At 61.1% G+C, this 57,671-nt stretch carries 54 protein-coding genes (2 of these 54 cut by a window edge); 46 read left to right on the top strand and 8 right to left on the bottom strand.

Annotated features, from left to right (window positions below):
* The 5 genes from KOL99_RS10345 to KOL99_RS10365 all read left to right on the top strand — a co-directional run.
* Positions 1 to 17 carry the 3' end of a M24 family metallopeptidase gene (locus KOL99_RS10345; RefSeq protein WP_216510403.1) on the top strand. 1,051 nt of this gene lie to the left of the window's left edge, so the window shows 17 of its 1,068 coding nt (coding positions 1,052–1,068); the start codon falls outside the window, past its left edge; it ends in the stop codon at positions 15 to 17.
* A 76-nt stretch (positions 18 to 93) separates the two neighbouring features.
* Entirely contained in the window at positions 94 to 567 is a 474-nt protein-coding gene (gene accB / locus KOL99_RS10350; RefSeq protein WP_216510404.1) for an acetyl-CoA carboxylase biotin carboxyl carrier protein, read from the top strand.
* Between the two features lie 46 nt (positions 568 to 613).
* On the top strand, positions 614 to 1,954 hold the full coding sequence (gene accC / locus KOL99_RS10355; RefSeq protein ID WP_216510405.1) for an acetyl-CoA carboxylase biotin carboxylase subunit: 1,341 nt from the start codon (positions 614 to 616) through the stop codon (positions 1,952 to 1,954).
* Positions 1,955 to 1,957: 3 nt separating this feature from the next.
* Positions 1,958 to 2,347 (top strand): glycine cleavage system protein GcvH, encoded by a 390-nt coding sequence (gene gcvH, locus KOL99_RS10360; RefSeq protein ID WP_216510406.1) that lies wholly within the window; start codon positions 1,958 to 1,960, stop codon positions 2,345 to 2,347.
* Positions 2,348 to 2,431: 84 nt separating this feature from the next.
* Positions 2,432 to 3,253 carry a menaquinone biosynthetic enzyme MqnA/MqnD family protein gene (locus KOL99_RS10365; protein WP_216510407.1) on the top strand — a complete coding sequence of 274 codons (822 nt, stop codon included), beginning with the start codon at positions 2,432 to 2,434 and terminating at the stop codon, positions 3,251 to 3,253.
* Between the two features lie 666 nt (positions 3,254 to 3,919).
* On the opposite strand, the gene KOL99_RS10370 is transcribed toward KOL99_RS10365, so the two are convergent.
* The gene (locus KOL99_RS10370) at positions 3,920 to 4,378 is read right to left on the bottom strand and encodes an NUDIX domain-containing protein (RefSeq protein WP_216510408.1); all 459 of its coding nucleotides are present in this window, start codon (positions 4,376 to 4,378) and stop codon (positions 3,920 to 3,922) included.
* Between the two features lie 87 nt (positions 4,379 to 4,465).
* Positions 4,466 to 4,759: a PxxKW family cysteine-rich protein gene (locus KOL99_RS10375; protein ID WP_216497773.1), complete on the bottom strand. Its 294-nt coding sequence runs from the start codon at positions 4,757 to 4,759 to the stop codon at positions 4,466 to 4,468.
* 236 nt (positions 4,760 to 4,995) lie between these two features.
* Between KOL99_RS10375 and KOL99_RS10380 the strand changes: the two genes are divergently transcribed.
* From KOL99_RS10380 to nifS, 3 genes are all read left to right on the top strand, one after another.
* Positions 4,996 to 6,420 (top strand): phosphoglucomutase/phosphomannomutase family protein, encoded by a 1,425-nt coding sequence (locus KOL99_RS10380; protein ID WP_216510409.1) that lies wholly within the window; start codon positions 4,996 to 4,998, stop codon positions 6,418 to 6,420.
* Positions 6,421 to 6,890: 470 nt separating this feature from the next.
* Positions 6,891 to 7,751, top strand: a complete 861-nt coding sequence (gene nifU / locus KOL99_RS10385; RefSeq protein ID WP_216510410.1) for a Fe-S cluster assembly protein NifU — start codon at positions 6,891 to 6,893, stop codon at positions 7,749 to 7,751.
* Positions 7,748 to 8,917 carry a cysteine desulfurase NifS gene (gene nifS / locus KOL99_RS10390; protein ID WP_216510411.1) on the top strand — a complete coding sequence of 390 codons (1,170 nt, stop codon included), beginning with the start codon at positions 7,748 to 7,750 and terminating at the stop codon, positions 8,915 to 8,917. Before nifU ends, nifS begins: the two co-directional genes overlap by 4 nt.
* A gap of 84 nt (positions 8,918 to 9,001) precedes the next feature.
* On the opposite strand, the gene KOL99_RS10395 is transcribed toward nifS, so the two are convergent.
* Entirely contained in the window at positions 9,002 to 9,259 is a 258-nt protein-coding gene (locus tag KOL99_RS10395; RefSeq protein WP_216510412.1) for a type II toxin-antitoxin system RelE family toxin, read from the bottom strand.
* Positions 9,246 to 9,479, bottom strand: a complete 234-nt coding sequence (locus KOL99_RS10400; RefSeq protein WP_216510413.1) for a ribbon-helix-helix protein, CopG family — start codon at positions 9,477 to 9,479, stop codon at positions 9,246 to 9,248. Before KOL99_RS10400 ends, KOL99_RS10395 begins: the two co-directional genes overlap by 14 nt.
* A gap of 95 nt (positions 9,480 to 9,574) precedes the next feature.
* Between KOL99_RS10400 and modF the strand changes: the two genes are divergently transcribed.
* On the top strand, positions 9,575 to 11,035 hold the full coding sequence (gene modF / locus KOL99_RS10405) for a molybdate ABC transporter ATP-binding protein ModF (RefSeq protein ID WP_216510414.1): 1,461 nt from the start codon (positions 9,575 to 9,577) through the stop codon (positions 11,033 to 11,035).
* An 8-nt stretch (positions 11,036 to 11,043) separates the two neighbouring features.
* Here modF and KOL99_RS10410 read toward each other — a convergent pair whose 3' ends face one another.
* Positions 11,044 to 15,528, bottom strand: coding sequence for a DEAD/DEAH box helicase (locus KOL99_RS10410; RefSeq protein ID WP_216510415.1), 4,485 nt, complete (start codon positions 15,526 to 15,528; stop codon positions 11,044 to 11,046).
* A gap of 144 nt (positions 15,529 to 15,672) precedes the next feature.
* Entirely contained in the window at positions 15,673 to 16,626 is a 954-nt protein-coding gene (locus tag KOL99_RS10415) for a hypothetical protein (RefSeq protein WP_216510416.1), read from the bottom strand.
* Between the two features lie 341 nt (positions 16,627 to 16,967).
* On the opposite strand from KOL99_RS10415, the gene KOL99_RS10420 reads away from it, so the two are divergent.
* Entirely contained in the window at positions 16,968 to 17,183 is a 216-nt protein-coding gene (locus tag KOL99_RS10420; RefSeq protein ID WP_216510417.1) for an outer membrane protein assembly factor BamD, read from the top strand.
* Positions 17,184 to 17,193: 10 nt separating this feature from the next.
* Complete coding sequence (locus KOL99_RS10425; RefSeq protein WP_216510418.1) at positions 17,194 to 17,952, top strand: 3',5'-cyclic-nucleotide phosphodiesterase; 759 nt, start codon at positions 17,194 to 17,196, stop codon at positions 17,950 to 17,952.
* A 13-nt stretch (positions 17,953 to 17,965) separates the two neighbouring features.
* On the opposite strand, the gene KOL99_RS10430 is transcribed toward KOL99_RS10425, so the two are convergent.
* Entirely contained in the window at positions 17,966 to 19,141 is a 1,176-nt protein-coding gene (locus KOL99_RS10430; protein ID WP_216510419.1) for a hypothetical protein, read from the bottom strand.
* Positions 19,142 to 19,268: 127 nt separating this feature from the next.
* Positions 19,269 to 19,679 carry a c-type cytochrome gene (locus KOL99_RS10435; RefSeq protein ID WP_216510420.1) on the bottom strand — a complete coding sequence of 137 codons (411 nt, stop codon included), beginning with the start codon at positions 19,677 to 19,679 and terminating at the stop codon, positions 19,269 to 19,271.
* Between the two features lie 172 nt (positions 19,680 to 19,851).
* Here KOL99_RS10435 and KOL99_RS10440 point away from each other — a divergent pair, with 172 nt between their 5' ends.
* From KOL99_RS10440 to hisH, 35 genes are all read left to right on the top strand, one after another.
* A complete protein-coding gene (locus KOL99_RS10440; protein WP_216510421.1) occupies positions 19,852 to 20,175 on the top strand; it encodes a hypothetical protein in 324 nt (107 codons plus the stop codon).
* A 35-nt stretch (positions 20,176 to 20,210) separates the two neighbouring features.
* Positions 20,211 to 21,122: a DUF4123 domain-containing protein gene (locus KOL99_RS10445; protein ID WP_216510422.1), complete on the top strand. Its 912-nt coding sequence runs from the start codon at positions 20,211 to 20,213 to the stop codon at positions 21,120 to 21,122.
* 143 nt (positions 21,123 to 21,265) lie between these two features.
* Positions 21,266 to 22,387, top strand: a complete 1,122-nt coding sequence (locus tag KOL99_RS10450) for an alpha/beta hydrolase family protein (RefSeq protein ID WP_216510423.1) — start codon at positions 21,266 to 21,268, stop codon at positions 22,385 to 22,387.
* Between the two features lie 65 nt (positions 22,388 to 22,452).
* The gene (locus tag KOL99_RS10455; RefSeq protein ID WP_216510424.1) at positions 22,453 to 23,136 is read left to right on the top strand and encodes an ankyrin repeat domain-containing protein; all 684 of its coding nucleotides are present in this window, start codon (positions 22,453 to 22,455) and stop codon (positions 23,134 to 23,136) included.
* Between the two features lie 215 nt (positions 23,137 to 23,351).
* Positions 23,352 to 23,783 carry a Fur family transcriptional regulator gene (locus tag KOL99_RS10460; RefSeq protein WP_216510425.1) on the top strand — a complete coding sequence of 144 codons (432 nt, stop codon included), beginning with the start codon at positions 23,352 to 23,354 and terminating at the stop codon, positions 23,781 to 23,783.
* A gap of 149 nt (positions 23,784 to 23,932) precedes the next feature.
* Entirely contained in the window at positions 23,933 to 25,924 is a 1,992-nt protein-coding gene (gene feoB, locus KOL99_RS10465) for a ferrous iron transport protein B (protein WP_216510426.1), read from the top strand.
* 234 nt (positions 25,925 to 26,158) lie between these two features.
* Entirely contained in the window at positions 26,159 to 26,341 is a 183-nt protein-coding gene (locus tag KOL99_RS21625) for a hypothetical protein (protein ID WP_236026042.1), read from the top strand.
* Between the two features lie 50 nt (positions 26,342 to 26,391).
* Positions 26,392 to 27,036 carry a metal-dependent transcriptional regulator gene (locus KOL99_RS10470; protein ID WP_216510427.1) on the top strand — a complete coding sequence of 215 codons (645 nt, stop codon included), beginning with the start codon at positions 26,392 to 26,394 and terminating at the stop codon, positions 27,034 to 27,036.
* A gap of 545 nt (positions 27,037 to 27,581) precedes the next feature.
* Positions 27,582 to 29,378, top strand: a complete 1,797-nt coding sequence (locus KOL99_RS10475; RefSeq protein WP_216510428.1) for a methyl-accepting chemotaxis protein — start codon at positions 27,582 to 27,584, stop codon at positions 29,376 to 29,378.
* Between the two features lie 32 nt (positions 29,379 to 29,410).
* Positions 29,411 to 29,752: an STAS domain-containing protein gene (locus tag KOL99_RS10480; RefSeq protein ID WP_236026044.1), complete on the top strand. Its 342-nt coding sequence runs from the start codon at positions 29,411 to 29,413 to the stop codon at positions 29,750 to 29,752.
* Entirely contained in the window at positions 29,752 to 30,117 is a 366-nt protein-coding gene (locus KOL99_RS10485; protein ID WP_216510430.1) for a response regulator, read from the top strand. Before KOL99_RS10480 ends, KOL99_RS10485 begins: the two co-directional genes overlap by 1 nt.
* Positions 30,114 to 32,204, top strand: coding sequence for a chemotaxis protein CheA (locus KOL99_RS10490; RefSeq protein WP_216510431.1), 2,091 nt, complete (start codon positions 30,114 to 30,116; stop codon positions 32,202 to 32,204). The genes KOL99_RS10485 and KOL99_RS10490 overlap by 4 nt, the downstream gene beginning before the upstream one ends.
* A 49-nt stretch (positions 32,205 to 32,253) precedes the next feature.
* Positions 32,254 to 33,108, top strand: a complete 855-nt coding sequence (locus tag KOL99_RS10495; RefSeq protein ID WP_407931852.1) for a CheR family methyltransferase — start codon at positions 32,254 to 32,256, stop codon at positions 33,106 to 33,108.
* Positions 33,109 to 33,155: 47 nt separating this feature from the next.
* Positions 33,156 to 33,602 carry a chemotaxis protein CheD gene (locus tag KOL99_RS10500; protein ID WP_236026046.1) on the top strand — a complete coding sequence of 149 codons (447 nt, stop codon included), beginning with the start codon at positions 33,156 to 33,158 and terminating at the stop codon, positions 33,600 to 33,602.
* Positions 33,603 to 34,670, top strand: coding sequence for a protein-glutamate methylesterase/protein-glutamine glutaminase (locus tag KOL99_RS10505; RefSeq protein ID WP_216510434.1), 1,068 nt, complete (start codon positions 33,603 to 33,605; stop codon positions 34,668 to 34,670).
* Between the two features lie 206 nt (positions 34,671 to 34,876).
* Entirely contained in the window at positions 34,877 to 36,112 is a 1,236-nt protein-coding gene (locus KOL99_RS10510) for an EAL and HDOD domain-containing protein (RefSeq protein WP_216510435.1), read from the top strand.
* Between the two features lie 195 nt (positions 36,113 to 36,307).
* Positions 36,308 to 37,063, top strand: coding sequence for a 3-deoxy-manno-octulosonate cytidylyltransferase (gene kdsB / locus KOL99_RS10515; protein ID WP_216510436.1), 756 nt, complete (start codon positions 36,308 to 36,310; stop codon positions 37,061 to 37,063).
* Between the two features lie 176 nt (positions 37,064 to 37,239).
* Positions 37,240 to 38,841: a CTP synthase gene (locus tag KOL99_RS10520; protein ID WP_216510437.1), complete on the top strand. Its 1,602-nt coding sequence runs from the start codon at positions 37,240 to 37,242 to the stop codon at positions 38,839 to 38,841.
* 130 nt (positions 38,842 to 38,971) lie between these two features.
* Entirely contained in the window at positions 38,972 to 39,796 is an 825-nt protein-coding gene (kdsA, locus tag KOL99_RS10525; RefSeq protein WP_216510438.1) for a 3-deoxy-8-phosphooctulonate synthase, read from the top strand.
* Between the two features lie 186 nt (positions 39,797 to 39,982).
* Entirely contained in the window at positions 39,983 to 40,948 is a 966-nt protein-coding gene (locus tag KOL99_RS10530; RefSeq protein ID WP_216510439.1) for a KpsF/GutQ family sugar-phosphate isomerase, read from the top strand.
* Between the two features lie 284 nt (positions 40,949 to 41,232).
* Complete coding sequence (locus KOL99_RS10535) at positions 41,233 to 41,748, top strand: KdsC family phosphatase (RefSeq protein WP_216510440.1); 516 nt, start codon at positions 41,233 to 41,235, stop codon at positions 41,746 to 41,748.
* A gap of 294 nt (positions 41,749 to 42,042) precedes the next feature.
* On the top strand, positions 42,043 to 43,332 hold the full coding sequence (locus KOL99_RS10540) for a nucleotide sugar dehydrogenase (protein ID WP_216510441.1): 1,290 nt from the start codon (positions 42,043 to 42,045) through the stop codon (positions 43,330 to 43,332).
* A 764-nt stretch (positions 43,333 to 44,096) separates the two neighbouring features.
* The gene (locus KOL99_RS10545; RefSeq protein WP_216510442.1) at positions 44,097 to 46,820 is read left to right on the top strand and encodes an SLBB domain-containing protein; all 2,724 of its coding nucleotides are present in this window, start codon (positions 44,097 to 44,099) and stop codon (positions 46,818 to 46,820) included.
* Positions 46,821 to 46,859: 39 nt separating this feature from the next.
* Complete coding sequence (locus tag KOL99_RS10550; protein WP_216510443.1) at positions 46,860 to 48,041, top strand: GumC family protein; 1,182 nt, start codon at positions 46,860 to 46,862, stop codon at positions 48,039 to 48,041.
* Positions 48,042 to 48,132: 91 nt separating this feature from the next.
* On the top strand, positions 48,133 to 49,158 hold the full coding sequence (locus KOL99_RS10555; protein WP_216510444.1) for a Gfo/Idh/MocA family protein: 1,026 nt from the start codon (positions 48,133 to 48,135) through the stop codon (positions 49,156 to 49,158).
* 2 nt (positions 49,159 to 49,160) lie between these two features.
* Entirely contained in the window at positions 49,161 to 49,625 is a 465-nt protein-coding gene (locus KOL99_RS10560; RefSeq protein WP_216510445.1) for an acyltransferase, read from the top strand.
* A 3-nt stretch (positions 49,626 to 49,628) separates the two neighbouring features.
* A complete protein-coding gene (locus tag KOL99_RS10565) occupies positions 49,629 to 50,768 on the top strand; it encodes a DegT/DnrJ/EryC1/StrS family aminotransferase (RefSeq protein ID WP_216510446.1) in 1,140 nt (379 codons plus the stop codon).
* A 10-nt stretch (positions 50,769 to 50,778) separates the two neighbouring features.
* Positions 50,779 to 51,873, top strand: coding sequence for a DegT/DnrJ/EryC1/StrS family aminotransferase (locus KOL99_RS10570; RefSeq protein ID WP_328760120.1), 1,095 nt, complete (start codon positions 50,779 to 50,781; stop codon positions 51,871 to 51,873).
* Entirely contained in the window at positions 51,863 to 52,375 is a 513-nt protein-coding gene (locus tag KOL99_RS10575; protein ID WP_216510447.1) for an acyltransferase, read from the top strand. Before KOL99_RS10570 ends, KOL99_RS10575 begins: the two co-directional genes overlap by 11 nt.
* Positions 52,372 to 53,331, top strand: a complete 960-nt coding sequence (locus KOL99_RS10580; protein ID WP_216510448.1) for a Gfo/Idh/MocA family oxidoreductase — start codon at positions 52,372 to 52,374, stop codon at positions 53,329 to 53,331. The genes KOL99_RS10575 and KOL99_RS10580 overlap by 4 nt, the downstream gene beginning before the upstream one ends.
* Complete coding sequence (locus KOL99_RS10585) at positions 53,331 to 54,290, top strand: NAD-dependent epimerase/dehydratase family protein (RefSeq protein WP_216510449.1); 960 nt, start codon at positions 53,331 to 53,333, stop codon at positions 54,288 to 54,290. Before KOL99_RS10580 ends, KOL99_RS10585 begins: the two co-directional genes overlap by 1 nt.
* A 3-nt stretch (positions 54,291 to 54,293) precedes the next feature.
* On the top strand, positions 54,294 to 55,373 hold the full coding sequence (locus KOL99_RS10590; RefSeq protein WP_216510450.1) for a DegT/DnrJ/EryC1/StrS family aminotransferase: 1,080 nt from the start codon (positions 54,294 to 54,296) through the stop codon (positions 55,371 to 55,373).
* Positions 55,370 to 56,341: a methionyl-tRNA formyltransferase gene (locus KOL99_RS10595; protein WP_216510451.1), complete on the top strand. Its 972-nt coding sequence runs from the start codon at positions 55,370 to 55,372 to the stop codon at positions 56,339 to 56,341. The genes KOL99_RS10590 and KOL99_RS10595 overlap by 4 nt, the downstream gene beginning before the upstream one ends.
* A gap of 30 nt (positions 56,342 to 56,371) precedes the next feature.
* Entirely contained in the window at positions 56,372 to 57,505 is a 1,134-nt protein-coding gene (locus KOL99_RS10600; RefSeq protein ID WP_328760121.1) for an N-acetyl sugar amidotransferase, read from the top strand.
* A protein-coding gene (gene hisH, locus KOL99_RS10605; RefSeq protein ID WP_216510453.1) for an imidazole glycerol phosphate synthase subunit HisH crosses the window boundary here: on the top strand, positions 57,505 to 57,671 show its 5' portion. The gene runs 454 nt beyond the window's last position; the window shows 167 of its 621 coding nt (coding positions 1–167); its start codon is at positions 57,505 to 57,507; the stop codon falls past the right edge of the window. Before KOL99_RS10600 ends, hisH begins: the two co-directional genes overlap by 1 nt.

The following is a 57,671-nucleotide window of genomic DNA, read 5'->3' on the forward strand; positions in this document are numbered from 1 at the left end:
AATTGATGATCCTCTGAGAGTTTTAGGCGGGCCTGGCCGGCGTAGATCGGTGGGCCTTTAACCATGCAATAAAGTGAAGAAAAGGAGAATGATGTGGATATAAAAGACCTGAAGATGCTGATCAAGATGGTAACGGAGACCGACATCACCGAGTTCGAGCTGGAGAACGCTGATGACAAGGTAGTCATCAAGAGGGGCTGCAGCGCGCCCCAGTTCCAGATGCAGGCGCCCGTCGCCTACCAGTACGCTCCGGCCGCTCCCGCCGCTCCCGCAGCTCCGGCTGCCGCACCCGCCGCAGCCGCTCCGGCTGCTGCCGAGAAGGAGCAGGGCGACGTCATCACCTCCCCCATCGTCGGCACCTTCTACCGCGCTCCGGCTCCGGACGCCGCTCCCTTCGTGGAAGTAGGCCAGGTTGTCGAGAAAGGGCAGGTCCTCTGCATCGTCGAGGCGATGAAGCTCATGAACGAGATCGAGGCCGAGTTCAAGTGCAAGATCCTCAAGATCTGCAAGGAGAACGCGCAGCCGGTCGAGTACGGCGACACCCTGTTCGTGGTGGAGAAGCTTTAAGGCAGATTGAGATAACCTCAACCTCAACCTGTTTTTCGGAGACATCATGTTTCATAAAATTCTTATCGCCAACCGGGGGGAGATCGCCCTCCGGATCATCAGGACTTGCAAGGAAATGGGGATCAAGACGGTCGCCGTCTACTCCACCGCCGACGCCGAGTCGCTGCACGTGAAGCTCGCCGACGAGAGCGTCTGCATCGGTCCGGCCCCGAGCCTCTCCAGCTACCTGAACATCAACGCCATCATCTCCGCGGCCGAACTGACCGACGCGGAGGCGATCCACCCCGGCTACGGTTTCCTTTCGGAAAACCCGAGATTCGCCGAGATCTGCGAGAAGTGCGGCATCACCTTCATCGGCCCCACCGCCGAGAGCATGCGCATCATGGGCGACAAGATCTCCGCCCGCCAGGCGGTCATCAAGGTCGGCGTGCCCATCCTTCCGGGCACCAAGGAAGGGGTTCACGACGTCACCGAGGCGATCAAGGTCGCCAAGGAAATCGGCTTCCCGGTCATCATCAAGGCGACGGCAGGGGGCGGCGGGCGCGGCATGAAGATCGTGCACTCCCCGGCGGCCCTCCCCAACGCGTTCATGACCGCGAGAACCGAGGCGCAGAGCGGCTTCGGCAACCCGGAAGTCTACATCGAGCGTTACTGCGAGAATCCGCGCCACGTCGAGATCCAGGTCCTGGCCGACAAGCACGGCAACGTCATCCACCTGGGCGAGCGCGACTGCTCCATCCAGCGCCGTCACCAGAAGGTGATCGAGGAGGCTCCCTCCACCGTCTCCACCCCCGAGCTCAGGAAGGCGATGGGCGACGCCGCGGTTGCCGCGGCCAAGGCCGTCAACTACAACAGCGTGGGGACCATGGAGTTTCTGGTCGACAAGAACAACAACTTCTACTTCATGGAGATGAACACCCGCGTGCAGGTGGAGCACCCGGTGACCGAGATGATCACCGGCGTCGACATCGTCAAGGAGCAGATCCGCTCCGCCTACGGCGAGAAGCTCCGCTACACCCAGGACGACATCAAGATCAAGGGGCACGCCATCGAGTGCCGCATCAACGCCGAAGACTCGGTGAAGTTCACCCCGTGCCCCGGCAAGATCACCGATCACCACACCCCGGGAGGGCTCGGCGTCCGCGTCGACTCGTTCGTGTACACCAACTACACCGTCGTCCCGCACTATGATTCCCTGATCGCCAAGCTCATCGTGCACGCGGACACCAGGGAAGAGGCCATCAAGCGCATGGCACGCGCGCTTGACGAGTACATCGTTGACGGCATCAAGACCACCATCCCGTTCCACAAGCGGATCATGGCCAACAAGGACTTCATAGAAGGGAACATAGACACCGGCTTCATCGAAAGGCTGGTATTGGAGTAAGCTATGGACTTTCCAGAAGAGCTTAAGTACAGCAAAGAGCACCTGTGGGTCCGCGTCGAGGGCGATCGTGCCGTCATCGGCGTCACCGATTACGCGCAGGTCGAGTTGGGCAACGTAACCTCGGTCGAGCTTCCCGAGCCGGGAGACGAACTGGAGCAGGACGATTCCTTCGGCTCCATCGAGGCGAGAAAGACCGTGGCGGACCTCTACGCGCCGTTGTCCGGCACCGTGCTCGAGGTGAATTCGGAGCTTGGCACCGCACCCGAGTTCGTCAACGACGATCCCTACGACGCAGGCTGGCTGGTCGTCATCGAGATGGCCGACGCCGAGGAGCTGAACCTCCTCATGTCCGCGGAGCTGTACGAGGACACCGTTTCCGTTTCCGAAGAATAACAACTGGTTGTTCGAGATATACCTGAAAAGGCGAGAGTTCCTCTCGCCTTTTCCTTTTGCCTCAGTCTCATCCCGGAGTTTGCCGTGACCATCAACATAGGACACATCAAGTACGCTAACTGCACCCCCATCTTCACCGCTCTCGCTTCCCATTTCGACTGCACCGGCTACCGCTTCGTGGACGGTGTCCCGGCGCGCCTGAACGCCATGCTGCGCGCCGGCGAGATCGACCTTAGTCCTTCCTCCTCCATCGAGTACGCCATGGCGCACGAGCAGTATTGCCTGCTTCCGGAGCTCTCCATCAGCGCCATCGGTCCCGTTAAGAGCGTGTTCCTCTTCTCCCGGGTCCCGGTCGAGGATTTGGACGGCGCCTCCATCGGCCTCACCGCCGAGTCCGACACCTCGGTTAACCTCTTGAAGGTGCTGCTGGCCAGGAAATTCGGCTTCGCCAACAGCTTCGAGCGGACCACGCTGCCGCTCTCCGAGGCGCTGGAGCAGTACCCCGGCCTGCTGCTGATTGGCGATGCCGCCCTAAAGGGCGCCGCCTCCGGTTCCGGATACTTCTGTTACGACCTGGGGCAGCTCTGGCACGAGTTCACCGGACTCCCCTTCGTCTTCGCCCTCTGGATCGTGAGACGCGAGGCTGCGCTGGAAAAGCGCGCCGAACTGGCGGCGCTGGCCCATGACCTGGTGGCGGCGAAGAAACTCGCTTATGCAAGTTATGACCAAATCGCGGCACAGTGCGAGGAGCGCGCCTGGCTCAGCGAGGAGGCGCTGGTGGATTACTGGCAGACTATCTCGTACGAGTTGACCGAAGCGCATCTCGAAGGGGCGCGGCTGTTCTTCAGGTACGCCTTCGAAATGGGACTCATCCCGAGCTTGCCGAAACTGCGGTTTTTCGAATAGGAAGGGGGAATCGGACCGAGGGTGGGGCGCGCTATCGCTTTTTTTTTCGGGCGTGAACGTCTCTTTTCGGCGTTCGAAAAAACCTTTTTGAAATTCAAACTCCGGTCCGAGAAGTTCTCGCCAACTTTTTGGGCGAGAACTTTTCTTTCCGGCGTTTGAAAAAATCTTTTTGGAATTCAAACTCCGGTCCGTGAAGTTCTCGCCAACTTTTTGGGCGAGAACTTTTCTTTCCGACGTTTGAAAAAATCTTTTTGAAATTCAAACTCCGGTCCGTGAAGTTCTCGCCAACTTTTTGAGCGAGAACTTTTCTTTCCGGCGTTTGAAAAAATCTTTTTGGAATTCAAACTCCGGTCCGTGAAGTTCTCGCCAACTTTTTGGGCGAGAACTTTTCTTTCCGACGTTTGAAAAAATCTTTTTGGAATTCAAACTCCGGTCCGAGAAGTTCTCGCCAACTTTTTGGGCGAGAACTTTTCTTTCCGACGTTTGAAAAAATCTTTTTGAAATTCAAACTCCGGTCCGAGAAGTTCTCGCCAACTTTTTGGACGAGAACTTTTCTTTCCGACGTTTGAAAAAATCTTTTTGGAAGTTGAGCGCAACTTTCCGCGATTCAGATATCGCTTCTGGAAGTTGAAGGGCTTCTTCGTTGAATTCCGCCGTCGGCTGCTTTTAAATTGCTCCCGCTTCTTTTTTCCTGCGATAGTCGGACAGTATCCTGGCGTGGTCGAAGCAGAGCGGCTGGGGGAGGGCATCAATGGGGAAAATGGCGAACGCCGCCGCGTCGTCGCCCGCCTTGGGCGTGCCGGTAGCCTTGGCGACGTAGACGGTCGAGATGTTGTGGCTGCGCTTGTCGCGGGCGGGGTCGGAATAGCATCCCAACAGCCTTAAATCCTTCTCTGCCAACTCGACGGAGATCTCTTCCTGTATCTCCCGCACCGCCGCATGCTCCAGCGTTTCACCATAATCGACGAAGCCGCCGGGGATGGCCCAACCAAAGGGCTCGTTCTTGCGCTCGATGAGCACGATCCCGTCCGGGAGTTCGACGATCACGTCCACGGTCGGCAGAGGATTCTTGTACTGTTTCACCTTGGCCCCGCAGGCGGGGCAGGCCAGGAAGTCGAAAGGCATCGCGCACCTCCAGAACTGAAGTTGTGGGTAAAAAAAAGGGAGGACCTGAGTCCTCCCTTCTTAGGGTACAGCAAATTACTGTGGGTACTACTTCTTCTTCTTGGCGCCTGCGGCTTTCTTGGAAGCCTTGAGCGGGTTGATCTTGGCGTCGTCGGTCTTGATCTCGACCTTGACGTGGGAAGCGAAGTTGCAGATACCGCCGACCCACTTCTTCTCGGGAGCCGGGTATGCGCTGCAAACCTTCCCGATGGAGCCGTCTACGATCCTGTCACAACCCTCGCAGTTCTCCACGATCGGCTGGCAGGAACCTTCGGTGAATACACAACCCTGTTTACCCCAGAAAGTGCACTCTGCACCAGGAAGTACGGTTTGACATTGCATGTTTAAGCCTCCTCAATTGCTTCGTAATCGGTTGATAGAGAACACTCTACCAATTTCGAAAGAAAAATGTCAACCCACTTTTTTCGCGAAAACTTGACTCTACAGGATGTCTGGATTAATCTCTAGTAATTATTTTATCGGGCCGCCTGGTACTCCTGTTTTCGATAGGTTATCGATGTCAAGCGGGGGATCTGCCAGATTGAAGCGACCTTACTATCGATTATCCTGGAGGGTTTATGCAGCGGATCACTTTTGGCACTTCCGGCTGGCGCGGTATCTTGTGTGAAGATTTCATCTTTGAGAATGTCAAGGTCGTCACCCAGGCCATCGCCGACCACGTTAAGAGTAACGGTGAGGGGGGCAAGGGGATCATTGTCGGGTACGACTCCCGCTTCATGGGCGAGGCCTTTGCCCGGGAGGCAGCCCGCGTCCTTACCGGCTCAGGCATCACCACCTTCCTCTGTGTCCGCGATACCCCCACACCGGTCATCTCCTTCGAGATCCTCCGGCGCAAGACCGCCGGCGCCATCAATTTCACCGCCAGCCATAACCCTCCCGAGTACAACGGCATCAAGTTCTCTCCCTCCTGGGGGGGACCCGCCCTGCCGGAGACCACCAATGACATCGAACGCCGCGCCAACGAGATGCTGGGGGAAATCTGCTACAACGAGTGCTCCATTGACGAAGCCATGAAGAAGGGGCTCCTGGTGGAGATCGACCCGATGCAGGATTACCTGGACGACCTGGCCAAGAAGGTGGATTTCGCCGCCATAGCAAAGCTCGGCACTATCGCGGTCAACCCGCTCTACGGAACGGCGCGCGGGTACCTCGCTGAGCCGCTCAGGGCGCACGGGGTGAAGGTGGTGCAGATGAACGCCAACCGCGACCCGTATTTCGGCGGATTTCCGCCCGAGCCGAGCGAGAAGTACATCCAGGATTTCATCAAGCTGGTGCAGCAGGATCCCGAGATTGCCCTCGGCATCGCCACCGATGGCGACGCGGACCGCTTCGGCATCGTGGACGGCGACGGCACCTTCATCGAGCCCAATTACATCATCGCGCTGCTGCTCGATTACCTGGTCCGGGTCAAGGGGATGAAGGGGGGCGTCGGACGCTCGGTCGCCACCTCGCACCTGGTGGACGCGGTTGCCAAGATGCACGACATCAAGGTTTACGAGACGCCGGTCGGCTTCAAGTTCGTCGGTGAACTGATCGCCCAGGACAAGATCATCATCGGCGGCGAAGAGAGCGCCGGTCTCACCATCAAGGGGCACGTCCCGGAGAAGGACGGCATCCTCGCCTGCCTGCTGGTCGCCGAGATGGTGGCCCGCGAAGGTATGCCGGTCAAGGCGCTCTTGGAGCGTCTTTACAGCAAGGTCGGCCGCTACCTCACCAAGAGGGTCAACTTGACCCTTTCGCCGGAGCTGGAAGAGGTGTTCCCGGATCGGATCGCCGCGACCCCGGCGAGCTTCGCCGGAGAGCCGGTCAAGGAGAAGATCACCGTCGACGGCAACAAGTTCATCCTCGAGGACGGCAGTTGGCTGTTGTTCCGCAAGTCGGGGACCGAGCCGGTGGTGCGTCTGTACTGCGAGGCTTCCAGCGAGGAGCGCTTGCAGGCGCTGGTGGATGCCGGCCGGGAGTTTATTGTCGGCAAGGGGTAAAAAGGCAAATCCCCAGTCAATACACCCTTCGCAAAGAGGGGACTCTAGTTCACGGGCAACGCTATCGGGCGACGTTCTCCTTGTTTGCAGTAGTTGCTGAGGAACCTCTTCTCCACCGGGACGCAGTTCCGCGCAGGGCTCCACTGGCCTTGCGGTGACTGCGTCCCATTTTATTACAGATGCTCTTTTGTGTGGCACCCGGCGGTCGCACTGCCCGCACCGGGGAGAAGCTCCTGCAATAGCCGCTCATCGGCGTGTCAGAACTTTCGCCGCTAATTCCCGCAGTTATCGCTTCGTGATTGCCTGCTCGCCGAAGGGGCCGCAAGACGGAGCGAGAATTGCAATTACTGCCGGAAACGTTAGGTAAATCCCGGTACCCTACCGCGCCGCTGTGTATTGTGGTCGTTTAGGGGTTGTTCTTTGCGCTAGCTTTGCGCTATGATAACCGGACTAATTAGAAGGGAGGGTCTATGTGGGACTACACCGATAAAGTAAAAGAACATTTCCTCAACCCTAGGAACGTGGGCGAGATAACGGATGCTGATGCGGTCGGCGAGGTTGGCAGCCTTGCCTGCGGCGATGCCCTTAAGCTGTTTATAAAGCTGGACGAGAACAAAGAGCGCATCGTCGACGCCAAATTCCAGACCTTTGGCTGCGGCAGCGCCATCGCGTCGTCTTCGGCTTTGACCGAGATGGTGAAGGGCAAGACCCTGGACGAGGCGCTCGAAATCACCAACCAGCAGATCGCCGATTTCCTGGGCGGGCTTCCGGAAGAAAAGATGCACTGCTCGGTCATGGGGCAGGAGGCGCTGGAAGTCGCCATCGCCAAGTACCGCGGCGTCGACGCGCCGGCGCACGGCCACGGCCATGACCACGTCGAGACCGAGGGCGAACTGGTCTGCAAATGCTTCGGCCTGACCGACGTCTTCCTCAAGAAGGTGATCGCCTCCAACAAGCTGACCACCGCCGAGCAGGTCACCCACTTCACCAAGGCGGGCGGCGCCTGCGGCGGCTGCATCCCGAAGATCAAGGAGCTGATCGCCGAGGTGCTGGGCGAAGAGAAGAAGGTGGCTGCCGAGAAACCGGCGAAACTCACCAACCTCAGGAAGATGCAGTTGATCCAGGAGACCCTGGAGAACGAGGTCCGTCCGCAGCTGTGGGCTGACGGCGGCGACCTCGAACTGATCGACATCGACGGCTCCAACGTCCAGGTCGCCTTCAGGAAAGCATGCGCCGGTTGCGCCTCCTCCGGCTACACCGCCAAGTTCGTCGAGCAGAAGCTGCGCGAGCTGGTTTCCCCCGACATCACGGTACAGGAGGTTCAGGGATGAGAGAGATCTATCTTGACAACAACGCCACCACGAAGGTGGACGAGCGGGTTTTCGAGGAGATGCGTCCCTACTTCTGCGAGCTGTACGGCAACCCGAGTTCCATGCACTTCTTCGGCGGCCAGGTGCAAAAGAAGGTGGATGAGGCCCGTGCCCGGGTCGCCTCGCTTCTGGGCGCGCTGCCGGACGAAATCGTCTTCACCGCCTGCGGCACCGAGAGCGACAACGCCGCTATTCGTTCCGCGCTCGAGGTATTCCCGGAGAAGCGTCACATCATCACCAGCCGCGTCGAGCACCCGGCGGTCTTGACCCAGTGCCGCAACCTCTCCAAGCGCGGCTACCGCATCACCGAGTTGAACGTGGACGGTAACGGTCAACTCGACCTGAGCGAACTGGAGAGGATGGTCGACGAAGATACCGCTATCGTCTCGCTCATGTACGCCAACAACGAAACCGGCGTCATCTTCCCGATCGAGGAAGCGGCCAAGATCGTCAAGAAGAAGGGCGCCCTGTTCCACACCGATGCGGTGCAGGCGGTAGGGAAGATCCCGCTGAACATGGCGGAGTCCGCCATCGACATGCTCTCCCTGTCCGGGCACAAGCTGCATGCCCCCAAAGGGGTCGGCGTCCTTTTTGTGCGCCGGGGCACCCCGTTCCGCCCTATGCTGGTCGGCGGGCACCAGGAGCGCGGCCGCAGGGCGGGTACCGAGAACACCGCTTCCATCATCGCCATGGGCAAGGCCTGTCAGTTGGCTGAGCAGTACATGGCGGAGGAGGCCGGGCGCGTGCGCGAGATGCGCGACCGCCTGGAGCGTGAACTGACCGCGCTGATCCCGAACACCAGGATCAACGGCGGCGGCACTGAGCGCCTTCCCAACACCCTCTCCATCGCCATGGAGTTCGTGGAAGGGGAGGGGATCCTGCTGCTCCTCTCCGAGAAGGGGATCTGCGCCTCTTCCGGGAGCGCCTGCACCTCCGGGTCGCTGGAGCCGTCGCACGTGCTGCGCGCCATGGGCGTCCCGTTCACCTGCGCCCACGGTTCCATCCGCTTCTCGCTGTCCAGGTTCACCACCGATGACGACATCGATGCCGTGATCAGGGAACTGCCGCCCATCATCTCCCGTCTGCGCGCGATGTCGCCGTTCGGGCGCGAGTTCCTGAACAAGTAATAACGTCTGCCGCTGTAAGGCAGAGTGAGCAAAAGAAAAGGGGTGAGCATGTTCTGCTCACCCCTTGTTTTGTTGATTTCTGAGCTAACGGTACACGTCCCGTCGGTGCGCGACCTTGACAACCCACACTGTTAGCTCCAGATCGTGAATGGAGTAGAGGATCCTGTATTTCCCTTGGCGGATCCGATACCGATCCTGCCCCGTCAGTTTTTCGCTGCCTACAGGTCGGGGATTGGTGGCAAGGGAGCCGATGCGGTTCATGATCCTTTGCAAGTCGCCTTTGGGGACCGACTCCAGATCCTTTCGCACCGAATCCTTTACCAGGATGCTATAGACGGCCATCTGCCTTCAGCTCTTTTAAGAGGCTTTCGTAGGTGACCAGCGGCTCGTTAACTCGTTCATCAAACGCAGCCAAGTCTTCGGCATCCTCGGCAAGAGTGTTGCGAACAGCATCGTTGACGAGGTCGGATAGAGAACGAGAGGTTTCCAGCGCTTTGTGCTGCAGCGCCCTGTGCATGGCAGGGTCCAGGTAAATGGTTGTTCTTTTTGTTAATGCACACATATCTGTACCTCCGCACCGAGCATAGCGCCATGACGCTATGGCGTCAAGAGGGCCGTCTGGTGATACCCACTTACCGGGCATGAAAGGGCAAAACTTTGGTAGAGATCAGTTTAGAGAAGGTAAAAGCAAAGATAACGGAAGGAAAGCACCTCGAGGATATCTCGTTTGAGATAACCGCGGGGGAGCACTGGGCCGTGGTCGGGGCGAACGGGTCGGGGAAGTCGGCGTTGGGGAAACTGCTCTGCAACGGGTTGCCCGTGCACTCGGGGACCTGCCGCCTCCCGAGCCGGTCCGGCTTCGTCTCTTTCGAAAAGATCGACGAGATCCTGGAGCAGGAGCGCTACAACGACGACTCCGATTTCCTGGGATACGTGACCGAAGGAACCCGCGTCGACAAGTTCATCCTCTCCGGCACCGACGCCGACGAAACGAGACTGGCCGAACTGGCACAGGAACTGGGTTTCACCAAGATCCTGGAGCGCGGCATCAAGTTCCTCTCCACGGGCGAGATGCGCAAGACGCTCATCTGCAAGGCGCTCTTGCAGGAGCCGGAACTGCTGGTATTGGACGAACCGTTCGACGGGCTGGACCGGGAATCGTCCGAAGTGCTTCGGCAACTGATCAGCCGCTGCATCGAACGCGGCATCCAGGTGGTGCTCCTCCTGAACCGCTTCAGCGAAATCATGCCGGAAACGACCCACATCGCCTACCTGCAGGAGTGCCGCATCCTCAGGTCCGGCACCAGGGACGAGATGCTGGGCTCGGAGGCGCTACGCCGCTTCCATGCCTTCCACTACACCTTGCCGGATACCTTGCCCGAGGTCGACACGGCGCGTAGCGCTCCGCCGCTCGTTCCGGGCCAGCCGCTCATCGAGATGAAGGACGTGACGGTGCGCTACGGCGAAAAGTCCGTGCTGAACGGTGTCAACTGGACGGTGAAAGCCGGGGAACACTGGAAGATCAGCGGCCCCAACGGTTCGGGGAAGTCGACCCTGCTGAGCCTGATCAGCGGCGACAACCCGCAGGCCTACGCCAACGACATCAGCCTGTTCGGCCGCAAGAAGGGGAGCGGGGAGAGCGTCTGGGACATCAAGAAGCGCATCGGCCTCGTCTCCACCTCGCTGCAGCAGGAGTACCGGGTCGGCGGGACGGTGAAGGTCGTGGTCATTTCCGGGATGTACGACTCCATCGGCATGTACTCGCAGTACACCTTGCACCAGCAGGAGATCGCGCTGGAGTGGCTGAAGCTCTTGCACATGGATCACAGAAAAGAACATGCTTTCCGGGATCTGTCCTACGGGGAGCAGAGGCTCGTGCTGCTGGCCCGCGCCATGGTGAAGCAACCGGACCTTCTCATCTTGGACGAGCCCTGCCAGGGGTTGGACGATGTGAACCGTGAGATGGTGCTGAAACTGATCGATCACCTGGGGCGCACCGGCAACACGCAGATCCTCTACGTGAACCACCATGCCGAAGACCGGATCCCCTGTATCGACAACAGCATTGAGCTGGTGCCGGCGGAGGGTGGGGGCTTCACCGCCCTGATCACCTCGTAGCAGGGTCGCTACGGGTACTGCCGCCAATACTCCAACCCGGAGTAGGATTCCTGGAAGCCGAAACGCCTGAGCGGCTCGGCATACGGCGATTCCTTCGCCGGCTCCCCGTTGATCTGTTCCACGGTGATGCGCTTCAAGGGATTGAATTCGCGCCCTACCAGCGTTCTGAACAAGGCGAGATAGTTCTGCAACTCGGGATGGTCCGCCCCCGCCCTGAACTCCAGCTCTTTGCCGTAGCGTCTCGAGATGAGGACCAGGCGCGGGCCGTGGTAAACCAGGTGGGTGGACGGGATGCGGGACGGGAGCGCCTCGCGCAGTCCCTCGATGCCGCTGCCGCACAGGGAGGCGGGATCGGCGGCGTTGAGCCAGAAGACGGCATCCCGGGACAGGCCCCGCTCCAGCAGCTGGTACGCCTCCCGCGACACGAACTGAAGACCGTGGATGCCGTCGAAGAAGTTGCCGGAGATGAGCTCGCCGGACATCTCCATGATGCGCAGCGTCCTGAACAGGCGGCTCCACTGCAGGGATGGGAGTTCCCGTGCCAGAAGCTCCCTGAACAGGATGCCGTAGCGCTCCAGCAGTACCCGCACGCGATCCTTGTTTCTTTCCTCCTTTTCCAGCGCGTCACTTTCCGTTTGCCGTCCCGGTAGCAGGAACCAATTGCCAATGCCTTCCTGGGCGCGGTTCCAACGACTGCCTGGTGGCCGCCGCGGATGCCGGCCGTGCAACGGCTGGCGGTGCCCCGAATCCGCCTGCGGCAACTCGAAGCGGTTCAGGATTCCCTTGCGCACGGCGGCGAAGGAGTCGTTGCTCACCTCTCCCCTCCAGGCCTCCTGCCAAAGTTCCGTGGTCGCCGTCGCCGCCGTGACTCCCGCCATGGAGCAGATCGCGCCCAGGTTGTAGTGCCCCCGGTCATCCGTTATCAATGCGGGGCGCTCCGGTTCCGTTGCCGCGTCCCCGCTTTCATCCTGGTCCTGGAACAGGTCGAGGTCCTCGGGGAAGGCGAAGGTGAGCCGCTTGGGGCCGCAACCGAACCAGAACAGGTCGCTACTCTGCATCAGGCTGTCCAGCCAGGCGCCGAGGTAGGGAGCAAGTCGGGCGGGAAGGACGTCCTCCTCCCAGAGAGCCACCGGAAGCGGTGCGCCAAGCAGCTGTTCGAGCCGGTCCCGCAGGTCGTCGGGGGTGCTGCCCGGTTGCGCGATCCCCTGGAACTGCGCCAGGAACAGCGGGAGTTGGGCAAGGTCCAGCGCCTGGAACGCGGGCCTTCTCGATCTGCGCAGCATCCGCAGTAACGCCTCCAGATTCACCGCGTCGCAAACCTGCGGTTGCAAAACTCCCTCGGTGAACTGGTCGACGAGGACGGCACCGCTTTCTTCCAGGCTCTGCAGGGCGTCACGAAGCAGGCCCTCCTCAATTCCCAGGGCGCGCTGCAACACGGCCAGGTCCACCGGACCGTAGTAGGCAAGCCACCTCCCCAGCACTCTTGCCGTGGCAGGCTCCTCTTCCTCACCGCCGCTGTCCTCCCCCCTGCGCCACAACGTGTCGAGCGACTCCCGCAACAGTTGGGGCAGGCGCCGGTCCGCGACGAGCGGAGTAATCGTTATTTGCTCCCTGCTTCGGCCCAACCCCTCCGCGATTTCCGGGATCATCTCCAGCGCCGCGACCAGTGGGGTCTCCGCATTCGGGAGTTCCATGAGGACCAGTCGCTCCGCGACCTGCGCCGGCATCTCCTCTGCGCCGAGCCCGCCATCGCGGGCGACGGCCCGCAACAAGTCCGGCCACTCCCGGAGCGGGATCAGCAACCGTTCCTTGACCCAGTCGATAAGCTCGCGGGCGGAGTCGGGGGCGTATCCTGGTTCCAGCCGCTGACGTTTTCCCTGGAACTGGCGCACCAGTTCGACGGGGAGGTGGGGACGCAGGTGCGGGGAGAGCGCCAACTCCTTGAAGAAATCGCTGCCGAGCGAGGACTTCCGGCCCCCCCCCAGCGTGTCGTCCTCGTAGACGTACTTGTTGGTCTGCTGCCAGATGAGACCCTTGGCGAAGGGAGACGCCTCGTTGGTGTGCACGGCCGTGACCCTGATGCTGCCGTCCTGGATTTCCTCCAGGAGCCGCCTAAGGTTTGCCAGGTCGAAGTCGTCCTTCAGCGCGGAGCGCCACGTCTCCAGCAGGACCGGGAAGTCGCGGTAGCGCAGCACGGAGGCGAGGAGCTTTTTGGAGCGGAGGCGGTTCAGCCAAAGCGGCATCCGCCTCTTGAAGTTGCTCCGCGAAAGAAGCAGCGCGCGCCCGGCGTTTTCCCTGAACCGGGCGCCGAAATAGCCGGTCCCTTCCAGCGATTCCCTGAGCAGGGGCTCGATGTTGTCAGGGGTGACCAGTTCGAGGATCTCGTCCAGGTGCTCCATCTCGTGGGGGAGCAGCAGCGCGATGCCGTCGTTGTTGTAGAAGGCCTGCAGCGGGTAGCCGTAGCGCCGCTCCCAAGCCGCGACCAGCGCGAAGGTGAAGGGGCGGTTTACGGCGTTGCCCCAGAGGGTGTGCAGGATGATCTGCTCCGTCTCGGCCCCGCCGACCGGGTCGCGGAAATGCTCGATCAGCAGGTGGTGGCGGTGGGGGAGGGGAGCCCCCGTCGCTTCCCTTTGCAGCGTAAGATAACTCTCGAGCGCCTTGGCCGCTCCCTCGTCCATGAAGTGGCGCAGCATCAACTCTTCGACCAGGTCCTGCCGTCCCAGCCGCTGGTCACAGGATTCGAGGAACGAGGAGATCCTCTCGGAGTAGAAAAAATCCCGGTCAAGTTCCTCGGCACGCCAAAACGGGATGATCTGCTGGGATTTGTGGGCCGGGACCACCAGCACGGTGCTGTGACTGATCTCGGTGATCTGCCAGACCTGTGCCCCGAGCGCGAAGGTGTCGCCGAGCCTTCTCTCCCAGACGAATTCCTCGTCCAGTTCGCCGATCTTGGCGCCGCTCTCCCTGAGACGGAGCTCGTAGTAGCCCCGCTCCGGTATGGTCCCCCCCTCCAGGTAGACCAGCATGGAGAGGGCGGGGCGGGTGGCGATGGTCTCCTCCAGGCGATCCACCGTGACGCGCGGGCGCAACTCCGGCACGTGCGAATCGGCGTACTTCCCCTCCAGCATGCCGATCACCAGGTCGAACTGCTGCCGGGACAGGTTGCGGTACGGGTAGCTGCACCTCAGGAAATCGTAGAGCTCGTCCAGGTGCCACTGTTCGGGGAGCGCCATGGCGAGAATGATCTGGGCCAGCAGGTCGAGCGGGGCTTGCACCGGATGCAGTTCCTCGATCTCCCCTTCGGCGATGGCGCGCGCGATGACCGCGGCGCAGACGAAGTCCATGCCGTAGGTGGGAAAGAGCTTGCCGCTACTGACCTCGCCGACACCGTGCCCGGAGCGGCCGATGCGCTGGATCGCCGAGGAGATGGAGCGCGGCGTCTGGATCAGGACCACGCTGTCCAGCTTGCCGATATCGATGCCCAGCTCCAGCGAATTGGTGGCCACGATGGCCTTTAATTCGCCGCGTTTCAAGCGCTCCTCGACCGCCAGGCGGATCTCGCGGGAGAGCGAGCCGTGGTGGGAGTAGGCAAGTTCCTCCCCGGAGAGCTCGTTGATGAACCGGGTCACCTTCTCGGTGGTCCTCCTGCTGTTGGCGAAGAAAAGGGTGGAACGGTGCCTGGCGATGATGTCGGCGAAGCGTTCCACCAGGGCGGGCCAGAATTGTTCATCCGCCCCCGAGAGCACGGTGGCCGGGGCGCTTATTTCCAGCTCGAACCGCTTTTCCTGTTCGCCTCGGACCAGGGAAATCGGGCGCGGCTGGTAGCGCTGGCCGACCAGGCGCAGCCCGGCGACGAAGTCGGCGACCGTTTCCAGGGGGCGCACCGTGGCCGAGAGGGCGATGCGCTGGAACTCGCCGCTTAACAGGGTGAGCCTTTCCACCGCGGTGATCAGGTGGGTGCCGCGCTTGTCGCCGGCGACGGCGTGGATCTCGTCCAGGATCACGGTGGCTACGCCGGTGAGCGTGGCCCTGCTCCCCTTGGAGGTGACCATGATGTTGAGGCTTTCCGGGGTGGTGATCAGGATCTCGGGAGGGTGACGCAGCATTCTGCGCCGCTCGTCGCCGGGGGTGTCGCCGCTTCTGGCCTGGACGGTGATGGCGGGGAATTCCTCGCCGTGGGCGGCGAAAAACTCGCGCAGTTGGCCCAGCGGGGCGAGCAGGTTGCGGCGCACGTCGTTGTTGAGGGCTTTCAGCGGCGATACGTAGAGCACCCTGGTTTCGCCGCGGGACCAGGCGCCGGTGACCAACTGGTTGATGGCCCATAAGAAGGCGGCCAGGGTCTTGCCGCTGCCGGTCGGCGCGGTGACCAGCACGTGGCGCTGTCGGCTTATTTCATCCCAGGCGCGCAACTGGACATCGGTGGGGTCGCCCACTTTCTCAATGAACCACTGCTGGATCAGCGGGTGGAAATGTCTCAATACGGATGGCGGCATAGCTATGACTTTAGGCTAACATCGCCCGTTGTTCAAGGAGTGGTCTGTCTGTGGGGGGAAGGTGCGGGTGCTGAAAGCAAAGCCCCCTCCGCCGGCAGGGGGAAGGGGGCTTTATGAGGTGCGGTTGTAGAGAGGCGCCGGCTACTACTCGGTGCAGAGTTGCCACTGATCGCTGCCGCTGGCGATGGCGGTGACTGTGGTGCCGGTCGAGCTGAAAGTGAGCCTTGCTTTCGAGCAATGGGCGCCGGCTGCCTGGAACACCCCCGAGGTGGGCACGCCCGGGAATGAGCTTACCGTCAACGGGGTCGGTGTCGTCACCTCTACGTATCCGTAGCTCGGGTGATAGTAGACCCCGGTGATGGTGAGCGTGTCCCCGGAGAAGGTATAGGTCCAGTCCTTGATCCAGTAGTTGGGGCTGGAGTTGACGCTCAGCGTGCAGGACATCCTGAGGGTCTCGCTGGTGGCCGTGGCGCTGAACGCGAAGGAGCCGTACATGGTGGCGCTCCCCTTGGCGGTGGTGGCGGAGAGCGGGGCGAAATCCATGGTGATGGAGTCGTAGCTGCCGGTGGCCGCGTTGTAGATGCCGGTCATGGTGACACTCCCCGTGATGGTCGGGCCGTTGCTGAGGTTCTGGTACTTGTTGAAGGTCATGGTCCCGTTGAAGTTGCCGGTGCTCTCGTTGAGGTTCATGCTGACTGCCGCCGACCCGCCAGCCGTACCATAGACCGTGCTGCTGGCGGCAACACCGGGAAGCGGGGCGGCCTGCTGCACGCGCGCCAGGGCTTGCGGAATGCTCCCTCGGACCGTGGCGGCGATCTCGGGGAGGGTGGTCAGTTTGCCGCCGGGAGTGTCGTCATTTTGCACCATGACGCCGATCACGTTGGCGGACGCGCCGATACTGCCGGCCGCGTAGGCATCGGTGGTAAATGCTACGGCGTTGCTGGTGGTGATGTCGGCCCGGGCGATCGGGCCGGCGTACTTGGAGTGGTCTACCGGCTGATCGCTGCCACCCCCTCCGCCACCACAGGCTGGCAGCAAAGCCAACAGTAGCGTGATGCATACGGCCTTGGACATCCTCTTAAGCTCTATCATGTTCATAGCCACCTCCACTCACAGCTTGGTTGTGCCTCTGCCGACAGGCCGGCGGAGGCCGTTGCCACGGATGTGCCTCAAAATTATACAAATCTAATCTAAGCCGTAAAGGTGACCGACGTCACCGCCATCGCAGTTACCATGCGACGGGCTGCGGATGTCCACACCGTACATAGGCAAGGCGCGCGATCGTTCTCTCAAGTTCGCCGCATTCGAGCCGACAGGAATAGTGGAAGTGACATGAGCGGGAAAAGATATTTACATGGTCATGTCTTAATGGTAATGGTGCCCCCTGTTGGTGCTGTCTTTGATAAGCCGCCGCTGCGGCTCAACCGGAGGAGGCAAGTATGAAGAGAGTGGTACTGGGAACGCTGCTATTGGCGGCGCTTTGTGGCTGCGCCGGTGACAAGGGGAAGGAGCTCTTCGACACGGCTCAATTCGAAGAGAAGCAGAACAACCGGGAACACGCGAAAAAGCTGTACCAGGAAATCGTCGCCAAATACCCGGACAGCCCGGTGGCGAAACAGGCGCAGGAGAGACTGGCCGCGTTTGGGGGCAAGTAGAGGAGATGCCGTGAAGCTACGCGTATTAGGATGTTCCGGCGCCGAGTTCCCCGGGCACAGCCCTTCGGGTTTCCTGATCGACGGCTCCCTGCTTTTGGACGCCGGCACGGTGGGCGCCGCCCTGGACCAGGAGGAGCAGCGCGGCATCGAGCACATCCTGGTGACCCACTGCCACATGGACCACGTCCGCGGCATCCCGTTTCTGGCCGACAACATCGTGGTGTCGGGCTCATCGCATAAGGTCCAGGTGATCGCCAGCGCCGAAGTCATCGCCGCCATCGGCTCCCATGTCATGAACGGCCTGATCTGGCCCGACTTCTCCAGGATACCCACGCCGCAGGACCCGGTGCTGAGCTACCGGGAGGTACCTGTGGAAACGGAGTTCCAGGTGGGCGACTACTCGGTGCTCGCATGCCGGGTCAACCATCCGGTCCCGGCGCTGGGGTATCGCGTTACCCGGGGTGGGGTGTCGCTGCTGTACACCGGGGACACCGGCCCGACGGAGCGCATCTGGGAATTGGCCGGCGACCTCGCCGCGCTCGTGGTGGAGGTTTCCTTCCCGAGTGCGATGGAGGAAATCGCCCTGATGACCGGCCATCTCACCCCGGCCCTGCTGGCCAAAGAGCTGGTCAAGCTCTCGCGCCCCCCGCGCCGGGTTCTGATCACCCACCTAAAGCCGCAGTACCAGGAGGTGATCGCCGGCGAGCTTGCGTCGCTCGCTATCCCGGGCCTGGAAATCTTGCAGGATGGCGCCACCTACCAGTTGTGATCCGGCGGCTGAATCAAACGGCCCTGAGGAACTGCTCCGGCGCGAGGCTCGTGGCCAGCATGACCATGTTGATGTCGCCGTGAGACCTCCAGTGTTCCGTCCCCTTTCTCCTTTCCTCGATCCAGAACCTTTCGATCCTTCCCGACAGCTTGTGAAACCACAGCATCGCTTCGAGCCGGGGCTGCAACCACTCTGCCAGTTCGCCCCCGTGCACGTCGGGATATTCCTCGAACAGCCGGGAAAGCCGCGCGGCTCCCTTCAGCCCGATGGCGAGACCGAGCTCGCGAAACGCAAGCCTGTATTTTGCCGGCTGATCCACAAAACCGCCGCCCATGTCTTCCAGCGACAAAAGGGCGTCGTGCACCATGCGCTGGAAAAGGGGGAGATCCTGGAAGCCCTCGTCGATGATCAGTTGACCGGTCCGGCAGGCGTCGACCAGGATGCCGCCGATGCCGAGACTGTCGCTGGTGCTGAAGTCCCGGCCGCGGGACATCTGCGTCAGTTCCCCTATCTCCCGCTCCAGGCCGGGGAGGTTCTGGTCAGGGAAATGGCGCGCGGCACAGACCATCTCGCTGCAGGTGACCAGGCCGTCCAGCGGGTCGTGCTGGCCGACCGAGGGGACCAGTGAGCGCCGGAGGTCATTGCTCATCTTCCAGTAAAGTTCCAGTGCCCCATCCGGCCCGCTGAAGCGGAAGGCCCGGTGCGCCGTCTGCGCCAGCTCCATTCCCCAACGCAGATAGCAGGCGTCCCCGGTGACCCGGCTGGTGCGGGTCAGCGCCCGCATCCACTTGGTCAGGTAGTGGTAGTATTGCCCATCCCGTTCCCATTCCAGACGCTCGTCCATCGGCTCGTCCGGTGCGCGCTCTTCCATCTTCTTGCCGATACGCAGTCCGCCCCGGGTAGGGTGCCGTTTTCCCTCCTCCTCGCCGAGTCCGCTCAGCCATCCGCTTTTCGCGGAGTCCGGCCGGTGCCGCCCCAGGGTCTGATGTACCTGGTCCACCAGTCGTAGTGCCAGCTCCAGCCACTTCTCCTCTTGCTTTCGGTGGTAAAGCTCCAGGAAGTTGCACACCGCGAAGGCGTCGGTCCAGAGGTAACGGCGCTGCGGCTTGTCATCCCTGGACAGCCCTGTCTGCGCGGCGAAATCGAGCATGATCTCTGCGGCCAAGGTGAGGCTTTCCTCTCTGTCCATGTCGGCTCCTTGATCAATTGGCGCTGCCGGTGAGGTAGCGGTTGTGGGCTGTTGCGGGGGAGGTGAACTGTGTCACAAAGCGGGTAAGTGTCGGTGGGGGCGGGACCGCCCCCACCGGAGAGGTGGCCTACGGGAAGGTGGCCAGGATGTACTGGCCGATCTTCTTGGCGTCGTCGTTGGAGATCATCCCCTCGTCGAACTTGTTCATGCCCGGGCCGGGGTTACGCATGATCTTGACGATATCCTCGGGCTTGGTGATCTTGCTCCTATCGGCCATGGCCTTGGCGCTCAATGTCTTGGACGGGGTGATGGTGTTGCCGCCGTTGGGGTGGCAGACCGCGCAGTGCTGCTTGAAGAGCTGTTCACCGGTGAGACCGGTCGAGGACGGCGCCGGCGGCGCGGTCGAGGTTGCCGACTTGGCGGTCGACACAACACTTTGTGGAGGTTGAGCCTGTTCTTCACTCTTCTTCTTGCATCCTGCTACGCTACCGGTAATGAGTGCCAGTACCGCCACTGTTACCACTAAACGCCTCTGCATGGGGACACCTCCTGTTAGAGTTTGTTCATCCGGCGAGTATACCAGAGAAAAGCATCCGTGCCGTAATACCTGCTCTTTTCCTGGCGGCCTTTTAAAAGCGCTGTTTGACAGCAGGTTGGTGGGTGTTAATGTTAACCGTTCTCGCCATCGCCCGGTAACGGAGGAGCCGCCCATGAAGAAGATGCCGATCGCCGTCGTGTTGCTGCTTTTGTCCCAGGCTGCGCTGTCGTTGGGAGAAGGTGGTGAACTGGTACACCGCGGCAACGGCAAGTTCCTGCCCGACCAGCGGGATGTAGAGGTAAGCCCGATGCAGGAGAACGCGTGCGACTGCTGCCAGAAGTGCAAGGCGGCGAAGAAGGAGACAAAGCCGCAGTTGGAAGAGGACTCCAGTAAGCAGACCGGCTGCGAGGTGTGCTGCCAGAAATGCGGCAGGCCCGTGCAGCCCCTCCCCGAAGATATCCCCCCCGAGATCACCAACAAACCCAGTGCCAAATGATCGCAGCGGCTGACCTGAGCGCGTTGAGGAGGCAGTTGTTTTGTCTGGATGGCGCCACTTCTTTCGCCATCCTGGACGGGGCCTCCATTCCGAATCTCCCCGCTGCCTTGCTGGCGCATGGTTCCGAACATGCCTGCCTGTTACGTGGAGCACTGGACCCGGACATGGCACAAGTCGCTCCCTACCTCGTTGTACTCGGCCGGAGCGGGTCCGTCACAGACTGGCTGTTGCAGAGCGGTTGGGGGAAGAATTGGGGCATTCTCGGCATCTCCCCTCATGATCTGCACGCCTTGCATAGACACTTCAGAAGGTGTGTCGAGATCGAACATGCCGGCAAACCGTATTATTTCCGCTATTACGACCCAGCGGTGCTGCGCAACTATCTCCCGACCTGCACCTGCGCGGAACTCAGAAGTTTCTTCGGCCCCGTGCAGTGGTTCCTGCTCGAAGATGAGGAACCCGAAAATGCCCTGCTTTTCAATCTGAGGGAAGGGGCGTTGCAACAACGAGCGGTGCGTTGGCAGGATAATGCACCTGCGCTTTGGGCTGATATGGCGCAACCACATGGACCTGAGCCATCAGCCGCACTAGCGGAACGATTGACGTTGCGGACAGAGCAACTCGAACAACTGGGGCGGAGTATCTATGTGGAACGCATGCGGGGGTATCTCTACGCCACGTTCCCTGAAACAGCCAAGCAGTCACGCAAGGCGTTGGGAAAGTTAATCGAGGACCTGACGGAGCGTGCGGCCGGGTACAAACTGGTCCTTGAAACCCACGTAGCTCCCTTCATCGCTGCCGCCCTGATCCTGGGGTTGAACTTCGACGAGGACTACCCCGTCGCGCAAGAGGTGCTTCTGGATTACGAAATGGACTGTGAACGCAAAGCCCAGTGGCTCTGGGACTTCGTTGAGGTTACGGCAGCGAGGCGCGAAGAGAAGCGATAAGACCGCTTGGCGCGGTTCCGTAGGTGGGGGGAGCCATGGAAGGACATGGGAGTATGCAGCCAGGGTGGATTGACCGCATAGGCATTGCGGCGAGGAGCGGCGCGGAGCATGCCGGGAAGGTTACCAAAACGGCAGTGGAACAAGTGGCACATGCCATATCCGAGGCGAAAAAGCAGGCCGCGAAACGACTGTTCCCCCAGCCAGCCGGAGCTGCCATCGTGCCCTGTCCCAAAAACGGGAAGGCCCAGCGAGTCGCAGAGAGAAAAGCGAAGCTCGCAGCGAGCAAGGCGCGGCTGAAAAGGATGCCGCCTGGAAGACAGCGGGATGCGTTGGCACAGGCGACGGCGCGCTTCGAGCGCAACAATATTGCCGTCGAGCGGGCGCGGTTGGCCGATGATGCCTACAAGGTGGGACAGGGTGAACCGCCGGAAGGGTGGGAGCGGGTAGCGCCGGAGGAGTTGAGGAAACTGGGGATGAGTGCGGAGGATTTCCCACAGGTGGACCCAAAATTCCGTCCATCAGAACACAAGGACGGTTACTACGCTGAACTATACAGGGCGAAGCCTGACGTCTTTGGTCAGGAGCAATATGTAGTTTCGTTTCGAGGGACTCAGGGGATCAAAGATGGAGTTGCTGATGTGCTGCAGGCCTTTGGTGGAGAAACAGATCATTATTCAAGGGCGATGAAGGCTGCAAAAAAGCTCAAGAAAAGTTTAGGGGGCAAAATTGATTTTACTGGCCACTCCATGGGAGGAGGGATGGCAACCGCAGCCGGCATAGTATCTGACAGCAAGGTTTTTGCTATTGATCCAGCAGGTGTGCACCCGAAGACCTTGGAGCGTATTCGTCTAAGCGATGTTAGGGGGGCAAGTCCTTGCAAAGTCGAAACTTTTGTCGCAGAGGGGGAGATTCTCGATTCCATTCAAGCTCCCGGTTTTCAGCGGTTTGCTCTCGCTGGGGTTGCTTCAGTCACCCCAGTCGGCGGCTGCGCGATGGCTATCGCAGGACGCCGGGCCATGGTTGAAAAGGGCACAGTCACCTTTCCTGCGGCGGGCCCTATCCACAAAGTCCCTATCCTCGTAAACGCCAAAGAGGCTTTGGACGGTAAGACTTCGCATGGCATAGCACCTGGCCTTGGTGGACGAACGGCAAATGCCATGAATCCAATAAGAAAGGTAAAGCTGCATGATCCGCTGTTCGTCATTGCTGGGATGGAGCAGCAAAAGGCAGATGATATTGCAGTAATAAAAGGGAGCATCTTGTGATGAAGATACTTTTCACCTTACTATTGAGCGTAATGACGTTTTGCGGTTGCAGAGGGGGCAACGCTATGTCTGATATTGACTACTCCGAGGACTTTGCCTCACCGAAGGAGGTTGAGCTTGTAAAGGCAATTGCCGCTGGAGACTTGAATGAAATCCGAAGGCTTTCGGTGAGTGGTGTCAACTTGAATTGTGTGGGTAAATATGAGGACACACCTTTGCGAGTAGCTGTAAAGCTGAAACAAAAGCCGGTGTTGAAGCTGTTATTTGAGCTGGGCGTTGATCCAAACAGCAAAACCTCGAAAGGCACAGTTGCTGCGGCAGATGATGCTGTAATGGAAAAAAATCCGGAATACCTCAAGTGTTTCCTGGATTTCGGGCTCGATCCAAACTTGAAAACCAATGATGGGGTGTCTCTGATCTTTATAGCTGTGTCACGAGAGAATTGGCCTCAGTACGACATGCTGCTGGCCCACGGCGCCAACATCAATTCCAAACTCCCGGACGGCTCGTCCCTGCTTCTGGACTTGGTGATGCAGATGGAGTACGACCGGGCAAAGGATCTGCTTCTGAAGGGTGCTGACTTCCGGGGCAAGAGCATGCATGGCTTCACGGTATTGGGAGAGCTAATTGATTACCAGCGGCGCTTTTGCAGTGATCCCGGTCTTCCCGACTGTCGGAAGCGCGCGGAGTTGCTGCAGCTGCTGCAGCAACGGGGGGCGTCTGTTCCTGCGGGCCTGCCGTGCATGTGACTGTTCAATGCACCCCTGGTCATCTTTTTTGATGCAAGGTTAGCTCCGCTGCTTTGCCAGAAAAACCTCCCCCTGTGGCAGTCGTTACCCATCTTCTCATGGCCTTTCCCGCTGCCTGACACAGACTCCTCACCTTTTCCTTCTGTCCCCCAAAAAAGAGTTGACAGTGACCGTGTCGCTCGCTATCATGACATCCACTTTCAATTGGGGTCCTCATGAAACGAGCCAAGAAAAAAGTTTTCGCTGACTTCATGTCCCAGAAGGGATTGAAGTCGACCAAGCAGCGCGACATCATCCTCGACAGTTTCCTTTCCAGCGACAGGCATCTGAGCATCGAGGAGTTGTATCTGAAGCTCAGGTCCAAGCACCCAAACATCGGCTACGCCACCGTGTACCGCACCCTCAAGCTCTTCGCCGAGGCCGGAATCGCCCGCGAGATGCAGTTCGGCGACGGGCAGACCCGCTACGAGCACGTGAGCGAAGGGGAGCACCACGATCACCTGGTCTGCACCCGCTGCGGCCACATCGAGGAATTCGAAAACGAAACCATCGAAAAACTGCAGGACGAGGTGGCTGACAGCCGCGGCTTCCTGATCGAGCGGCACCGCCTCGAGATCTACGGCCTCTGTGCCAACTGCAGAAAGTAACAAAGGCGTTTAACAGGGCTGCGGTAATTCAGGTTCATCCCGTTATCCCTGCTAATTGCCTTTCAGCGGCAAAATTTCCCGCCATCATGAAAGTGACATTCATTGGCATTTCATTGGCAAACGAACGTTAAAAAGAGGTAGGTAGAGTCATGTCATTTTTCGGTAAGAAGGGTTCCTGTCACGAAACACCAACCGTCAGCAGCACCGGAGCCAAGAAAGTGGCCCTGGTGGGGAATCCCAACGTCGGGAAAAGCGTGCTTTTCAACGCCCTGACCGGCGCTTACGTCACCGTCTCTAACTATCCCGGCACCTCCGTGGAGGTCTCCCGCGGCACCACCACCATTAACGGCGAGGAGTTCGAGATCATCGACACCCCGGGCATGTACTCCATCCTCCCCATCACCGAGGAGGAGCGGGTCGCCCGCGAGATCCTGCTTACCGAGCGGCCGCACCTGGTGCTGCACGTGCTCGACGCGCGCAACCTGGAGCGCATGCTCCCCATGACCCTGCAGTTGATCGAGGCGGAGTTGCCGGTGGTTCTGGTCGTGAACATCATGGACGAGGCCGCCCGCATGGGGCTTGAGATCGACATTCCCCTCTTGTCCCAGCGCCTGGGCATCCCGGTGATCGGCGCGGCGACCGCCAAGAAGGTCGGCGTTCCCGAGATCCGCGCCGCCATCGCCGGTTCCACCTCGAGCGCGAGCCCTCCCTTCGCCTTCTCACGCCTCATGGAGGGGGACATCGCCGAGATCTCCGGTCATCTCAAGGGGGAGTACATCCTCTCCAAGAAGTCCCTGGCACTTCTTCTCCTGCAGGGGGACACAGAGGTGGCGCAACTGGTGCACGACAGCGAGGGGGACGGGTTCGCCCTCATCGAGGCGGCGGTCCGGGAGAAGCGCTTCGAGCGCAGGGAGTCCTTCCACCTCGATCTCTCCATGGAGCGAAAGTCGATCGTCAAGAAGGTGCTGGACGGCGCCTTCAGGACCCCGCAGAAACGGGTCGTCACCCTGGCCGAACGCATCTCGCGCCTGACCGTGCGTCCGACCACCGGCATCCCGCTGCTCCTCATCGTGCTCTATTTCGGCCTGTACCAGTTCGTCGGCGTCTTCGGCGCCGGGACCCTGGTCGATTTGCTGGAGGGAAAAGTGTTCGAAGGGCACTTCAACCCCTGGGTCACCGAGCTGATCAAGGGGAGCATCCCCTGGCCCATCATCCAGGAACTCTTTGTCGGCGAGTACGGTATCATCACCCTGGGCTTCCGCTACGCCGTGGGCATCATCCTCCCCATCGTCGCCACCTTCTTCCTCTTCTTCTCCGTCCTTGAGGACAGCGGCTATTTCCCGCGCCTGGCGCTCCTGGTGGACCGGGTCTTCAAGACCATGGGGCTCACCGGCCGGGCCGTCATCCCGATGGTGCTCGGTTTCGGCTGCGACACCATGGCTACCATGGTGACGCGGACCCTGGAGACGGTGCGCGAGCGCGTCATCGCCACGGTGCTTTTGGCGCTGGCGATCCCCTGTTCGGCGCAGCTTGGCGTGATCATGTCGCTCTTGTCCAAGACTCCGGGCGCGCTCCTGGTCTGGAGCCTGTGCCTGTTCGGCATCTTCCTGCTGGTGGGGCTCCTCGCCGCCAAGGTGCTTCCCGGCGACACCCCGATGTTCTACATGGAGATCCCGCCCATGCGGCTGCCGCAGTTCTCCAACGTCCTGACCAAGACCTACACCCGGATGCAGTGGTACTTCATGGAGATCCTGCCGCTGTTCATCCTGGCGTCGGTGCTCCTGTGGCTTGGGAAGGTGACCAACTTCTTCGAGAAGATGATCAACGCGATGACCCCGGTGATGGCTTCGCTTGGGCTCCCCAAGGAAAGCGCCGTCGCCTTCATCTTCGGCTTTTTCCGCCGCGACTACGGCGCCGCCGGACTGTACGACCTGCAGACCAAGGGGCTGATGGACGCGCGCCAGCTGACCGTCGCCGCCGTGACCCTGACCCTGTTCATCCCCTGCGTGGCGCAGTTCCTGATCATGAAGAAGGAGCGGGGGTGGAAGGTCGCCATCGGTATCGGCCTGTTCGTCTCCACCTTCGCCTTCGGCACCGGGTGGCTCTTGAACCGTTTCCTGCTCTTGACAAACATCCTGTAACTAATGGTGCGACACCCAAGATCATTCAAACAGGGATAAAAGGGATAAAGGGGATAAAGGCTCAAAACAATAACGGGGATAAGAACTAGAGTTACCAAGACGGTGTCTTTTCTTTGCGACTTTGCGTCTTGGCGTGACACCGGTTTTTGCTTCAGGTGGTATCCCTTTGTTCCCCTTTATCCCTGTTACGCCGGTTTTGTTTCCGGGACAGGTAGTACGTTAGTCGAGGTTTGCATGAGGTGCGGATTTTGCGGACATGAGTTCGCGGAGAGCGAAGGAAACGTGGGGTGCAAAAATTGCCCGATGTCATCGGGCTGCAAGATGGTAAAATGTCCCCGCTGCAATTATGAGAATCCGCCGGAGCCGGCTCTGGTTAAAGGCTTGAAGAAGATGTTCGGCAAGAAGGATAGAGAATAGCGCCCGTGGGCCGCAACGATGACCCCGAGTGAGGGTGAAAAGGAGAAGTCATGAAGCTTAGCGATAAAGCGGAAGAGATACTGGAGGCGCTCTGGATCGAGTCGGAGGAGAAGGGGACCGGCTACGCCGAACTGGACCGGATGGAGATCGAGGCGTCCGACCCCGCCTACCACGAACTCTCCGCGCAGGCCCTGGTGGAGATCAGGGCCGGGCGCATCTACTTCCGCCCGGAGGGGCGCGAGGAAGGGCGCATGACCATCAGGCGGCACCGCCTGGCCGAAAGGCTGATGATGGACGTGCTGAACATCAGGGGCGAAAGCGGCGACGTGAAGGCCTGCCAGTTCGAGCATCTCTTGAACGAGGGGGTGGACAGCAAGGTCTGCACCATGCTGAATCACCCGGCCACCTGCCCGCACGGCAAGCCCATCCCCCCCGGTGAGTGCTGCGAGGAGGCGCGCAAAAGCGGCGACCTCGGCGTCGTGCCACTCACCGAACTCAAGCCCGGCGACGACGGCGACATCGCCTACATCCAGACCGAGGACAGCAAGAAGATGCAGAAGCTGATGGCGATGGGGGTGCTTCCGGGGAACCGGATCTCCCTGTTGCAGGCGTTTCCCTCCTACATCTTCCGGGTGGGGTTCTCCGAATTCGCCATCGATTCGGCCATGGCCCGCGAGATCTTCGTGCGGCGCTAGGCCGGCAGGCGGAGCCGGCGCGGCCCCCAAACAAAGACCATGCAGCGACAAGGGCGTCCCCACACCAGGGGGCGCCCTTTGTTTTTTTGATCATCCGCGCATCATCTGTCTCCATCCTGCTCCCCCTTGGGCAAACGTCTTAAAAGCTGCAGCGCGAAGAGCGCCGAGAGCCGCCAAGGCGCCGAGAGGATGTTTCCGGTGACTCCACTGGCCTCGCTTCCCGACTTTGCGCCTGCTTTGTGCCTTTGCGTAACCGCTTTCGAGAGGTTCTTGCCCCAATCCCTCCCGTTACGATCTTTTGTGGTCAGAAGTGCCCGGCTTTATAGGTGATGTTCCATGTTTTCGAAGGGGGCGGGCGGGGGCGCGGGGGGAGAACCGCAATGAGCGCGAGCACTTCCCCATTAAATTGCGGAAGTTTTGAATTACATGAGAAAAAGGTTTCAAGATCTGCCCAACGGTGTCGATAAAATAACTCAACCGGGCCCGCCGCCGAAATCGGGCGAGGCCACATGGTTGATCACCCCTTAAAGAGTAAAAGGAACGTTATGATAACAGCCGGTAATGATACCAGCGCCCGCGAAGCGGAAGTGAAGGCGCTAGCGCCGGGTTGGTCCGGCGTCCTCGCCAAGGCCGCGGTGGAACTGGCCGTGATCGCGGGAACCACCGAGGACGAGTTCCTGGCGATCGGCGGCAGGCTGCAGGACTTCTACCAGCGCGGCCTGGGGATCTCCGGGCTCGCCTCGGACATGGTGGGAGAGGTAGCCGGCGATCACGTGACCGGCGCCATGGACCGCCTGGGGGAGATGCTCGACGACATGGGGCACTACGTGGACCGGGCCCAGAACGAAATCGAGGGGAGCGCCCAGACGCTGCGCGAGATCCTCGGGCTCCTGGAAAAGGTCAGCGAACCCCTCTCGGGCTTCAAGAAGGTGAACAAGGTGCTGCGCATGCTGGGGATCTCCACCAAGATCGAGAGCGCCCGGCTGGGGCAGAGCGCCGCCGGGTTCGACACGCTCGCCAGCGATGTCGGCGACCTTTCGGTCCAGGTCAACGAGAAGGCCGCCTTCATCATGAGGAGAAAGGACGACCTGGCGCGGGAGATCGAGCATACCCTGGCCGGGGTACTGGAAAGCGGCGCCCAGCAGCATGACAAGGTCATGGAGGTGCTGGCGCGCACCAGGAAGAGCCTGCAGTCCCTCACCGAAATAAACTCGCGCTGCTCCAGTTCGGTGGCCTTGGTCTCCGCCGTCTCCGACGAGGTGTACCGCTCCATCGGCGACGTGGTCATGTCCATGCAGGCCCACGACATCGTGCGCCAGCAGATCGAACATGTCCAGGAGGCGCTCGACGAGGTCAAGGACGGTCTCGACACCGGCAGCTGCGGCGCCGACGCAACGGCCACCATCTGCGAACTGCAGATAGCCCAGCTGCGCCACGCCTCCGACGAGTTGGACGGCGCGGTGCGGGTCATCATCGAGAGCCTGAGGGAGGTGGCCCGGAAGCAGTCCGGCCTCTCCGCCCAGACCAGCGGCATGTCCGGCATCGCGGACCAGGCCGGCGGGAGCTTCTTCACCGGGATGGAAAGGGATATCTCTGTGGTGAGCGAGGCGCTCCTGGAGAGTTCCAAGGTGAACCAGGCGCTCTGCGTCGCCATGGCGACCGTGGCGGAAACGGTGGGGGAGATTGCCACCTTCGTCGGGGACATCGAGAAGATCGGCGAGGAGATCAAGCTGATCGCCTTGAACGCCCAGATCAAGTCGGCGTACACAGGCGACGAGGGGGCGGCGCTCGGGGTGCTGGCCGAGGCAATCCAGCGTCTTTCCATCGACGCCATCGACCATACCGGCGCGGTCTCCGGCACGCTGCAGGGGATCATCGGGGTCACCGACCGGCTCAGCCAGGGGGTGAACCTCGAGACTACCGGCCTGGACTCCGAGGTGCACGGCATGGTGCAGACCCTGTCGGGCCTGGTGCAGACCCTGCGCCAGGTGAACGACACGCTGCAGCATTCGCTGCGCAAGATGGATGAATCCGTTACCCGGCTTTCCACCGACATCGAGCAGGTGGTGTCGGGGATCACGGTGCATCGCAAGGTGGCCCAGGTGCTGGAAGAGTCGATCCGCGCCATCTCCGGCGTCGCGACCGAAGCCCGCAGGCTGGCCCCGGCCGGCGTGGCGGGGAACCTGGACCAACTGGCCCAGCGCTACACCATGCAGAGCGAGCGCAGGATTCACGAGTCCCTGAGCGGCCCCGCGACCGGGGGGAGGATGCCGACCCAGTCGGCGCCGCCGCCATCCGCGGCCGACGAGGACGACCTGGGCGGGAACGTGGAGCTTTTCTAAACAAAGCGAGGAACCATATGGACGAGGCGAAGTTGGAACGTGTAACTGATCCGCAAGGGGGGGAGACCCTGAAGGTTTCCGGCGGGGTCACCATCTGCGAGGCCAGCGATTTCCGGGAGGCCCTGCTGGCGGCGCTCGAGGCGGCGCCGGAGGTCCGGGTGGATGTCTCCGGGCTGACCGGGATGGACCTGACCGGTTTGCAGCTTTTGTGCTCGGCGCACCAAAGCGCGGTGCGCCGCGGCAAGAGCCTGCACATATTCGACGGCGGCAACGCCATATTCCGCGACACGGCGACCGGCGCCGGATTTCAAAGGCACACCGGGTGTCCGCAAGATCGAGCTTGCAGTTGCATCTGGGTAGAAGGAGAGAGGTAATGGCCAAAGTGATAATGACAGCGGACGATTCCGCCAGCGTGAGACAGATGGTGACCTTCACCCTGAAGCAGGGTGGCTATGACGTGGTGGAGGCCGTGGACGGCAAGGACGCGCTGCAAAAGCTCGCCAACACCAAGGTGGACATGCTGATCACCGACCTCAACATGCCCAACCTGGACGGCATCGGGCTGATCAAGGGGGCCAGGGCGCTCCCCACCTGCAAGTTCATCCCCATCGTCATGCTGACCACGGAATCCCAGGACTCCAAGAAGCAGGAAGGAAAGGCGGCCGGCGCCACCGGCTGGATCGTCAAGCCGTTCAAACCCGAACAACTCATGGCGGTTGTGAAGAAGGTGCTGGGATGATCGACCTTCATCGGCAGGCATTCAAGGAAGAGGCATACGAGCTCCTGTCGGAACTGGAGTCTTCGCTTCTGGAGCTTGAGGAGCGGCCCGATGACCAGGACCTGATCGGCCGGGTGTTCCGGGCCATGCACACCATCAAGGGATCCGGCTCCATGTTCGGTTTCGACGACATCGCGAGCTTCACCCACGAGGTGGAAACGGTCTTCGACATGGTGCGCAACGGGAAACTGAGCGTCACCAGCCGGCTGGTGAACCTGACCCTGGCCGCCCGCGACCAGATCCGGGCCATGCTCGACGCCGCCGACTCCGGCGCGGCCACGGACCTGCAGGCAAGCGCCGGGATCATCGTGGGCCTGCGCGAACTGGCCGGTTTCGTCGGCACCGAAGGGGCGAAGGAGGACCATCACGAGGAGGCGGCGGTGCCGCGCAGGGACCCCGTCACCTACCGGATCCGCTTCGCGCCCCCCCGCGACATCTTCGTCACCGGCACCAATCCCCTGAACCTGCTGGCCGAGATGAAGGAGCTGGGGACCTGCACCATCGTGGCGCAGACCGACGGGTTCCCGCCGCTGGAGGATATGGACCCGGAAGGATGCTACGTCTACTGGGACGTCATCCTCACCACGGACCAGGGCGAGAACGCGGTGCGCGACATCTTCATCTTCGTCGAGGACGACTGCGAGTTGAAGATCGACGTGGTGGCCGAGCACAACCGCTACGACGAGCAGCAGGACTACAAGAAACTCGGTGAGATCCTGCTGGAGCGCGGGGACATCACGCCCCAGGAGATGAGCACCGTTTTGTCCCGGCAGAAACGGTTCGGGGAGCTTGCCGTCTCCGAGGGGATCATCCCCGAGGGGAAGGTGCAGTCGGCCCTGGCGGAGCAAAAGCACGTCAAGGAGGTGCGCCAGGAGAAGCAGGTGGCGGACGCCTCCTCCAGCATCCGGGTCCCGGCCGACCGGCTCGACCTCCTGGTGAACCTCGTGGGCGAGATGGTGACGGTGCAGGCGCGCCTGTCGCAGACCGCTGCCCTGCGCGACGACTCGGAGCTGGTGGCCATCGCCGAGGAGGTGGAGCGCCTGACCGCCGAACTGCGCGACAGCGCCCTCAACATCCGCATGCTCCCCATCGGCAGCACCTTCAGCAAGTTCAAGCGCCTGGTGCGCGACCTCTCCGTTGAGCTGGGCAAGCAGATCGAGATGACCACCGAAGGGGCGGATACCGAGCTGGACAAGACCGTGATCGAGAAGTTGAACGATCCGCTGGTGCACCTGATCAGGAACAGCATCGATCACGGCATCGAGCTTCCCGAGGTGCGCGAGGCGGCCGGCAAGCCGGCGCGCGGCACGGTGCATCTCGCGGCGGTCCACTCCGGCGACAGCGTGCTCATCACCATCGCCGACGACGGGGCGGGGCTGGACAAGGAGGCGATCCGCACCAAGGGGATCGAGCGGGGCATCATCTCCGCGAGCGCAGAGCTCTCCGAGAAGGAGCTTTTCAACCTCATCTTCGCCCCCGGCTTCTCCACGGCCAAGACCGTCTCCTCCATCTCGGGGCGCGGCGTCGGCATGGACGTGGTGAAGCGGGCCATCGAGGCGCTGCGCGGCAGCATCGACATCACCAGCGTGCGCGGCCAGGGGACCCGCATCACGGTGAAGATCCCGCTCACCCTGGCCATCATCGAGAGCCTCCTGGTCAGGATCGGCGACGACTCCTTCATGATGCCGCTGGCGCTGGTCGACGAGTGCGTCGAGCTGACCCGCGAGGACGTGGCGCGCTCGCACGGCAGGAACCTGGCCCGGGTGCGCGAGCACTTGGTCCCGTATATTCCGCTTCGGCAGCGGTTCGCCATCGCCGGAGCGCCACCGGACATCGAGCAGATCGTGATCACCCAGGTCAACGGGGTGCGGGTCGGCTTCGTGGTGGACCACGTGCTCGGCGAGCACCAGACCGTGATCAAGTCGCTGGGTCGGGCCTACAAGGATACCGAGGGGATCTCGGGCGCGACCATCCTCGGGGACGGTTCCGTCGCGCTGATCCTGGACATCCCGCAGCTGCTGCAGGCGGTCGAGATGGAACAGAACTGAACAAGTGGAGGAGGATGCAGCGTCTATGCAAGCAGCGAGGACCGTTATCATGGAAGATCCAGGTGTCATTGAGCACAGCGCCATCCTGTCGGCGCGCGACTTCGGCAGGCTGAGCCGGTTTATCTACGACACCTGCGGCATCAAGATGCCGGAGGTGAAGAAGACCATGCTGGAGGCGCGTCTGCAGAAGCGGCTGAGAAGCCTCGGCATGCACAGCTTCACCGATTACTGCGATTTTCTCTTTTCCTCTGCCGGGATGGAGACGGAGCTGGTGCCGATGCTGGACATGGTCACCACCAACAAGACCGACTTCTTCCGGGAGCCGGAACATTTCAACTACCTGACCCAGACGGTGCTCCCTGAGTGGGTGAAGAGGCACCCGGGCGGGACACTATCCCTCTGGAGCGCCGGTTGCTCCTCCGGCGAGGAACCCTACACCCTGTGCATGGTCCTCTCCGAGTTCGCCTTGCGCAACCCCGGTTTCGACTTCCGCATCCTGGCCAGCGACATCTCGACCAGGGTGCTCGACAAGGCCCGGACCGCCATCTACACCGAGAGCCAGGTCGAGCCCGTCGCCACCGAGCTCAAGAAGAAGTACCTGCTGCGCAGCAAGGACCGCTCCAGCGGCATGGTGCGCATCGTCCCGGAGCTGCGTGAGAAGGTCCGCTTTCGCCGCCTCAATTTCATGGACGAGGACTTCGGCATGCGCGAGCAGCTGGACATCATCTTCTGCCGCAACGTCATCATTTACTTCGACCGTCCCACCCAGGAAAAGCTGCTGCAGCGTTTCCACCGCCACATGAAGCCAGGAGCCTTCATCTTCATGGGGCACTCGGAGACCCTGAGCGGCCTCGACGTGCCGCTGGTGAGCGTCTACCCGACGGTCTATCGCAGGCCGAAATGACGCCGCGGGCGCAGGGACATGTGGTCTTCCTAAAACCGGGCCAGATAATGGTAAGCTCTGAGCCGATGCTGGTGACCACCCTGCTTGGTTCCTGCGTCGCGGTCACCATCTTCAACTACCGGCTCCGGTTGGGAGCGATCTGTCACGCCCAGCTTCCCTGCAACGGCCAACTCGCCGGCGGTGGGCAGCACGACGAGCACGGTAAGTACGTCGACAGCGCAATACGGGAGATGCTGGAACGGCTGCTGCACCGGGGGGCGCTGCGCGGGGAGCTCGAGGCGAAGGTCTTCGGCGGCTCGGACATGTTCGATGCCCGCGGCAGGCTGCGCAGCGTGGGGAAGCAGAACTCGGAGATGGCGCTCAGGATCCTGGCCCACGAATCGGTACGGGTGGCGAAACAGGACCTGGGAGGGGAGCGGGGACGCAAGATCATCTTCCACGCCCACACCGGAGAGGTTTTTCTGAAACGCCTTAGAAAATCTGGAGTCTGTTAAATGCCGAAAAAGATAAAGGTGCTCATAGTGGACGACTCGGCCGTGGTGCGCCAGACCATGGTGGAGATACTCTCCTCCGACCCGCAGATCGAGGTCATGTCGACCGCCGGCGATCCCTTCATCGCCGCGGAGCGGATCAGGCAGGAAGTCCCCGACGTGATCACCCTCGACGTCGAGATGCCCAGGATGGACGGGATCACCTTCCTGCACAAGATCATGAGCCAGCACCCCATCCCGGTGGTGATGTGCTCGAGCCTGACCGAGAAGGGGTCGGAGACGGCCCTGAAGGCCCTGGAGTACGGCGCGGTGGAGATCATCCAGAAGCCGCGCCTGGGGACCAAGGCGTTCCTTGAGGAATCCCGGGTCAGGATCTGCGACGCGGTGAAGGCGGCGAGCCAGGCGAGGCTGCGGCGGGTCTCCGCGGTGTCCCACCAGGTGGCCCCCAAGCTGACCGCCGACGTGATCATGGAAAAGCCCAAGAGCCAGGCGATGATGCAGACCACGGAGAAGGTGGTGGTGGTCGGCGCATCGACAGGCGGAACCGAGGCGCTGCGGACCTTTTTGGAGTCGCTCCCCGCGGACTGCCCGGGCATCGTCATCGTGCAGCACATGCCCGAGGGGTTCACCCGCGCCTTTTCCCAGCGGCTGGACGGCCTGTGCCGGATCACCGTGAAGGAGGCGGAGAACAACGACACCGTGGTGCGCGGCCGGGCCCTGATCGCGCCGGGCAACCACCACCTGCTTTTGAAGCGCAGCGGCGCGCGCTACTACGTCGAGATCAAGGACGGGCCGCTGGTGTCGCGCCACCGCCCCTCGGTGGACGTCTTGTTCCGCTCCGCCGCCCGCTACGCCGGCAAGAACGCGGTGGGGGTGATCATGACCGGCATGGGGGACGACGGCGCGCACGGCATGCTGGAGATGAAGCAGGCCGGCGCCCTCAACATCGCCCAGGACGAGGCGAGCTGCATCGTCTTCGGGATGCCCAACGAGGCGATCAAGCTGGGAGGCGTCGACTACATCCGCCCCCTGGACGCCATCAGCCGCGAAGTGCTGAAGCTGTGCAACTAAAGGCGGTTCTACGTTCTAAGTTCTTCGTTCTAGGTTAAAGGCTGAACGCTGGAGGCTGAAGGCGGGGCATGGCGGCGTTGACCGGGGACCGTGATTGGCTAGAGGTGCAACGTAGAACGTAGAACGTAGAACGTAGAACGTAGAACGTAGAACGTAGAACGTAGAACGTAGAACGTAGAACGTAGAACGGGTTCTAGGGGTTGTTCATGGTCGACGAAAAGTTCTTTCTGGGGCGCCAGCCCATTCTGGACCGGACCCAGCAGATCATGGGGTTCGAGCTCCTGTTCCGCTCGCCGGAGAGCCTGAACGCGGCCAACATCCTGGACGTGCAGGTGGCCAGCGCCAGCGTCATCGTGAACGCGCTGACCCAGTTCGGCATCCAGGACGTGCTTGGGCGCCACAAGGGCTTCTTCAACGTGACCCGCGAAGTGCTGATGAGCGATGCGGTGGAACTTCTGCCCAAGGACCGCGTGGTGATCGAACTCCTGGAGAGCATCGTCGCCGACGACGAGGTCTTCGAGCGTTGCCGTACCTTGAAGAAACTCGGTTTCAGCCTCGCCCTGGACGACCACGTCTACTCCCCGGCCTTCCACGACATCTATCCCCTGGTCGACATCGTGAAGGTCGACGTGCTGGAAACCCCGGCAGAGTCGTTGCCGGATGTCGTCGAAAAACTCAGGAAGTGGCGCCTTACCCTTCTGGCCGAAAAGGTCGAGAACGCGGAGCACTACAAGTTCTGCTCGCAGCTCGGCTTCGACCTGTTCCAGGGCTACTATTTCGCCCGCCCGGTGGTGCTCAGGCAGAACAAGATCGACATCGGCAAGATCACCATGATGCAACTCATGAAGCAGGTGATGGCTGATGCCGAGTGGAGCGAGATCGAGGAGACCTTCAAGCAGAACCCGGGCCTCACCTACAACCTGCTGCGCCTGGTCAATTCGGTCGCCATCGGGCTTCGTGTCCGCATCAAGACCCTGCGCCATGCCCTCACCGTGCTCGGGCTGGAACAGCTCAAGCGTTGGATCACCCTTGCCCTGTATGCCAGCAACGATCAAAACGGCGTGCAGAGTCCGCTCTTGGAGATGGCGGCCACCCGCGGCAAGCTGATGGAACTCCTCATCATCGCCTCGAGGGGGCGGGGTGCCGCCGAACTCGCGGACCAGGGCTTCATGGTCGGCATCCTCTCGCTCATCGACGTGCTCTTCGAGGATCCCATGGCGGAACTGGTGGGGAAGCTGAACCTGGTGGACAACGTGAAGAGCGCGCTTTTGCACCACGAGGGTGACCTGGGGGAGCTCCTCGTGCTGGCCGAACTGCTGGAGCAGGCCGATTTCCCCGCCGTCAGCGAGCAGCTGGGCATCTGCGAACTGGAGTTGGACCAGCTCCTCTCCGCCCAGCTGGAGACCTTCTCCTGGGCCGACAAGCTGAGCGCATCCCTCTAATTTCACTCCTTGACACAAACCTTTCTTTTGATGTAACTTGTTTCGTCCCGCCAGACAAGGGACGGAGCCAGCGGTTCAGGCTGCGCTCCACCGGCTAAAATCGCAGCGAAACCAGCCACTAAAAATCACCAAACCACAACCGCAACCAGGACTCGATCCCGGCAGTGACCGGTGCGGGTCGTACTGAGACGCCAAATGAAAATAACCGCGGTAATTCCCGCCAGGTATGCTTCTACGCGTTTTGAGGGTAAGGCATTGGCGGACATCATGGGGAAACCCATGGTGCAGCATGTGTATGAGCGCACCCTGAAGGCCAACCTCGTTTCCGAGGTGATCGTGGCGACCGACGACGAGCGGATCGCCGCCGCGGTGCGCGCCTTCGGCGGCCGCGTGGAGATGACCTCGGTGGATCACGAGACCGGGACCGACCGGCTGGCCGAGGTGGCGGGCAGGCTCGACGCCGACATCATCGTCAACGTGCAGGGGGACGAACCGCTCATCGATCCGGACATGATCGACCAGGCCATCGCTCCGATGCTGGAAGACCCGTCCATCCCGATGGCGACCCTCAAGTGCCGTATCAAGACGCTGCACGACTTCCTGTCCCCGAACGTGGTGAAGGTGGTGGCCGATCCCAAGGGGAACGTGCTCTACTTCTCCCGTTCGCCGCTGCCGTTTTTCCGCGACAAGTGGAACGACTTGAAGGACGACGCCTTCTGCTGCGGCAAGCTCCTGTGCTACAAGCACGTGGGGCTCTACGTGTACCGCAGGGAGTTCCTGCCGGTTTTCGCCGCGCTGCCGCCGAGCTACCTGGAGATGGCCGAGAAGCTCGAGCAGTTGCGGGTTCTCGAGAACGGCTATCGCATCAGGATCGTCGAGACCGAGTGCGAGTCGATAGGGGTGGACACCCCGGCCGACCTGGAGAAGGTGCTGGCCAAGCTGAAAAGCTGAACCCGTTCTAAGTTCTACGTTCTAGGTTCTACGTTTGGAACTTTCTTTTAGCAGTAGATTATTCAGTCATGTTCTTCGTTCCTTTTCGAAATTCAACGTTGCTCTCATGCATGGGACAAACGTAGAACGTAGAACATAGAACGTAGAACAGTTTCTAGGTTCCGGAGGTTTTTTAAGTGAAGACAAAATTCATCTTTGTTACCGGCGGCGTTGTCTCCTCCATAGGTAAGGGACTCGCCGCCGCTTCTTTGGGCGCTCTGCTGGAGGCACGTGGGCTTCGGGTCACCATCCAGAAGCTGGATCCGTACATCAACGTCGATCCGGGCACCATGTCCCCGTTCCAGCACGGCGAGGTCTTCGTCACCGACGACGGCGCCGAGACCGACCTGGACCTCGGACACTACGAGCGCTACACCTCCAGCAAGCTCTCCAAGAAGAGCAACTTCACCACGGGGCAGGTCTACTTCTCGGTCATCGAGAAGGAGCGCCGTGGCGACTACCTGGGCGGCACCGTGCAGGTCATCCCGCACATCACCGATCAGATCAAGGCCAACATCCTTGAGAACGCCAAGGGGAGCGACATCGCCATCGTCGAGATCGGCGGCACCGTGGGCGACATCGAGTCGCTGCCGTTCCTCGAGGCGATCCGCCAGCTGAAGAGCGACCGCGGCGCGGGCAACGTGCTCTACCTGCACGTCACCCTGGTCCCCTACATCAGGACCGCCGGCGAACTGAAGACCAAGCCGACCCAGCACTCGGTCAAGGAACTGCGCGAGATCGGCATCCAGCCCGACATCCTTTTGTGCCGCTGCGAGCAGGAGCTCCCCCAGGACATGAAGGCGAAGATCGCTCTCTTCTGCAACGTGGAGGAGAAGGCGGTCATCACCTCCCGCGACGCCGAGCACATCTACGCGGTGCCGCTGGCGCTGAACCTGGAAGGGCTCGACGACCAGGTGGTCGAGAAGTTGAACATCTGGACCAAGGCGCCGGACCTCTCCCACTGGCAGCAGGTGGTCTCCAAGCTGACCAACCCGGGCTGCGGCGAGGTCCGCATCGCGGTGGTCGGCAAGTACGTCGACCTGAAGGAATCGTACAAGTCGCTCGCCGAGGCGCTCACCCACGGCGGCATCGCCAACGACTGCCGCGTCACCCTGGTCTACCTCGATTCCGAGAAGATCGAGGAGGAGGGGGCTGAGAAGTACCTCTGCGACGTGGACGGCATCCTGGTCCCGGGGGGCTTCGGCGAGCGCGGCACCGAGGGGAAGATCAAGGCCATCGAGTACGCCCGCGTCAACAAGGTTCCCTTCTTCGGCATCTGCCTTGGCATGCAGATGGCAGCCGTCGAGTTCGCGCGCAACGTCTGCCGGCTCCCCGAGGCCTTCTCCAGCGAGTTCAAGCCCGCCTGCACCAGTCCGGTGATCCACCTGATGGAGGAGCAGAAGGGGGTCGAGAAGAAAGGGGGCACCATGCGCCTGGGCGCGTACCCCTGCTCGCTGACCAAGGGGACCTTCGCGCAGAAGGCCTACGGCGCGACCGAGATCTCCGAGCGTCACCGTCACCGCTACGAGTTCAACAACGCCTTCCGCGCGGCGCTGGAAGAGAAGGGGCTGATCATCTCCGGCATCTACAAGGAAGGGAACCTGGTTGAGATCATCGAGCTGGCCGACCACCCCTGGTTCCTGGGTTGCCAGTTCCACCCGGAGTTCAAATCCAAGCCGCTCAACCCGCACCCGCTGTTCAAGGCCTTCATCGGCGCCACCAAGGCAAGGAAAGGCTAAGCAAACCGTCTCACGCAAAGACGCAAAGCCGCAGAGCAAATCACTGAACGATTTGCTTTGCTTCACTTTGCGTCTTTGCGGCTTTAGTGAGCGAAGCGAACGAGCGTGAGACGATTAAAAGGAGTAGATCATGGTCCATGAGGTCACTGTAGGTAACATAAAGATAGGCGGCAACAGGCCGCTCGCGCTGGTCGCGGGCCCCTGCGTGATAGAGAACGAAACGGCGACGCTGCGTCACGCGGAGCGCCTGATGAGCATCTGCAACGGCGTCGGCATACCGCTCATCTTCAAGGCCTCCTACGATAAGGCGAACCGCACCTCGGTCACCGCCTTCCGCGGTCCCGGCATGGAAGAGGGACTGAGGATCCTGGCCAAGGTGAAGGAAGCGCTGGGTGTACCCGTCCTCTCCGACATCCACTCCATCGAGCAGGTGGAGCCGGCCGCGGACGTGCTCGACGTGCTGCAGATCCCGGCGTTTCTGTGCCGCCAGACCGACCTCCTGGTGGCCGCCGCCAAGACCGGCAAGGTCATCAACGTGAAGAAGGGGCAGTTCCTGGCGCCGTGGGACATGAAGAACGTGGTCGGCAAGATCCGCTCCTGCGAGAACGAGAACATCATCCTCACCGAGCGCGGTGCGAGCTTTGGCTATAACAACCTCGTGGTGGACATGCGCAGCTTCCCCATCATGCGTTCCACCGGTTACCCGGTCATCTTTGACGCCACCCACAGCGTGCAGCTTCCGGGAGGTGAGGGGACCTCGTCGGGCGGCCAGCGCGAGTACGTCGAATTCCTCTCCCGCGCCGCGGTCGCAGCCGGTATCGACGGCATCTTCATGGAGGTGCACGAGGATCCCGAGCGTGCCCTCTGCGACGGTCCCAACTCGGTGCGTCTGGATGACCTGCCGGCGCTTTTGAACAAGCTGAAGGCCATCGACGCCATCGTGAAGCAGGCATAAAAGAAAACCTATTCGAACAGGGATAAAGGGGATAAAAGGGATAACGGCGGAAAAGCGATCTTAACGCAAAGCCGCTAAGACGCAAAGAAGCGTCCCAAATCTATAGCTTTTGGTTTTACCCCAAGTCTGTATGGTTTTATCCCCTTTATCCCTTTTATCCCTGTTAATAGGGTTAAGGAGTTGATCTTGATTTTAGAAGAAGCGAAGCGGGTAATCAGAGTCGAGGCTGAGGCGCTTTTGAACCTGGAAGCATCCATCGACAGGACCTTCGAGAAGGCCGTTGAGATGATCCTCAACACCACCGGCCGCGTCGTCGTGACCGGCATGGGCAAGTCGGGCCTCATCGGCCAGAAGATCGCCTCGACCATGGCCTCCACCGGTACCCCCGCCTTTTTCCTGCACCCGGCGGAAGGGATCCACGGCGACCTCGGCATGATCATGAAGGGAGACGTCGTCATCGCCATCTCCAACTCCGGCGAGACCGACGAGGTGGTGCGCATCCTCCCCATCATCAAGCGCCTGGGAGCATCCCTGATCGCCATGGCCGGCAATTCCAACTCCACCCTGGCCAAAAGCGGCGACATCTTCCTCGACATCTCCGTGAAGGAGGAGGCCTGCCCGCTCGGCCTCGCCCCGACCGCATCCACCACGGTGACCCTCGCCATGGGCGACGCCATCGCCGTGGCGCTTTTGGTGAGCCGCGGCTTCAAGGCCGAGGACTTCGCCATGTTCCACCCCGGCGGCGCGTTGGGGCGCAGGCTCCTTCTGAAGGTCGAGGACATCATGCACTCCGGTGAGGGGCTGCCGCTGGTCAGCGCCGAAACCCTCATGCGCGAGGCGCTCTTCACCATCACCTCCAAGGGGTTGGGGATCACCGGTGTCACCTCCGAAGACGGCGCCCTGGTCGGGGTCATCACCGACGGCGACCTGCGCCGGGCCCTGGGGCAGGGGCTCGACATCATCAACCTCCCGGCATCGGCGCTGATGAAGAAGGGACCCAAGCGGATCCGCCGCGACGAGCTGGCGGCGCGCGCCCTGCAGCAGATGGAGCAGTACTCCATCACCTCGCTGTTCGTCTTCGCCGACGACGACGCCACCGCGCCGGTGGGCATCGTGCACCTGCACGACCTGTTGAAAGCGGGCATAGCGTAGACCCCATTCAACAGGGAAAAAGGGATACAGGGGATACAGGCAATAAACTTTTTTCAACGCAAAGCCGCCAAGACGCAGGGGGACCTGAAACCAACAGAAGCCAATGGGGACATCTGGTTTCAGACGTCGCCCCGATTTCCGTTTTTCTTCGCGTCTTCGCGACTTTGCGTTACCGATGGTTTTTGACGTATCCCTTTTATCCCTTTTATCCCTGTTTGAATGTTTTTTGCAGTTCTCAGCGCCTTTGCGTCTTTGCGTGAGCGTGAGGCTTAAGTGAGGTTTTCATGGAAGACAGACTGAAAAAGATCAAGCTTCTGATACTCGACGTCGACGGCGTGCTCACCGACGGGCGCATCATCTTCGACTCCAACGGCGTGGAGAGCAAGTTCTTCAACGTGAAGGACGGCCATGGCATCAAGATGCTGCAGCGCTCCGGCATCGAGGTCGGCATCATCTCCGGCCGCGAGTCGCAGGTGGTCTACAACCGGGCCGTGGAACTGGGGATCGGGCAGGTGTACCAGAAGTCCCTGGACAAGCTGGTGCCGTACCGCCAGATGCTGGAGGCCACCGGGCTCACCGACGAAGAGGTCGCCTTCATGGGGGACGACGTCATCGATATCCCGCTCCTTAAAAGGGTCGGCTTCGCCGCCGCACCCGCCGACGCCGTCCAGGAGGTCTTCCCCTTCGCCCACTTCGTCGCCAGAAATCGCGGCGGCTGGGGTGCGGTGCGGGAGCTCTGCGACCTGATCCTGAAGGCCCAGGGAACCTGGGAGAGCGTCACCTCAAGGTACTACGTCTGATAGTTGCACCTTGATGCTGACAGAGCTTCAAGTCCTCCTCCTTTTTCGCAAAAACGGGGATGTCACAGAGTCTGACATCCCTTTGTTTTGTCGGCCGTCCACTCCGCCCCCTGCAGTCACGCCTTTTTTCCATAATTTGTTTTAACACGATTCCTTTCTGAGAATTTTCTGATATACTTCGGCGTACTCTCGGAGTCAGCGTATGTCGTCAGTTCTTCCGCGCAGCCGTGAGGCAACGTTCGTTTCTTGTGCATCACGTGTGTGGTGAAATCTAGTGGCGAGGAGAGTATGTCGATGTTAACGCATGACCGTGTCGTCTCAGTCATCGGTTTGGGGTATGTGGGCCTGCCCGTGGCGGTGGCATTTGGCAAAGTCGGCAAGACTTACGGTTTCGACATCAATGCGGCACGTATCGAGCAACTGAAACAGGGGCGGGACCGCACCGGAGAGGTGACTGCCGCCGACCTCGAGGCAGCTGACATCGTCTTCACCGACAGCGTCGAGGTGCTCAGGGATGCCGATTTTCATATCGTTGCCGTCCCCACCCCGATCGATTCCGCCAACCAGCCGGACCTGACCCCGATGCTGCGCGCGTCGGAGACGGTGGGGAAGGCCCTCAAGCCGGGGGACATCGTGGTGTTTGAATCCACCGTCTATCCCGGCGTCACCCAGGATGAATGCGTGCCGATACTGGAACGGGTGTCCGGCCTCGCCTGCGGCAAGGACTTCTTCGTGGGGTACAGCCCGGAGCGCATCAACCCCGGCGACAAGGAGCACACCTTCACCAAGATCAAGAAGGTGGTATCCGGCCAGGACGCCGCAACGCTCGCGATCGTCGGCGACGTCTACGAGTCGGTGGTCACCGCGGGCGTGCACCGCGCCCCCTCCATCATGGTCGCCGAGGCCGCCAAGGTCATCGAGAACACCCAGCGCGACCTCAACATCGCGTTGATGAACGAACTGGCCCTCATCTTCGACCGCATCGGGATCGATACCAAATCCGTGTTGGAGGCGGCCGGGACCAAGTGGAACTTCCTGAAGTTCCAGCCGGGACTGGTGGGGGGACACTGCATCGGGGTCGACCCCTACTACCTGACCCACAAGGCCGAGAAGCTCGGCTACATCCCGCAGGTCATCCTGGCGGGGCGGCGCATCAACGACGGTATGGGGAAGTTCATCGCCCAGCGCACCGTAAAGGAGATGATCCGGTCCGGGCACAACGTTCTTGGCTCCCGGGTAACCGTGCTCGGTCTGACATTCAAGGAAGACTGTCCGGACCTGCGCAACTCCAAGGTGATCGACATCATTCACGAACTCCAGGACTACGGCCTCGAGGTCCAGGTCTGCGATTCGCTGGCCGATCCGGACGAGGCGCGACACGAGTACGGGATCACCCTGGTCCCCGCCGACAGGCTGCAGACGGCTGAGGCGGTCGTGGTCGCCGTGGCCCACGAGGAATACCGACGGCTGACCCCGGAGCAACTGAAGGCGATGATGAACGGTTCACCGCTCGTCATCGACGTGAAGGGGATCCTCGACGTCGCGCAACTGGCCGAGTGGGGCATCCGGCTGTGGAGATTGTAAACGGCGACCGCCAAGCGGCACCGGTGTCATGACGAATACCGGCGCCGCCTGATGCAGTCAAAATTCAGACACCGATACAGTCTTTGACACCCTCTACCGTCTAGCGCCCGCTGACAGCTTCTCCCGTTTTCTTCCTTCAATCTTTCGCGATGTCATCCCCGAAAAAAATATCTATCCTTGCCCATTCAAATTTTTTTCCGATACTCTTCTAAACATGGGCTAAGTCCAGAGGATGAAATGGAAAAGCCAAGGAGCGCTTCATTGTTCTATCCCCGTTGCCTCGCAGCGAATTCGCCATGCCGAAATTTAGGCACGAAACCTGCTATCTTCAACTGTGTCAAAAACGCGCTCCAAGGTTGCAGGCTCACCGGCATTGATGTCTGGATGCCGCGGTTTTTGCATTTACAACGCTCCGCGTAAGTGGTATAGACTAGAGCCTGATCATTAGTAGAGGCTTTTGTTTTGTTGGGTGCAGTTGCGATCGACTCTGCCTGTCTGGCAGTCACGGTAATGTCACAAAGAACAGCCTTGGTCTTTTCGCTGTGAGCTACTGTCTGATCTCCTACTGCTGTTCCCGCCTTAATAGTAAACCACCCATTGCAAAGAGACTTGTGCAGGTGCGTTATCCTCATTCCTATTGTTCTTCAGTGGGGTTTACGTTTACATTTAAATAAGTACATGATATACGATCCACCTGATCTCTGTTAAGTTTTGTGCCTTTCATATGCCGTCTTTCGTGATTCCAGTTAGAGGTACAATCAAGCATGAAAAGAATCCTGTTTCTCGTGGTAACGCTGTCACTTCTGTCCATCGCAACCGCCTTTTCCGCCTCCATCTCCGAGGATGCCTCCTCGAACGCGACTCCAACCTCAGCTAAAGAAGAAAACTCCTTCACGGTTTCTTCCGACTACTTCAGCACTCCCAAAGATGCCGAGGATGATGCTGTCAACCAGGAACAGGGTGACGATCAGCGTCAGGGGTATCGACGCGACTCTGATTCCCGGGAAACGGACCTTGACGGTACGGTCGATGACGGGAGCGTCAAGGCGTCCCAGGAGCGCCCCGAGGAGTTGAGGGATCCTAGCGGCAGGCAGGAGCGTGAACCAAAGGACGGCGTTGTGGCCAAGGACGACAAGCAAGGCCGCGACGACAAGGAGAAGAAGGAAAAGAAGGAGAAGAAAGAGAAGAAGGACAAGAAGGCGACGGCTAAAACTCCGGCCAAGAAGACGTTGCAGCCGGTAGTGGAGCCCTCGGTCCTGGAGAAGGCGATGGGGGAGAACCCCGTCATCATCGACAAAACCCGGCCCCAGCCTTATGGTTGGGACCAGTTGACCCAGTTCGGCTACAGCTTCTTCAAGCGCGGCAAGGACAGCTTCGCGGCCCAGACCGACGTTCCGGTGGGGCCGGACTATATGGTGGGCCCGGGTGACCGGCTCGTCGTCACGCTTTGGGGGAGCATCAACGGCACCTATAAACTCGACGTGAACCGCAGCGGTGAGATCGTGATCCCGAAGGTCGGTACGGTGAAGATCGCGGGGGTAAGTTACGGCGAACTCCCCGCGCTGTTGAGAGGGAGCGTCGCGCGGATCTACAAGGACTTCCAGATCAACGTGAACCTGGACAAGCTGAGGCTGATCAAGGTCTACGTGGTGGGGGAGGTGACTTCCCCCGGCGACTACAACGTGAGCTCGCTTTCCACCGTGATCAGCGCCCTGTCCGCGGCGCAAGGCCCGACCAAGAACGGCAGCCTGCGCAACATCCAGATCAATCGCAACGGCAAGGTGGTGGAGACCATCGACCTCTACGATTTCTTCCTCCAGGGGGATAAGGGGAAGGATATTCGGCTGCAGCCGGGGGACACCATCCTGGTTCCGGTCATCGGTCGCGTTGCGGGCATCGTCGGTAACGTGCGGCGTCCCGGCATTTACGAGCTGAAGGGGGAGACGTCCCTGAAGGACCTGTTCGCCCTTGGCGGCGGCGTCAATCCTACCGGTTACCTGCAGAGGGTGCAGTTGTACCGCGTCGAGGCGCATGACAAGAAGGTCGTCAACGACTTTAACCTCGACCTGAGCGGTGCGGCCGCGGAGCAGCGGACCTCAGGCATAAAGATGCAGGACATGGACCTGGTCAACGTCCTACCCATAGACAGCGTGCTGCGCGGCTATGTAAGGCTCGAAGGGCACGTCCTGCGCCCGGGCGACTACGCCCTGAAGCCCGGCATGAAGGTGAGCTCGCTTCTGCAGGGCGACAACCTCCTGCCCCAGTACCATGCCGGAGCCGGCCAGATCATCCGCCTCTACCCGCCCGATCTGCATCCGGAGATCGTCTACTTCGATGTCACCGGAGCTCTCAAGGGTGAACCGGCGCACGACCTCGAGCTCAAGGAATTTGACCGGGTCAAGATCTTCTCCAGGGACCAGATGGAGGAGACCCCCGTCGTCAAGGTGAGCGGCGAGGTGCAAAAGCCGGGTCAGGTCCGCTACCTCGAGAACATGACCGTGCGCGACCTGCTCATGCAGGCCGGCAACGTGAAGCTCTCCGCCTACCTCGGCAACGCCGAGATCGCCAGGATCAAGCGCACCGGCGACACCGTCACTTCCTATTCCATCCCTGTGAACCTCGAGGAGGCGCTCAAGGGGGGGGCGAATAACATTAAGCTGGAGCCTTTCGACGAGCTGACCGTGCGCCGCATTCCCAACTGGGCCGAGGCTACCGAGCGCTACGTGACACTCAAAGGCGAAGTCATGTTTCCCGGCACGTATCCCATCTACAAGGGGGAGCGTCTCAGCTCCGTCATCGCCCGCGCCGGTGGCTTCACCGAACTCGCCTATCTCAAGGGGGTCCGCTTCACCAGGGAAAACGTTCGCAAACTGCAGCAGCAGCGTATGGACGAAGCGCTCGACCGGGCGCAGGACCAGATCATCAAGTTGCAAAGCAACGTCTCCCAGACGGCAGCCTCGGCGGAAGAGGTGGCGAGTTCCAAGGCTACCCTCGACAACCTGATGCGCAGCATCGAGATCCTGAAAACGAAGAAGGCGGAGGGGCGCGTCCTGATGGAGATCACGTCGCTGCGCGACCTCAAGGGGAGCATGTACGATCTCGAACTGCAGGGCGGCGACCAGCTCACCATTCCCAGCGACCCAGGCGGCGTCAACGTGATCGGGGACGTCTACAACCAGAGCACCGTCGTCACCCAGCGCGGCAGGGACGTCGAATGGTACCTTCATCAGGTGGGTGGGCCGACCGGCGACGCCGACCGCGACGGCATTTACGTCGTGAAGGTGGACGGATCGGTGATCAGCCAAGCCAACTCCTCCCGTTTCCTGCTCTACAATTCTTTCTGGGGGAAACCACTGGACTCAGGCGACACTGTAATTGTGCCACGACAGTACGAGAAGACGGCGTGGCTAAGAAACATCAAGGATGTCGCCGCGATTATCGGAAACATAGCAGTAACTGCCGGCGTAGTTCTTGCCGCAGGGAAATAGTGTGAGGACCAAACGATTACGGTTGGCCAGAGGACTTGAATGAAGGCGGAACACAACATCGAAGCACAGGAAGTAGACCTCCTTGAGCTCCTGCATGTGCTTGTCAAGCGCAAGATGCTCATCATAAAGGTATGTGCCGTCACGACCATACTGGGATTGTGCTACAGCCTCACCCTCCCCGATTATTATTGCGCGACCGCGAAGATCCTTCCGCCACAGAAGGAAGGGGGAGGGGGGCTCTCGGCTCTCCTGGGGCAGGCGGGAGGGCTTGCGGCGCTCGCGGGTGGAGGCTTTGCCGGGAGCAGCGACCTCTACGTCGGCATACTCAAAAGCCGGTCCGTAGCCGATGCCGTCATCGCCCGGATGGATCTTGTCAACATCTACAAGGCCAAGAATCAGGAGGCCGCCCGCAGGACACTGGAAGGGGCGGTCAAGATCCAGGGGGGGAAAGACGGCATAATCTCCATCGTTGCCGAGGACAAGGACCCCAAACGTGCCGCCGCGCTCGCCAACGCGTTCGTCCAGGAAATCGGGCGCACGACCGTGAGGCTAAACCTTTCGAAGGTGGGGACGGAAAGGGTATTCCTGGAAAAGCGTCTCGAAATCGTCAAGAAGGATCTGCAGGCAGCTGAAGACGATCTGAAGGCCTTCTCGCAACGCAACAAGATCGTTCAGGTGGACTCGCAGGCGAAGGCTTCCATCGAGGAGGCGGCGCGCCTGAAAGCGGAAGTGGCCGGCAGGGAGGTTCAACTCGCCGTGTTGCGGAGCAAGCAGACCGACGAGAGCCCCGAGGTCAAGGCGGCGCAGACAGGGATCCAGCGGCTGAAGCGGGAACTGGGGGCGGTCGCCGGCAGCGGGGGCGGTGGAGAGGGGATACCCGCCATCGGCAACGTCCCCAACGTGGGGCTCGAATATTCTCGCAAGCTCAGGGAACTAAAGACCCAGGAGGCGATCTTCGAGCAACTCACCAAGCAGTACGAGGCGGTAAAGATCAACGAGGCTAAGGATTCCTCCACCTTGCAGGTCCTCGACGAAGCGGTCCCCCCTTGGAACAAGAGCAGACCCAGGCGCTCGCTCATCGTGTTCATGGCCGCTGTTGCTGGCGGCATGGTGTCGGTAGTGGTGGTTTTTCTCCAGGAACTGGTTGCCAGGATGCCGGAGGAGGACCGCAGGAGGCTGGAGCAGGTGCGGAGGCAGCTCCCCTTCGGCGCGGGCACCTAACTGCTCCCCCGTGCAGAGCGGTTCGCTTCATGACAAAACAGTTGCGTGGCTGGAAGGCCGGGCACATTGCCAGTTGAAACCCGGAGGAAGTATGAACGTTGATTTCGCGATTGTTGGGTGCGGTGCCATCGGCTGCAGGCATGCCGCCGTCGTTGACGCCGAGAGGCGGGGCTCTATCGTGTCGCTTTGCGACGTGGAGCTTGGCAGAGCGAAGGAGCTGGCGGAGAAATACGGCCCCGAAATCCCCTGCTTTGATGACTTCGACCAGATGTTGCGCCATACCGATGCGTCCATCGTCAATATCTGCACGCCGCACGGCCTGCACGCCGAGATGGCAATCAAGGCGGCCAACGCGGGGAAGCATATCCTCGTGGAGAAGCCGATGGCGCTGACGGTGAAGGATGCCAACGAGATGATCGCCGCGGCGCAGGCCAACGGCGTGCACCTCATGGTGGTAAAGCAAAACCGGTTCAACGTGCCGATCGCGCTTACCAGGAACGCGTTGCAAACCGGTAAGCTCGGCCGCATCTTCATGGTGAAGTGCGATGTGCTGTGGAACCGTCACGACGGGTATTACCAGAGCTCCAACTGGCGTGGCAGGCTCGATCTGGAAGGGGGCGCGCTCTATACCCAGGCCAGCCATTTCATCGACCTTCTCAACTGGTGGTTCGGCGACGTGGTCGAGGTAGAGGCCGACGTCGCGACTTTCAACCACGACGTCGAGATCGAGGACTGCGGCAACGCGCTGCTGAAGTTCGACTCGGGGGTAATGGGCGCTCTCACCTGGACCACCTGTGTCTACAACAAAAACTACGAGGGGAGCATCACCATCATAGGCGAGTTCGGCACCATCAAGATCGGCGGGCCGTACCTCAACAAGATCGAGTACTGGGACGTGCGCGCGCTGCCTCTGCAGGACGACATCGTCTTCTGCGACAAGCCCAACGCCTACGGCAAGTACCAGGGAACCAGCTCCAACCATGACAAGGTGGTGACAAACGTCGTGGCCAAGCTGTTGAACGAACGGCATCACGTGGTCGAGGGGGACGAGGGGGTCATGTCCATCAAGGCCATCGAGATGATCTACGCCAAGGCGCGCAGGCATCGGGGGGAATGACGGTGCACCAGCCAATCATCAGGAAAGCCGGTATCCGGGACGTCGAGTTCGGCGAGAACGTCACCGTGGTGGAGCCGGTCAACATGTACGAGTGCCGGGTCGGCTCCGGCAGCTTCATAGGGCCGTTCGTCGAGATCCAGAAAGGGGCCGTCATCGGCGAACGATGCCGGGTCCAGTCCCACGCTTTCGTGTGCGAACTGGTCACCGTGGGCGACGACTGTTTCATCTCGCACGGCGCCATGTTCATCAACGACACGTTCAGCGGTGGCGGTCCGGCGGGGGGGCGCAAGGAGTTGTGGCGCTCGACGCGGCTGGGCTCCCACGTCTCCATCGGCACCAACGCCACCATCCTTCCCGTCACGATCTGCGACAACGTCGTGATCGGCGCAGGAGCCGTGGTCACCAAGGATATTGCCGAGCCCGGGATCTACGCAGGGAACCCGGCCCGCAAGATAAAGGGCATCTAACTCATGACCGTACGCTTTCTTGACCTCCATGCACAGTACCAGAGCATTTCCGACGAGATAGACGCCGCCATCGCCGGGGTCATCCGCGACTCCGCCTTCATCGGCGGCAGCTACCTGAAGAGCTTCGAGGAGAACTTCGCCGCCTACCTCGGCGCCCTATTCTGCATCGGCGTCGGCAACGGCACCGACGCCATCGAAATCGCCGTCGAGGCGCTGGGACTCCCGCCGGGAAGCGAGATACTCGTGCCGGCCAACAGCTTCATTGCCTCCAGCGAGGCGGTCACCAGGGGGGGGAGCAGGGTCGTCTTCTGCGACTGCGACCCGGAGACATACACCATATCCGTCGCAGACGCCAGGCGGCGGGTGACCCCCAACACCAAGGCGATCGTGGCGGTGCACCTGTACGGCCACCCCTGCGACATGGACGCGGTGATGGCGCTGGCCGCCGAGCACGACCTGTACGTGATCGAGGACGCAGCCCAGGCGCACGGGGCCAAGTACAAGGGGAGAAGGGTGGGAGGCATCGGAATCGTCGGTACCTTCAGCTTCTACCCGGGCAAAAACCTGGGAGCCTACGGCGACGGCGGTGCCATCGTCACCAACGATCCGGCACTGGCCAAGCGCTGCAGGATGATAGCGAACCACGGCCGCGTCGAGAAGTACAACCACGAGTTCGAAGGGCGCAACTCCCGTCTCGACGGGCTGCAGGCCGCCATCCTTGACGTGAAGCTCAGGCACCTGGATCGCTGGCTGGAAACGCGCTGCGAGCTGGCCCGGTGCTACCTCGACGGGCTCTCGGGAGTTCCCGGGATAGTGCTCCCGGTGATTGCGCCCTGGGCGTTCCATGTCTGGCACCTGTTTGTGGTGCGCGTGGACGACCGCGAGGGGCTCAGCGCCTACCTAACCCGGCACGGGGTGCAGACCGGGGTGCACTACCCGATTTCGCTGCCCCACCTGCGCGCCTACGCCCACCTTGACACCCCGCCGCTTCCGTGCAGCGGAGTGATCGCCGATCAGCTTTTGAGCCTACCCCTCGGGGACCAACTGACCACGGACGAGGTCCGGTCCGTCTGTCGGCTGATAAAAGCCTACCGCAGTGAATCCGAACACATAGAGAGCACCGCACAGGGTATCTCAATCTAAGGAGGAGAGGGTGAAAATCAACTTCATCGACCTGCAGGCGCAGTACCGTAAGTACCAGGGAGAAATCGACGAGGCGATCCACGCGGTCCTGGAGTCGTCGCAATACATCATGGGCAAAGACGTCACTCAGCTCGAAGCCGAGATGTGCGCCTACACTGGAGCCAAGCACTGCATCAGCTGCTCCAGCGGCACCGACGCGCTGCTGCTCGCGCTGATGGCTTGTGACATCAAGCCGGGCGACGAGGTGATCACCACCCCCTTCACCTTCATCGCCACCGCCGAAATGATCGCCTTCCTCGGCGCGGTTCCCGTCTTCGTCGACATCGACGAGACCAGCTACAACATCGACCCTCGCCTCATCGAGCAAAAGATCACCCCGAAGACTCGCGCCATCATTCCGGTTGCGCTTTACGGACAGCCGGCCGACATGGACGAGATCAACGCCATCGCGTCGCGCCACAACCTGACCGTCATTGAGGACGCGGCGCAGAGCTTCGGCTCCGAGTACAAGGGGAAAAAGAGCTGCAACCTGAGCCGGATCGGCTGCACGAGCTTCTTCCCGTCCAAGCCGCTTGGCTGCTACGGCGACGGCGGCGCGGTCTACACCAGCGACGACGAACTCGCCGGCAAGCTCAGGCAGCTCATGAACCACGGCCAGGGCGAGCGCTACAAGCACAAGTACATAGGGATCAACGGCCGCCTCGACAGCATCCAGGCCGCGATCCTGCGGGTGAAGCTCAAGTACTTCGATGAAGAGGTGCCTGTTCGCGCCGCGGTGGCAAGTCGCTACAACGAACTGCTGGCCGGCGGGGAGGTGGTGACACCGTTTGTGAAGCCCGACCGCACTTCGGTGTACGCCCAGTACTCTGTTCGGGTCAAAAACCGCGATGCGCTCGCGAAGAGGCTGAACGAACAAGGGGTGCCCACCGCCGTGCACTACCCGATCCCGCTGTACCGGCAGGAGGCGTTCGCGGGTTTGAGTTACGACGCCGCGGAGTTCCCGGTCGCCGAGAGGGTTTCCAGCGAGATCATGAGCCTGCCCATGAGCGCGTTCTTGACCGTCGAACAGCAAAAATACATAGCGGAGGCGATTCATGGCAAATAACATCTTCATTCATCCGTCGGCGAACGTAGCCCCGTCCGCCCAAATCGGCGACAACACCAAGATCTGGATCAACTCGCAGATCAGGGAGAACACCAGGATCGGCGCCAACTGCATCATCTCCAAGGACACCTACCTTGATTTCGACGTGGTGCTCGGAGACAACTGCAAGCTGCAAAATGGCGTCTCGGTGTACCACGGCGTGACCATCGAGGAGGACGTGTTCGTGGGGCCGTACGCCGTCTTTACCAACGACAAGGTGCCCAGGGCCTTCAACGCCGACTGGCAGGTAACCCCGACCGTCGTCAAGAGGGGGGCGAGCATCGGGGCCAACGCGACCATCGTCTGCGGCGTCACCCTGGGCGAGTACTGCATGGTGGCCGCAGGGAGCGTGGTGACCAAGGACGTCGAGCCCTACTCCCTCGTTGTCGGAAACCCCGCCCGGCACTACAGCTACGTGGACAAGATGGGGAACAAGGTAGCCCGGAAGGAAGACGCGAAATGACCACGAGACCGGGACCCATCAAGGTAGGCCTCATCGGCCTGGGCAACATGGGGAGGAACCACCTGCGCGTCCTCTCCATGCTCAAAGACGTCGACCTGCGCTTCATCTGCGACTCGGACGAGGCCCGCGCCGCCGAACTCTCCCGGCAGTACGGAGTGCGGGCGACCGCGAACCTCGAAGCCGATCTCCCGGGTGTCGACGCGCTGGTGATCGTCACCCCGACCTCCACCCACTACGACTACATCAAGCTCGCCAGCCGTTATGTCAAGGAGATCTTCGTCGAGAAGCCGCTCACCGACACGCTGGAGAGCAGCGCCGAGATCCTTGCGCTGGCAAGGGAGCACGGGGTGCGGATTCAGGTCGGTTTCATCGAGCGTTTCAACCCGGCCGTGATGGCGGTCAAGAAGGTGCTTTCCAACAGTTCGCAGGTGATCAACATCGATTTCACCAGAACCAACAAGGTGAGCAGCCGCATCACCGATGTGGACGTGGTGACCGACCTCATGATCCACGACATCGACCTCGCGCTCTACCTGAACGGCGCGGCGCGGCAGGTAAGCGCCTACGGGGTGCTCGAGGGGGGGATGATCGCCTTCGCCCGGGCGACGCTCACCCACGCAAACGGCGCCTACTCCAACATCACGGCAAGCCGCATCACCGAGAAGCGGCTCAGGCACATAAGCGTTACCTGCTCCGACATGTACGTCGACTGCAACCTGCTGCGCAAGGAAGTGATGATCAACAAGCAGTCCATCGAGCAGTACTACGAAAAGGTTTCCATCTCTTCGAAGGAGGAGACCATCGATGTCAGGCCGGAGGAGGCGCTGTTGAGCGAGCTGATGGCGTTCGTGCAGAGTGTCGGCAATCCCGGCGCTGAGGGGATCCCCTCAGCCCTCGACGGGTACCAGGCCATGGAGATAGCGAGACAGGTACAACAGCAGGTCAGGGGAGCATGATGAGACCGCCCATCAAAGGAAGTTCCATACTGGTCACCGGCGGGGCCGGCTTCATCGGAAGCCACCTCGTTGACCGGCTGCAGGACCTGGGCGCCAGGGAGGTTGTGGTCATCGACAACATGTTCCTGGGGAGCGAGGCCAATCTTGCCGGCGCCCTGGAGCAGGGGGCGGTCCTGTACAAGGACGATGCCGAGATCGCCTCGTCGCTGGAATACATCTTTTCCCGCCACGACATAGACATCGTCTTCAACGCCGCCACCAAGGCGCTCAACTATTCGTTCGTGAACCCGTCCAACGCCTTCAACACCAACGTCAACGTCGTCATGAACCTGCTCGAGTTGCAGCGCAAGGGGAGCTTCCAGACGCTGTGCCACTTCAGCACCTCCGAAGTTTACGGCACCGCCGTCTACGAGCCGATGGATGAAAAGCACCCGATAAACCCGACCACTACCTACGCGGCGGGCAAGGCCGCCGCGGACATCGCGCTGCAGAGCTGGGTACGGATGTGCGACCTCGACGCCTTCATCGTGCGCCCCTTCAACAACTACGGGCCGCGTCAGAACTACAAGGGGTACCTCGCCGGTGTCATTCCGATCACCGCGTGGAAGATCCTCAACGGTCTTCCCCCCGAGATCCACGGCGGGGGGAACCAGACCAGGGACTTCATCTTCGTCCTCGATACGGTGGACGCCATCGTCAAGCTCTATGACAGGTTGGCCCCGGGGGAGAGCGTGAACATCTCCACCGACGGCCAGATCTCCATCCGGGACGTGATCCACAAGATCACCCGGAACATGGGGTACCAGGGGGAAATCCTTGAGAAGCCGGCGCGCAAGGCGGACGTGGAGTGTCACAACGCCAGCAACGCGAAGGTCCGGGGCATGATCGACTACCGACTGACCCCCTTCGACCAGGGACTCAGCGAAACCCTCGCGTGGTACCGCGACAACATCAGGTGAGCCATGATCAAGCTGATAAAGCCGTACATATCCTTCGAGGAGGTCGAGACCGAATTCCGCGAGGTGTTCGAGTCGGGGTGGTTCACCCGGGGCAGGTTCGTCACGTCCTTCGCCGAGGAGATTGCCCGCTACACCGGGGCGCGCCATGCCTTCCTCGCCACCTCCGCCACCACTGCGCTGTGGCTGTGCCTTAAGCTCCTCGAGATCGGTCCGGGAGACGAGGTCGTAGTCTCCGATTTCTCCTTCCCCGCAACGGCGAACGTGGTCGAAGACCTCGGGGCCACCCCCGTCTTCGCGGACGTGAGTCCGGACACCTTCAACATGCTCCCCGCGCAGCTCGCGTCCAAGGTCTCCCCCCGCACCAAGGCCGTCATCTTCGTCGACGCCCTGGGGAACCCTGCCGGGCTCCACGAGATAAGGTCCATCTGCCGCGAGCGGGGCATTCCCTTGGTGGAAGACGCCGCCTGCGCCATCGGCAGCAGCGAGCGCGGGGTCAGGTGCGGCGCCATCGCGGACCTTACCTGCTTCAGCTTCCACCCCAGAAAGCTCCTCACCACGGGAGAGGGGGGCGCCATCACCACCGGGGACGCCGCATGGGCCGAGAGGCTGGCCGTGAAGCTGAGCCACGGCTCCGTGATCAAGGACGGCAAGTTCGACTTCGTCGATTACGGCTACAACTTCAGGCTCTCCGAACTGCAGGCCGTCATGGGCATCAAGCAGCTTGCCAAGCTCGACGCCATCGTCGCCTCCCGCAACGCCATCCGAGCGGCCTATATCGAGGAGCTCGCGGGCACAGGTTTCATCGAACAAAAGGGGGCGCCGGACGTGGTGCACAACGTCCAGTCGCTGGTCTTCAGGGTACCCCGGGGGGTGGACCGCGACGCGCTCATCGTCCACCTGAAGGGGGAGGGGGTGGAAGCCACGCTTGGTACCTACTGCCTGAGCGGCACCACCTACTACCAGAAGAAATACGGCGCTCCCCAGCCCAACGCCTGGCAGCTGCAGCAGGAGACCTTGACGCTCCCCTGCTTCGAGGGGGTCGACGTCGGCGCCGTCTGCCGCGCACTGAGGTCCTTTCTATGAGGATCATCTTCCTGGGTGCCACGAAGTTCAGCGAACAGATGCTGCAACACCTCCTTGAGGGTGGCTTCGAGGTCTCTGCGGTATTCATGATCCCGCAGAGTTTCGACCTCAAGAAAAAGGGAGAGAGTACCGCCTCCAGCTACCAGAACTCCAACTATGCCGACATTGAAAGCGTCGCCGCCGAGCACGACATCCCCTGCTACGCGGTCGACTCCCGCGACGGGCGCAGGCTCGACGCCTACCGGGAGACCATCCGCGCGCTCCAGGCCGACGTCATCATGGTGCTCGGGTGGTACTACATGGTCCCCCGCTCGATCAGGGACCTGGCGCGGCTGGGTGCCTACGGGATCCATGCCTCCCTGTTGCCCCGCTACGCGGGGGGCTCTCCGCTGGTCTGGGCGCTCATCAACGGCGAGCAGACCACCGGGATAACCATGTTCAAGTTCGAGGATGGAGTCGACGACGGCGACATCCTGGCGCAAAAGGAAATCCCGATCGACCCGGACGACGACATCGCCACCCTGTACGGCAAGGTCACCGAGGCCTCCAAGGCGATGCTTGCTGAGCAACTCGTCCTGATGGCCGAAGGGCGCCACGTCCTGACGCCGCAGGACGCCTCCAAGATCGTGCCTTTCCCGATTCGGACGCCGGACGACGGCCTCATGGACTGGAACAAGGCGGCGCTCGAGCTGTACAACTTCGTGAGGGCCCAAACCAAGCCCTACCCGTGCGCCTTCTCGTTCCTGGGGGGGACGAGGGTGAAATTCGTATCGATACAGCGTCCGGGGGAGCTGCCAACCTCCGCCGCCCGCACGGGCGAGGTGGTCCGGCTCGGCTCGCGCTGCTACGTGAAGGCCTCCGACGGTCTGGTCCTTCCGCTGGTGGTGGAGGTGGACGGCCGGGAGCTTTCCTTTGACGAGTACTGCAGCGCCAGCAACGCGTGCGGTTCCATTTTTAAAAACCAATAGAGGTACGACGTGGCATCAACCAATGAGACTGTGAGCTGCACAAGGTGCATCTACGATTCGAAGGTCCCGTACATAACGTTTGACGAAAGCGGGATGTGCAACTACTGCAAGATGATGGACGATCTCCAGGCTCAGTACGCCACCGGCACGCCCGAGGGCGAACGGCAGCTGATGCAGATCATCGAGCAGATCAAGAAGGACGGGCACGGCAAGAAGTACGACTGCGTCGTCGGGGTAAGCGGCGGGACAGACTCCTCGTACATGCTCTACAAGGCGGTCCAGTGGGGGCTCAGGCCCCTCGCGGTGCACTACGACAATACCTGGAACAGCGCCATCGCCACCGAGAACATCAAAAAGATGCTGAAGAAGCTCAACGTCGAGCTCTACACCTATGTGGTGGACAACAAGGAGATCGACGACATCTTCAGGGCCTTCTTTCTTTCTGGCGTTCCGGAACTCGATGCCTCCACCGATCTCGCCATCGCCGAGGTGCTCTACCGGGCAGCATCGAAGTTCGGCGTCAAGTACATCCTCGAAGGGCACTCCTTCAAGACCGAGGGTATCGCCCCCTTGGGGAGCTTCTACTTCGACGGCAAGTACATCGACTCCATCCACAAGCGCTTCGGCAAGGTGAAGCGCAGGACCTACCCGCTCATGGACTTCACCGCATTCATGAAGTGGACTCTCCTGAAGCGCATCAAGAAGATCCGTCCCTTCTGGTACATCGACTACACCAAGGAGAGCGCACGGGAGTTCCTGGAGCGCGAGTTCGACTGGCAGTACTACGGTGGGCACCACCTGGAGAACCGCCTGATCGCCTTCAACCACAGCTATTACCTCCCCAACAAGTTCCAGATCGACCTGAGGAACCTGAGCCTCGCCGCGTCGGCGCGGTCCGGTCTCATGGCGCGCGAGGAGGCGCTTAGGCTGTACGCTGAGCCGCCGCATCTCGAGGACGACCTCCTCGAGTACTTCAAGAAGAGGCTTGGCCTGTCGGACCAGGAGTTCGAGGCGCAGATGAGCGGGGCGCGCCGCAACTTCCGCGACTATCCCACGTACAAGTCGCTTTTCGAAAAGCTGCGCCCGCTGTTTTTCGTGATGGCGAAAATGAACCTGGTCCCGATGAGCTTCTATATTAAATACACCTCCAAGAATGGTGTCTGATGATAACGATCGTCGACTACGGAATGGGGAACATCGGCTCCATAGCCAACATGTTCAAGAAGATCGGGGTGCCCAGCCGCATCACGGGGGACCCTGACCAGATTGCCTCCGCGCAGAAGATACTGCTTCCGGGGGTCGGTTCTTTCGATGCGGCCATGTCGCGCAT

Source organism: Geomonas azotofigens (genome assembly GCF_018919395.1).
Classification (GTDB): domain Bacteria; phylum Desulfobacterota; class Desulfuromonadia; order Geobacterales; family Geobacteraceae; genus Geomonas; species Geomonas azotofigens.

What these genes read in the sequence shown, in the direction of transcription:
- accC (WP_216510405.1), top strand. Translation starts at nt 614, where the DNA reads ATGTTTCATAAAATTCTTATCGCCAACCGGGGGGAGATCGCCCTCCGG.
- gcvH (WP_216510406.1), top strand. Translation starts at nt 1,958, where the DNA reads ATGGACTTTCCAGAAGAGCTTAAGTACAGCAAAGAGCACCTGTGGGTC.
- KOL99_RS10370 (WP_216510408.1), bottom strand. Translation starts at nt 4,378, where the DNA reads ATGCCTTTCGACTTCCTGGCCTGCCCCGCCTGCGGGGCCAAGGTGAAA.
- KOL99_RS10375 (WP_216497773.1), bottom strand. Translation starts at nt 4,759, where the DNA reads ATGCAATGTCAAACCGTACTTCCTGGTGCAGAGTGCACTTTCTGGGGT.
- KOL99_RS10380 (WP_216510409.1), top strand. Translation starts at nt 4,996, where the DNA reads ATGCAGCGGATCACTTTTGGCACTTCCGGCTGGCGCGGTATCTTGTGT.
- nifU (WP_216510410.1), top strand. Translation starts at nt 6,891, where the DNA reads ATGTGGGACTACACCGATAAAGTAAAAGAACATTTCCTCAACCCTAGG.
- nifS (WP_216510411.1), top strand. Translation starts at nt 7,748, where the DNA reads ATGAGAGAGATCTATCTTGACAACAACGCCACCACGAAGGTGGACGAG.
- KOL99_RS10395 (WP_216510412.1), bottom strand. Translation starts at nt 9,259, where the DNA reads ATGGCCGTCTATAGCATCCTGGTAAAGGATTCGGTGCGAAAGGATCTG.
- KOL99_RS10400 (WP_216510413.1), bottom strand. Translation starts at nt 9,479, where the DNA reads ATGTGTGCATTAACAAAAAGAACAACCATTTACCTGGACCCTGCCATG.
- KOL99_RS10410 (WP_216510415.1), bottom strand. Translation starts at nt 15,528, where the DNA reads ATGCCGCCATCCGTATTGAGACATTTCCACCCGCTGATCCAGCAGTGG.
- KOL99_RS10415 (WP_216510416.1), bottom strand. Translation starts at nt 16,626, where the DNA reads ATGAACATGATAGAGCTTAAGAGGATGTCCAAGGCCGTATGCATCACG.
- KOL99_RS10420 (WP_216510417.1), top strand. Translation starts at nt 16,968, where the DNA reads ATGAAGAGAGTGGTACTGGGAACGCTGCTATTGGCGGCGCTTTGTGGC.
- KOL99_RS10430 (WP_216510419.1), bottom strand. Translation starts at nt 19,141, where the DNA reads ATGGACAGAGAGGAAAGCCTCACCTTGGCCGCAGAGATCATGCTCGAT.
- KOL99_RS10435 (WP_216510420.1), bottom strand. Translation starts at nt 19,679, where the DNA reads ATGCAGAGGCGTTTAGTGGTAACAGTGGCGGTACTGGCACTCATTACC.
- KOL99_RS10440 (WP_216510421.1), top strand. Translation starts at nt 19,852, where the DNA reads ATGAAGAAGATGCCGATCGCCGTCGTGTTGCTGCTTTTGTCCCAGGCT.
- KOL99_RS10455 (WP_216510424.1), top strand. Translation starts at nt 22,453, where the DNA reads ATGTCTGATATTGACTACTCCGAGGACTTTGCCTCACCGAAGGAGGTT.
- KOL99_RS10460 (WP_216510425.1), top strand. Translation starts at nt 23,352, where the DNA reads ATGAAACGAGCCAAGAAAAAAGTTTTCGCTGACTTCATGTCCCAGAAG.
- feoB (WP_216510426.1), top strand. Translation starts at nt 23,933, where the DNA reads ATGTCATTTTTCGGTAAGAAGGGTTCCTGTCACGAAACACCAACCGTC.
- KOL99_RS21625 (WP_236026042.1), top strand. Translation starts at nt 26,159, where the DNA reads ATGAGGTGCGGATTTTGCGGACATGAGTTCGCGGAGAGCGAAGGAAAC.
- KOL99_RS10470 (WP_216510427.1), top strand. Translation starts at nt 26,392, where the DNA reads ATGAAGCTTAGCGATAAAGCGGAAGAGATACTGGAGGCGCTCTGGATC.
- KOL99_RS10475 (WP_216510428.1), top strand. Translation starts at nt 27,582, where the DNA reads ATGATAACAGCCGGTAATGATACCAGCGCCCGCGAAGCGGAAGTGAAG.
- KOL99_RS10485 (WP_216510430.1), top strand. Translation starts at nt 29,752, where the DNA reads ATGGCCAAAGTGATAATGACAGCGGACGATTCCGCCAGCGTGAGACAG.
- KOL99_RS10490 (WP_216510431.1), top strand. Translation starts at nt 30,114, where the DNA reads ATGATCGACCTTCATCGGCAGGCATTCAAGGAAGAGGCATACGAGCTC.
- KOL99_RS10495 (WP_407931852.1), top strand. Translation starts at nt 32,254, where the DNA reads ATGGAAGATCCAGGTGTCATTGAGCACAGCGCCATCCTGTCGGCGCGC.
- KOL99_RS10500 (WP_236026046.1), top strand. Translation starts at nt 33,156, where the DNA reads ATGGTAAGCTCTGAGCCGATGCTGGTGACCACCCTGCTTGGTTCCTGC.
- KOL99_RS10505 (WP_216510434.1), top strand. Translation starts at nt 33,603, where the DNA reads ATGCCGAAAAAGATAAAGGTGCTCATAGTGGACGACTCGGCCGTGGTG.
- KOL99_RS10510 (WP_216510435.1), top strand. Translation starts at nt 34,877, where the DNA reads ATGGTCGACGAAAAGTTCTTTCTGGGGCGCCAGCCCATTCTGGACCGG.
- kdsB (WP_216510436.1), top strand. Translation starts at nt 36,308, where the DNA reads ATGAAAATAACCGCGGTAATTCCCGCCAGGTATGCTTCTACGCGTTTT.
- kdsA (WP_216510438.1), top strand. Translation starts at nt 38,972, where the DNA reads ATGGTCCATGAGGTCACTGTAGGTAACATAAAGATAGGCGGCAACAGG.
- KOL99_RS10535 (WP_216510440.1), top strand. Translation starts at nt 41,233, where the DNA reads ATGGAAGACAGACTGAAAAAGATCAAGCTTCTGATACTCGACGTCGAC.
- KOL99_RS10540 (WP_216510441.1), top strand. Translation starts at nt 42,043, where the DNA reads ATGTTAACGCATGACCGTGTCGTCTCAGTCATCGGTTTGGGGTATGTG.
- KOL99_RS10545 (WP_216510442.1), top strand. Translation starts at nt 44,097, where the DNA reads ATGAAAAGAATCCTGTTTCTCGTGGTAACGCTGTCACTTCTGTCCATC.
- KOL99_RS10550 (WP_216510443.1), top strand. Translation starts at nt 46,860, where the DNA reads ATGAAGGCGGAACACAACATCGAAGCACAGGAAGTAGACCTCCTTGAG.
- KOL99_RS10555 (WP_216510444.1), top strand. Translation starts at nt 48,133, where the DNA reads ATGAACGTTGATTTCGCGATTGTTGGGTGCGGTGCCATCGGCTGCAGG.
- KOL99_RS10565 (WP_216510446.1), top strand. Translation starts at nt 49,629, where the DNA reads ATGACCGTACGCTTTCTTGACCTCCATGCACAGTACCAGAGCATTTCC.
- KOL99_RS10575 (WP_216510447.1), top strand. Translation starts at nt 51,863, where the DNA reads ATGGCAAATAACATCTTCATTCATCCGTCGGCGAACGTAGCCCCGTCC.
- KOL99_RS10580 (WP_216510448.1), top strand. Translation starts at nt 52,372, where the DNA reads ATGACCACGAGACCGGGACCCATCAAGGTAGGCCTCATCGGCCTGGGC.
- KOL99_RS10585 (WP_216510449.1), top strand. Translation starts at nt 53,331, where the DNA reads ATGAGACCGCCCATCAAAGGAAGTTCCATACTGGTCACCGGCGGGGCC.
- KOL99_RS10590 (WP_216510450.1), top strand. Translation starts at nt 54,294, where the DNA reads ATGATCAAGCTGATAAAGCCGTACATATCCTTCGAGGAGGTCGAGACC.
- KOL99_RS10595 (WP_216510451.1), top strand. Translation starts at nt 55,370, where the DNA reads ATGAGGATCATCTTCCTGGGTGCCACGAAGTTCAGCGAACAGATGCTG.